Here is a 57,671-nt window from a genome sequence, read left to right on the forward strand (position 1 = left end):
CTCGACGGCGTTCGCGACGGGGCCGTGGCCGGAGCCCGTGTCGTCCGCGGCCGGCGCGGAGGCATTGGTCGAGCAGGCGGCCAGGCCCAGCGCGAGAGCGCCCAGGAGGACGGTGGAGGCGGTGGTTCGGGAGTGCACGGAGTCCTTTCGAGGGTGAGCGGGGGAGGAGCGGTGCCGGCAGGGCCTCATGCGGCGACCGGCTGAGGGCCCGACCGGGACGCGAGGGCCGACGCGGCCGAGCGGACCGCCCAGGACACCGCGGCGACCGCGATGGCCGTGCCGGCGACCGAGGCGCCCGCCGCCGTGGCCGCGTGCCAGGAGACGAGCAGGCCGACGAGCACGGAGGCCGCGCCGAGGATCGACGCGAGCAGCATCCGGGTCGGGATGCGGGTGGTCCAGTGCCCGGCGGCCACCGCGGGAGCCAGAAGGAGCCCGACGACGAGGAGCGAGCCGACCGCCTGGTAGGAGGCGACGACGGCGAGGGTCACCAGGCCGACCAGCACGGCCTGAGCCGAGCGCGGACCGAGGCCGAGCACCGCGGCTATGCGCGGATCCAGCGCCAGGGCGACGAGCGGGCGGTGGAAGGCCGCTGCGACGAGGAGGCCGGCTCCGGCGGCGGCGGCGAGCAGCCCGATGTCGACAGGGGTGATCGCGAGGATGTCGCCGAAGAGGATCGAGGTCGCGTCCGTGGCGAAGCTGCCCGAGTGCGAGATCACGATGACCCCCAGCGCCAGCATGGCGACGAAGAGCAGGCCGATGCTGGTGTCGTAGGACAGTCGTCCGCGCCGCTGCAGGGCCGCGATGCCGAGGCTCATCAGCACCGCGCTGGCTGCGCCGCCCACGAGGACGGGCGCGCCGAGCACTGTCGCGAGGGCGACGCCGGGGAGCATCCCGTGGGCGAGCGCCTCGCCGAGGAAGGCCATCCCGCGGAGGACCACCCAGGTGCCGACGACGCCGCAGAGGACCGCGACGAGGACGCCGCCGAGGAGGGCGCGCTGGAGGAAGTCGAGAGCGAACGGCTCGAGGATTCCGGCGAGGAGGCTGGGCATGGTGCCCGACCGTACACGATAATGAGAACAGTTATCACTCCTGTACGCTCGTCGGGATGGACGTCTCACCCCTGCCCGAGCCCCCGGTCCGCCTCCGAGGCGCTCAGGTCGACTTCGGCTCCCGCCGCGCTCTCGCGGGGGTCGATCTCGACGTCGCCGCGCGCTCGCTGACCGTGATCGCCGGGCCGAACGGCGCCGGCAAGTCGACGCTTCTGGAGGTGATTGCGGGAGTGCGTCCACTGACGTCCGGCACGCGGGACGTCACCGGAGCGATCGCCTTCGTGCCGCAGCGGGCGTCGATCCCGGACCTCCTCCCGGTGACGGTGCGCGACGTGGTCGCGGTGGGCACCTGGGGTCGGCTCGGCCGCCTCCGCCGCAGCGACGCGCGCGCGGCGGACGCGATCGCCACCGCGCTCGAGCGGATGGAGATCGCCGCGCTCGCCCGGGAGCCCTTCGCGGTGCTCTCCGGCGGTCAGCGGCAGCGGGCGCTCCTCGCCCAGGGGCTCGCCCGCGGGGCCGGCCTGCTGCTCCTGGACGAGCCCACTACCGGTCTCGATTCAGCGAGTGCGGAGCGGATCCGGTCGGTCCTGCGCGCGGAGGCGGACCGCGGCGCGACCGTGGTCTGCGTCTCGCACGACCCCGCCGTGCTGGCCGACGCGGACCGCGTCGTCGGACTCGTCGACGGGGCCCTCGCTCCGGCGGACCGATCCGTCACCCGCGGCCCGTGAGGCGGGGGCGCACGGGCCGTCCGTGACGGATCGCACCTGAGCGACGGGCCGCGGGCTGGGAGGATGGGGGGATGACCTCGACGCTGCTCGACCGGATGCCGACGCCCGACGCGGACGGGCGCGTCGACGACGACGCGGTCTACCTGGCCTTCACCGAGTGGGCGGAGTCGCGCGGCCTCCCGCTCTACCCGGCGCAGGACGAGTCCATGCTCGAGATCGCCTCCGGCTCCAACCTGATCCTCTCGACGCCCACCGGCACCGGGAAGTCGCTCGTCGCGATCGGCGCGCACGCCGCGGCGCTCGCCTCGGGACGCCGCAGCTTCTACACGGCGCCGATCAAGGCGCTCGTCTCCGAGAAGTTCTTCGCGCTGGTCGACGTCTTCGGCGCCTCCAACGTCGGGATGGTCACCGGCGACTCCTCGGTGAACGCCGACGCGCCGATCATCTGCTGCACGGCCGAGATCCTCGCGAACCTCGCGCTCCGGCACGGCGAGGACACCCCGGTCGACCAGGTCGTGATGGACGAGTTCCACTTCTACGCGGACCCGGCGCGCGGCTGGGCGTGGCAGGTGCCGCTGCTCACCCTCCCGCACGTGCAGTTCGTGCTGATGTCGGCCACCCTCGGCGACGTGACGGCGCTCGCCGCCGACCTCAGCCGCCGTACGGGCCGGGAGACCGCCCGGGTCACCGGCGTGGAGCGCCCGGTGCCGCTGCACTACTTCTACGAGATCGCGCCGATCCACGACTCCATCGAGGAGCTGCTCTCGACGAACCAGTCGCCGGTCTACGTCGTGCACTTCTCGCAGGCGGCCGCTCTCGAGCGTGCGCAGGCGCTCACCAGCGCGAACATCGCCACCCGCGAGCACCGCGACCGCATCGCCGAGGTGATCGGCGGCTTCCGCTTCACCACCGCGTTCGGCAAGACCCTGTCCCGGCTGCTCCGGCTGGGGATCGGCGTGCACCACGCGGGCATGCTGCCGAAGTACCGCCGCCTGGTCGAGCAGCTCGCCCAGCAGGGCATGCTGCGCGTGATCTGCGGCACGGACACCCTCGGCGTCGGCATCAACGTCCCGATCCGCACCGTGCTGCTCACCGCGCTGACCAAGTACGACGGCACCCGGACCCGCCAGCTCTCGGCCCGCGAGTTCCACCAGATCGCCGGCCGCGCCGGTCGCGCGGGGTACGACACCGCCGGGACCGTGGTCGTGCAGGCCCCCGAGCACGAGTCCGAGAACCGGAAGGCGCTCGACAAGATGGGCGACGACCCGAAGAAGCGGAGGAAGTGGGTCGCCAAGCGCGCGCCGCAGGGCTTCGTCAGCTGGGGCGAGCCGAGCTTCCGCAAGCTCGTCGACGCCGAGCCCGAGACGCTGACCTCGCACATGACGATCACGTCGGCGATGCTGCTGAACGTGATCGCCCGCGGCGGCGACGCCTACGCGAACGTGCACGCCCTGATCTTCGACAACCACGAGCCGTGGAAGCGGCAGCTGCAGCTCGCCCGCCGGGCGCTCGGCATCTACCGGACGCTGCGGGAGGCGGGCGTGGTCGAGCAGAGCGTCGGCGCCGACGGCGTGACCCGCATCCGCCTGACCGTCGACCTGCAGCCGAACTTCGCGCTCAACCAGCCGCTATCGCCGTTCGCGCTGGCCGTGTTCGACGTTCTCGACCCGGAGTCGCCGAGCTTCGCGCTCGACGTGATCTCGGTGCTCGAGGCGACCCTCGACGACCCGCGCCCGATCCTGGGGGCCCAGCAGTTCCAGGCCCGCGGCGAGGCCGTCGCCGCGATGAAGGCCGACGGGATCGAGTACGAGGAGCGGATGGAGCTGCTCGAGTCCGTCACGCACCCCAAGCCGCTCGAGGAGCTCCTCGAGGCGACCTTCGAGACCTACACCGCGGCGCAGCCGTGGGTGAAGGACTTCGAGCTCTCGCCGAAGTCGGTCGTGCGCGACATGTACGAGCGGGCGATGTCCTTCGGCGAGTACACCGCGTTCTACAAGCTCTCCCGCTCGGAGGGACTGGTGCTGCGCTACCTGTCCGACGCGTTCCGCGCGGCCCGGCAGACCATCCCCGACGAGCTGAAGAACGAGGAGCTGCACGACCTGATCGAGTGGCTGGGCGAGCTCGTGCGCCAGGTCGACTCCTCGCTGGTCGACGAGTGGGAGGAGCTGGTCAATCCGGCGCTCCACGCGGCGGACCAGGCGATCGTGCCGCCCGCTCCGCGCCGCCTCACCGCGAACCACCGCGCCTTCCGCGTGCTGGTGCGCAACGAGATGTTCCGCCGGGTGACCCTCGCCGCCCTCGACGACCACGAGGCGCTCGGCGAGCTCGACGCCGCCGCCGGCTTCGACGCCGACGCGTGGGGCGCCGCGCTGGACGACTACTACGACGAGCACGACAGCATCGGCATCGGGCCCGACGCCCGGGGGCCGAAGATGCTGCTCGTCACGGAGGAGCCGACGCAGTGGCTCGTGCGGCAGATCTTCGACGATCCGGCCGGCGACCACGACTGGGGGATCTCGGCGACCGTCGACCTCGCCGAGTCGGACGAGCATGGTGCGGCCGTCGTCCGCGTCACCTCGGTCGGCCGCCTGGACTGATCAGCGGCCGCGCTTCTCCCGGCGCTGCATCTCGGCGGCGATGTCCGCCTCGGTGATCTCCTTGCGGGCGGGACCCCAGATCGACGCGGCCTGGCCGACGACGCCGATCCCGATCCCGATCATCGGCCAGATCGGCCAGAAGTAGCCGTCGGCCCCTGTGCCGACCCAGACGGCGGTCGTGATCGCCGAGACGCTCGCCCATCCGCCGACCGATCCCAGGAAGTCGCGGCGCCGCTTGACCTCGCGCACAGCGAGCGCGCGCTCGGCGTCCTCGACGCGGGCGGTCTCCACCTCCTCGCCGGAGGCGGCCGCCGGGACGACCTCCGCGGACCGGTCTCGCCGGGCGGACGGGTCCGGAGTTCCCCACTCGTTCGTCATGCGGCCAGCCTACGCACGGGCCGTCGGCAGCGGTACGCGGGCTTCAGGCGGCGGTACGCGGGCTCAGGGGGCGGCCGCCTGCTCCGGCTGGCAGTGCGGGCACCACCAGGTGCGGCGCTGCTCGGGGTCGTCGCGGACCTCGTCGCGGACGAGCACCGTCGTGCCGCAGCGCAGGCACGGGCGCCCGGCGCGCCCCGCGACCCAGTGCCGCTCGCCGCGGCGGGTGTCACCGGTGGTGGTCTGAAACATCCCCGGGATCGTGACGGAGGCGCGGAGGCCTCTCGCCGCGGTCGCCACGAGGGCGCGGACGTCGAGGGAGCCGATCGGCCGCCAGGGCCAGACCCCGCGGAGGAAGCAGACCTCGTTGGCCCAGAGGTTGCCGAGGCCCGCGAGGCAGCGCTGGTCGAGGAGTGCGGCGACGACGGGCCGGTCCGGGAGGCGGGAGAGGCGCCGGACGGCCTCGTCGGCGTCCCAGTCCGCGCGGAGCGGGTCGGGCCCGAGGTGCCCGACGGTGCGCGGCTCGTCGCGGGTGGCGAGGAGCTCGACGACCGGGAGGTCGATGCCCCACACGGTCGAGTCGTCGTCGAGGCGGAGGCGGACGCGGACGTCCTTCTGCACCGAGCGGGGGACCGCTCGGCCGGGAGCGGTCACGGTCCAGGAGCCCTGCATCCGCAGGTGGGTGTGCAGGGTCGTTCCGCCGGAGAAGCGGGTGAGGAGGTGCTTGCCGTGGGTGTCGTGCTCGAGGATCCTCAGCCCGGCGAGGGAGGTGCCGGCCGCGTCCCCGGAGCGCAGCTCGCCCTCGAGGACGGTGCGGCCGTCCGCCGCCCGCCTGAGGCGGGCAGCGAGACGGTGCACACTGTCTCCCTCGGGCATCCCCGAACTCTAGGAGCCGGAGCTCGTCGAGGTCAGGGGTCGCGCGGGATCAGGCGCCGCGGTACGCCTGCTTGTAGACGCGCTCGGTGCCGTCGGGCGCGGTGACCTCGATGGTCGCCGTGCCGGCCTTGATGGGCTTGAAGACGGTCACGGTCTTGACCGTGAACGACTGGCCGGGCTTGACCGTCTTCTTCGTCTTGCTGCCGTACGCCGTCGTGATCTCGATCGAGACCGTCTCGTCGCCGTTGTTCACCGCCGACACCGTCAGCGTCCGCACGACGGCGAGGCGCTTGGTGGAGGCGGTGGTCGCGACGTCGATGACCGTGACGGGCTCGGGCTCCGGGTCCGTCTGGGTCTCGGGCAGGTCGAGGCCGACGACGACCGGGTCGTGGTCGCTGGAGCGGTACGCCGAGGTGTCGTAGAAGATCGTCGCGTTGTAGTCGTAGCGGCTGTACTCCAGTGCCACGGACTCGCCGCTGTTGATGTTCCAGGTGTCGACCCCGGTGACCGTCCTGTCGGCCGCGGGCGAGGCGAAGACGTGATCCAGCGAGCCGACCGCGCCGTCGAACGAGTACGAGTACTTGCCGTCCTTCGCACCCTGGTCGATGTAGCCGGCGTCGGTGATCACCTTCACCGGGTCCTCCTTCGAGTAGGCGTTGAAGTCGCCCAGCAGGTAGACGAGCTCGGTGGCCTTCTCGGTGCGGAGGCGGTCGGCGAAGGCGACGAGGGCGGTCGCCTGCTTCACGCGCGAGGCGTTCGAGGCGCCCTGGCCGTCGCCCTGGTCGGCGTCGGCGCCGGATCCGGAGCCCTTCGACTTGAAGTGGTTCACGATCGCGACGAACTCGCTGGCGCTGTCGCCGAGGAGGCGGAACTCCTGGGCGAGGGGCTTGCGGGCGTTCGAGAAGTTCACCGTGTCGTTGAGCACGACGGACTCGCCGACCGGCTCGATGACGGCCTTCTTGTAGATGAAGGCGGTGCGGATGACGTCCTCGTCCGCGAGCGCGGGGAGCGCTGCGGGGGAGGGTACGTAGGCCCAGACCTCGGAGCCGGCCGCCGTGTTCAGCGCGGCGGTCAGGGTGGCGAGGGCCTCGTCGCGCGGCTTGCCGAACTTGGCCGAGTTCTCGATCTCCTCGAGCGAGACGACGCCCGCGCCGAGGGTGTTGATCGCGGTCACGATCTTGGCCTGCTGGCGCTCGAGGTCATCGGCGTTCGCCGCTCCGCGGGCGTCGCAGCCGCTGTTGACCGTGACGGGGTCGCCGTCGCGGTCGGTGTAGAAGGTGCAGCCGGTGATCGAGTCGCCGGTGGTGGAGAAGTAGTTGAGCACGTTGAAGGACGCGATCGAGAGGTCGCCGCCGACGGCCTCGGGCTTCGCGGTCCGGGTGTTCGCGAAGGTCGCGGGCTGCACGTCGCCGGCGTTCTCGACGGTCAGCTGCGTGGTGGGCTGGAAGGCCCAGCCGCCGTTGCGGTAGTCGAGGACGACGGGGCGGGTGAAGGTCGCCGGAGCACCCACGCGGATCGGCGCGGTGGTGGTGAGGTAGGGCAGCGGGATCGCCTTGTTCGCGGCGGCGCCGAGGAAGTTGATCGAGGCGCCGTCGTCGAGGGTGATCGCGCGGGCGGCGTTGTCGGCGACGACGGCCGCGAGCTCCGGCGAGCCGGGGCGGGCGACCTCGGTCGGCGTGAGCAGCGGGGACGTGCCGGCGGCGAGGCCGACCGAGCCGAAGCTGTTCAGGTCGAAGGTGTCGGTGACCGTGTAGGCGCCCTGCGGAGCGATCAGCATGCTCTCGAGCACCTCGCGCTCGGCGGCGGTGCGGGGGAGCGCGACGGCGGCCGGGACCGGCGCTGCGGCGGCGTCGTCGAGCTTCACGACGGTCGCGGCCGAGGTCGGGGTGAGCTCGGTCAGGCCGTTGTACTCGCTCACCTCGCCGGTGATGCGCAGGTGGTCGCCGATCGCGACCGACCCGACGGAGGCGGAGGAGAAGACGAAGACGGCGTCGGAGGCCGTGCGCGAGCTCTCGCCGCCGGTGCCGGGGGTCTGGATGACGTAGCCGTTGTAGCCGCCGGACGGGTAGCGCGCGGTGACGACGCCGGAGGTGGTGACGGTGCTGCCGACGAGCGGCGACGCGTCGCCGGTGCCCTGGATCTCCGCGATGGAGACGGCCGGGATCTCGGCCGGCGGGGTGGTCGGCGGGGTAGTCGTCGGCGGCGTCGTGGGCTCGGGCTCGGATCCTCCGCCCGCGGCCTGCGGGGTCGGTGCGCCGAGCGCGAAGTCGGCCGAGTTGACGTCGGTGTCGCCGGTGGCGGTGTCTGCGCGGGCGATCGTCTGGGTGAGGGAGGGCACCGTGGCGACGGACGACTCGAAGGTGTTCGAGGTGCCGTAGCCGACGAGGTCGATCACCGCGTCCGGCTGGGCGGCGGCGCCGGTGGGCGGCGCCACGAGCGCCGAGGTCCCGTCGACGAGGAAGAGGGTGCCGCCCGCGGCGGCCATGTTGAGGCCGTTCGCGCTCTGGTCGGGCGTCGGCAGGGCCGCGCCGTTGGTGCCGTTGCTGGCGCCGGCGAGCAGGAAGTGGCCGCCGGCGGGCACCGAGCCGGTGAGCGGCACGGTCGTGGTGGGGTTCGCGGTGCCGGTCGCCGAGCGGTACTGGATCGAGAGGCCGCCGAGGGCGATCTCGGCGGCGGTGGGGTTGTAGAGCTCCACGTAGCGGTTGCTGAACGCGGCACCGGCGGAGCCTCCGCGGGCGAAGACCTCGCTGATGACGAGCTCGTCGCCCGAGGGCGCGGCCGCGGCGGAGGTCGCGACCAGCGGAGCGGCCGCCAGGGCCAGTCCGGTCAGGGCCGCCAGGCCGAGCCCGCGCCTCCGGCGGCGGTCGGGCGGGGTGGGAGAGTCGGGCATGGTGGTCCTCTCGATCGCCGCTCGGAAGAGCGGTCGCAGCGTCGTCGCCGCGCGGCGCGGCCGGCGCACCCCCGGAAGGGGCACGCATGGTCACGCTATGCAGTGCGGGTGCCCGGCCTGTGAACCGGACGTTTCATGAACGTAAACTCATCCACCGACATCGGGGCGCGCGGGTGCCGCTCGCGGCGCGTTCGCGGCTTCGCGGGCCACACTCGTCGGATGATCTCCTTCGAGCTGGCCCGTGCCCTGCGCACGGCGGGCGTGCGCTGGACGCCCCGCACCGGTGACCGCTTCCGCATCGAGCGGGAGGGCTTCGACGGCGACGTCTTCACCGTCAGCGACATGACCATCGAGGCGCACGAGTACCCGAGCGGGACCGTCCTCGGCTTCAACGGCACCACGGAATGGGCGCTCGACTCCGTCTCCCTGGAGGACTCGCTCTGGCTGCCGCGGGAGGACCAGCTGCGCGAGCTCCTCCGCGGGACCTTCCGCTCCCTCCGTCGCCTCGCCGAGCCGGAGACGCGGTTCGCCGTCGAGGTCGAGCTCGGCGGCCGGGCGCGGACCTTCGAGGACGCGGCGGCCGAGAACGCCTACGCGGAGGCGCTGCTCGCGCTGGTCAGCTCGGTCGCGGTCGACCTCGACGACGTGGACGAGCTGGACGCGGCCGACGAGCCCGACCGGGCGGCCGAGCGGGCCTGAGGCTCCGTCTGACCCCGACCCTCCGCATCCGGCGGGGCTAGGACGCCGCCTTCTCCGCCGCCGCGGTCTTCTTCGGGGTCCGCTTCTTCGCAGGCGCGTCGGCGCCCTTCTCCGTGTCGGCCTTCTTCGCCGCGGGCTTCTTCTTCGCGGCGGTCGTCGCCGGAGCCTTCGCCGCCTTCTTCGGGGCGGGCTTCGTCGCGGCCTTCTTCTCGGCGGGAGCCTCCTCCGCCGGCGCGCCCTTCGCCCCGCGGCTGCGCTCGACCGAGCGCTTGAGCGCCTCCATCAGGTCGAGCACCTCGCCGCCGCCCTCCTCCTCCGGCGCCTCGCCGAAGGTCGCGGCGGTGTCGAGGGCGTCGCCCTGCTCGATCTTGGCGTCGATCAGCGTGCGCAGCTCCTCCTGGTACGCGTCGTGGAACTTCGCGGCGTCGAAGTCCTCGGAGTAGGAGTCGACCAGGTGCGCCGACATCTCGAGCTCGCGCGCCGCGATCCGGGTGCTGCCCTCCAGCGACGGGAACTCGACCTCCCGCACCTCGTCCGCCCAGAGCAGGGTCTGCAGCATCAGGAGCTTGCCGCGCACGCGCAGCGCGGCGAGGCGGGTCTTCTGCCGCAGCGCGAACTCGACGATCGCGGTGCGGTCCGTCTGCTCGAGGGTGCGGCGCAGCAGGACGTAGGCCTTGGGGGAGGAGGAGTCGGGCTCCAGGATGTAGGCGCGGTCGAACATGATCGGGTCGACCTGCTCGCTGGGCACGAACTGCACGACGTCGATCTCGCGGTCGCGCTCCTCCGGCAGCGCCTTGAGCTCGTCCTTGGACAGGACCACGGTGCGCTCGCCGTCGTCGTAGGCCTTGTCGATGTGGTCGAAGGTGACGACCTCGCCGCAGATCTCGCACTTGCGCTGATACCGGATCCGCCCGCCGTCCTTGTCGTGGACCTGGTGCAGCGGGATGTCGTGGTCCTCGGTCGCGCTGTAGATCTTCACCGGCACGTTGACCAGGCCGAAGGTGATCGCGCCCTTCCAGATGGCTCGCATGCGCCCAGTGAACACCGTGTCCCCCGGCCGCCGGAAGCCCTGTCGGACGCGAGGGAGCCCCCGACCGTCGAAGGGACCCGCTGCAGCGGGTGGTCTCGACGGTCCGGGGTCCCCCCAGGGCGGAACGACGGTGCCGTCCGGTCGTCGCGCGGGGCGACGGCCGGACGGCACCGGGGCGGTGGCGGCTAGGCGCGCTCGGCGCGCCGGCGGCGCAGCGCGGCGAGCAGGAGCCCGCCGACGCCGCCGGTGATCAGCAGTCCGCCGAGGCCCAGCGGCAGGCCGACGTCGGCTCCCGTCGAGGCCAGGGGCGGGCGGCCGCCGGGGTGCGGCGCCACGGCGGTCGGCGTGCTGCTCGGGGTGGGAGCGGCCGTCGGCGCGGTGGTGGGCGCGGTCGTCGGGGCGACGGTCGGCTGCGCGGTCGGAGCGACGGTCGGCTCGGCGGTCGGGGCCACGGTGGGCTCCGGCGTCGGGGTCGGCGTGGTCGGGTCCTTCTCGGCGTCGATCGCGGAGGTGTCCGCGGCGAACGAGGCGGTCACGAAGGCGATGGCCTTCGACGTGATGCCGAGCGCCTCCTGGTTGATGTTGTCGATGTCGTCGGCGGCGGAGTGGTAGTTCGGGTCGTGCGTGATGCCGGCGGTGCCGCCGAACAGCGCGACCTCCTCCTCCGTCTTGACGTCGTCGGCGCCGGTGAAGACGCCCGAGGACGGGATGCCGACCGAGATGAAGCCGTCGTAGTCGCTGCGTCCGTCGAACGCGGTGTCGATCCAGGGCTGGTCGATCGAGTCGAAGTAGTCGGTGAACGCCTTCTCGGTCGCGATCGAGCCGGCGGGCACGTCCACGGGGGCCTCGTAGGTGGACTGGTCCGCGTCGTAGACGGAGATCACGTAGTTCGGCGAGGCGACCATGTCGAAGTTCATGTAGGTCGCGATCTTCGAGGCGTCCTCCTCCGTCAGGGAGTCGACGTAGGTGTAGGAGCCGACCAGGCCCACCTCCTCGGCGCCCCACCAGGCGAAGCGGACCGCGTTGGTCGTGTCGCCCGCGGCGGCCAGCTGCACGGCCGTCTCGAGCAGCGTCGCGGATCCGGAGCCGTTGTCGTTGATGCCGGGGCCGGCGGGCACGCTGTCGAGGTGCGCGCCGAGCATGACCACGTTGTCGTGGTCGCCGCCCGGGGTCTCCGTGACGATGTTGAAGGTCTCCACCTCGGTCGTCGTCTGGTCGATGAGGACCGAGACGCTCGCGGGGAGTGACGCCAGCAGCGCCTGACCCTCGGCCTGCGTGACGCCGACGCCGGGGACGGCGGCCTCGTCCTGTCCGCCGAACGTCCCGTTGAGGGCGTCGCTCGGCGCGTTGTCGTAGATGATGATCGCGGCGGCGCCGGCGGCACCGGCGGCGACCGACTTCTCGAGGAAGCTGCAGGAGCCGCGGCTGACGAGCGCGACCTTCCCGGTGGCGTCGAGGCCGGTCCAGGCGTCCGTGGTGCAGCCGAGCGGATCGACGGGGGCGATGAGCTCACCGGTCACGCCGCCCTCGGGCGTCGACGGAGTGAACTCCATCGGGGTGCCGACGGCGCCGGTCCCGGTGGTCAGCGTGAACGCGTCGATCGTCTGCGTCGCGGTGGTGAAGTCCTGGCGCTGCGTCGTGTAGCCGGCGCCCGCGAGGACCTTCTCCACGTACTCGCCGCTCAGCTCGTAGCCCGGGGTGCCGATCGCGCGGGTGCCGCCGTTGGCGTCCGCGATCGACTGGAGCGCCTCCAGGTGGGTCATGATGCCGTCGACCGTGACGGTGTCGGCGAAGTCGACCGGCTCGACGGCGCTCGCCGTCGGCGCGAAGGCGAAGCCGGCGACGAGGGCGCCCGCTCCGATCATCGCGCTCGAGCCGATCAGCGAGCGGCGTCGGCGGCCGCTCGGGGTGTTCGTGGTGGTTCGCGCCACTGGGGCTCCCTCTCCTCGAGAACGGGCCGCCGCGTCGGCGGCCCCGACGCGCACCTCCCGAAGACTGGGAGGGGATCGCGTCCTCTGCGAGGGTATTCACAGGAAACGGTGCGGCCCAGTCCCCCCTGCCAGATTTCATCCGGACGAAACACGGACCGGGCCGGCGGGTCGGTCAGGCTGTCGCCGGGCTCTCGGCCCACTCGCGGAGCATCGCGAGCGTCTCCTCCGGACGGTCGCGGTGGGGGCTGTGACCTGCGCCGGCCACGACCGCGTACCGGATGCGCGGATTCGCGCGCAGCACCAGGGCGGCGAGGGAGGGAGGGAGCAGCGTCTCGACCTGCGGATCGCCGGCCAGCACGAGGACCGGCGGGCGGAGGCCCGGCAGGTCCGCCAGCAGGTCCCACGGATCGTTGTCGTCGATCGTCGCCGCCACCGCGGCCGGATCGGCGGCCCGCACCGCGGCGAGCTTCTCGGCCCGGTCCCGCTCGTCCCAGAGCGGCTGCGCGACAGCGAGCTCCTCGGCCGAGACCACGAGACCGGCGAGCTCGCCCGCGCGGACGGCGGCCCGCTGCTCCGGGGCGAGCCGGAGCACCGGGTCCAGCAGCGCCAGGCGCCCCGCCCAGCCGGACTCGCGGGCGGCGGCGCGCACCGCGACCGCTCCGCCGAGCGAGTGCCCGACGACGAGGTCGAACGGTCCCCGCGCGAGGGCGTCGTCGGCGTAGGCGTCGTGGCGGGCGGAGCCGCCGCGCGGCCCGTCGCCGTGTCCGCGCAGGTCGGGAGCGGAGACGCTCCAGCCCGCCGCGGTCAGCTCGCGGCTCAGCCGCCACCAGGTGCGGCCCGAGCCGCCCAGGCCGTGCAGGAGCAGGACCCTGCCCGCCGTCATCGCCGGAGCCTCAGTCGAAGCGCGGGTCGCGGCCGGTGCGCTCACCGGTCGCGAGCCCGGCGATCGCGGCGAGGTCCTCGTCGTCGAGGGCGAAGCCGAAGACGTCCAGGTTCTCGCGGATCCGCTCCGGCGTCACCGACTTCGGGATCACGACGACGCCGAGCTGCACGTGCCAGCGCAGCACCGCCTGCGCCGGCGAGACGCCGTGCTTCGCGGCGACGCGGGCCAGGGCAGGCTCGTCGAGGAGGCGCCCGCGTGCCAGCGGCGACCAGGCCTCGGTGACGATCCCGTGGGCGGTGTCGAAGGCGCGCAGCTCCTCCTGGGGCAGCCGCGGGTGCAGCTCGACCTGGTTGATCGCGGGCACCACTCCCGTCTCGTCGAGCAGGCGCTGCACGTGCTCCTCGGCGAAGTTCGAGACGCCGATCGAGCGGGCCCGCCCCTCGCTCTGCAGGCGCTCGAGGGCACGGTAGGTGTCGACGTAGCGGTCGCGCGAGGGGATCGGCCAGTGCACGAGGTAGAGGTCGACGTAGTCGGTGCCGAGCAGCTCGAGGCTCCGGTCGAAGGCGGCGAGGGTCTCGTCGAAGCCGTGGTCGTCGTTCCAGACCTTGGTCGTCACGAAGACCTGCTCGCGGGGGAGGCCGCTCGCGCGGATCCCCTCGCCGACTCCGCGCTCGTTGCCGTAGAGGGTGGCGGTGTCGACGTGCCGGTAGCCGGCCTCCAGGGCGACGGCGACCGTGCGGGCCGCCTCCTCGTCGCCGATCTTGTAGACGCCGAGCCCGAGCTGGGGGATCGCGCGGCCGTCGTTGAGGGGGATCAGGGGGACGCTCATGCCTCCCATGCTGGCACGCGCCTCAGACGCTCCAGTCGAGCTCGCCGTGCGGTCCCACGTGCACGTCGTCCTCGATCAGCGCCGCGAGACCGGCCACCCCGAAGAGGAGGCGTCGCTCGGCGCGCTCCGCGTCGCTGCGCTCGTCGATGCCGCGCGCGGCGAAGTGCACGTCGTGGCCCGCCTGCAGGCCCTCGACGCCGAGCCGGCCGCGGAGCGCGCGCACGGGGCGCCGGCCGATGCCGAGTCCGCGCCAGAGGGAGCCCGTCTCGAGGACCACCGCCGTCTCGGAGGCGACGACCCCGTGCTGCTCGCGGTGCGCGGTGAGCTGCCACCCGTAGCCGAGGTGGTGCAGGCGGGTCGAGTGCGGGCCGCGCCAGGCGTGCGAGGACTCCTCGCGGCGGAAGTAGACGGGACTCGGGCGGAAGGACCCCTGCCAGAGCGCGGCGGCGAGCTCCGTGCACCACTCCGGGGTCTCCGGATCGGACCAGGGGTCGAGGAGGTCGGTCCGGGCGGCGGCGCGCCGGTGCTCGCGCACCAGCTCCTCCGCGTCCTCCCGCAGTCCCATGCCGTCCCCTCGTCGTCGTGGGCCTTCACCCTAGGGTGCCCGACAGGCGCGGGACAACCGGGGTGGCGGCCTAGGAGGGCAGCGTGACCGGCTCGGTGTCGGGCAGCGGGCTGGCGTCGCGCCCGCGGAGATCCGGGTGGTAACGGCGGCCGAGCAGGGGCACCAGGAAGCCGACCAGGGCGAAGGCGGCGGCGACGACGATGGCGGCGGTCGGCCCGGCCTGGTCGATCTGCACGCCGGCGATCGCGGAGCCCAGCGCCGCGCCGATCAGCTGACCGGTGCCGACCCAGCCGTAGGCCTCCGCCGTGTCCGAGAAGCGCACGCTCGAGGCGGTGATCGCGAACAGAGCCGCGAGAGCGGGGGCGATGCCGATGCCCGCGAGGAACAGCGTGACGCACAGCCACCAGAAGTCGGTCGAGACCGCCGCCAGACCCATGCCGACCGTGACGATCAGCATCCGTCGCGCGGTCGCCCACCGGCTGATCGGGATGTGGCCGAGGGCGAGGCCGCCGACCAGGGACCCCGCCGCGAACACGGCGAGCACGACGCCCGACTCGACTCCGCCCTCGCCGAACACCGCGACCACGCCCGCCTCGACCGCCGAGCAGGCGCCGATGAGGAGGAAGCCGACGACCGTGGCCAGCAGCACCGGGGGCTTCGTGAGCACCACGCCGAGGCGGCGCTTCGAGCGCGGGATGCGGACGCGGCCCACCTCGGGCGAGGCGATGAACCAGATCCCGCCGCCGATCAGGAACGCGGCGGCGGTCAGGATGCCCGCGACCGTCGACACCTGGATCGACACGAGCGTCGCCAGCACCGGGCCGAGCACCCAGATGATCTCCTGCGCGGAGGCGTCGAGCGAGAAGAGCGGGGTCAGCTGCGAGCTGGTGACCATCTTGGGGTAGATGGTCCGCACGGCGGGCTGCACCGGCGGCATGCTCAGGCCGGCGACGAACCCGATCACGACGAACTGCCACACCTCGAGCGGGAGCACGGCCATCGCGATGATCGCGCCCGCGCAGACCACGAGGGTGATCGTCAGCACGCGGCGCATTCCGAGCCGCCCCATCAGGCGGCTGGTCAGCGGCCCGGCGATGGCCTGCCCGATCGACATCGAGCCGAGCACCAGGCCGGCGGCGGCGTAGGAGTGGTGCACCCGCTCCACGTGCAGGAGGAACGCCAGCGAGAGCATGCCGAACGGGAAGCGCGCGGTCAGCTGCGCGAGGATGATGCGCCCCACCCCGGGGGTCTTCAGGAGATCGGTGTAGCTGCCCACCGGACGACACTAGCGCTCCGGAGGGGACTGCGGTTCGTCGAGGGAGACCGCTGCCCGAGGGCCCCTCGACGGGTCGCGGTTCCCTCGGCGGAGGGGCGCGTCAGCCGGCCAGCACCTTGCGGATCCGCTGCAGCGACACGCTCTCGGCGGTGCCGAGCGACTGCGCGAAGAAGCTCACCCGCAGCTCCTCGATCATCCAGCGGGCGCGCGCGATCCGCTCCGGGGCGTGCGCGGGCAGCGGCACGACGCCGCCTGCCGAGCGGTAGAGCTCCTGGGCCGCCTGCACCTCGTTCAGCCAGACGCGGTCGCGCCCGACGTTCTCGGCGATCTTTCCGAAGCGCTCGGTGATCCCGCCGAGGTAGCGCGGGAGGTGCCGCAGCCGCTCCACTCCGGTCGCCGAGACGAAGCCCGGGTAGACCAGACCGGAGAGCTGCTCCCGCGCATCCGTGAGGGCGGGCAGGAGCGCCATGCTCGTCGAGGCCTTGAGCGCCTTCTCGACGCCCCGGGCGGTGGTGAGGATCGTCGTGACCGTCTTCACGGTCTCGAACATCGCGTCCATGACGCTCGCCGAGACCCGGTCGCGCACGGCGTCGAACTCGGCGCGGAGGAAGAGCATCCCGTCGGGCTTCATCCGCCAGAGGACCGCGTCGACGCAGGCGAGCAGGCAGTCGGTGAAGAGCGCGGTCGTGTTCTGGTACGGGCTCTGCGCGAGCACGAGCTTCTCGTTCGAGGTGAGGTGCTGCTGCACGTAGGCGACGGGGCTCGGCGTCGCGAGCAGGAGGAGGCGGCGGACGCCTCTCGGGTGCTCGCGCGCCTGGTCCTCGGCCGTGGCGAGCAGGCGGATCGAGACAGAGTCGCCGTCGTCGATCAGGGCGGGGTAGGCGCGGATGGTGTTCCCGCCCTGCCGGGTGTCGGTGACGCGGGGCAGCTCCGGCATGTCCCAGGTCTTCAGACCCCGGCGCTCGAGCGCGTCGGGGACCCGGGCCTCGACCACGCGGGCGACCTCGTCGCGGACCCGACCGCGCAGGCGCTCGGCCAGCGGGGCGAGCTCCTTGCCGGCGGCGATCGTGCGCCCCCGCTCGTCGGCGACGGCGAAGGTGACCCGCAGGTGCGAGGGGATGCGCTCGAGGTCGAAGTCCTCGGGCTGCACCACCACGCCGGCCTCGCGGCGGATCGCTCCGGCCAGGGTCGCCGCGAACGACTCCGTCGGCGGATTCGGCACGTCGTGCGGCAGGGACGCGGTGAGCTTGCGCGCCCAGTCGTTCGCGGGCACCACGTTCCGGCGCAGGTGCTTGGGCAGCGCCTTGATCATCGCGGTGACCAGCTCGGCCCGGAGCCCCGGCACGAGCCAGTCGAAGCCGAGGGGCGTCACGCGGGGCAGGAGGGCGAGCGGCACGTGCACCGTCACTCCGTCCTCCTCCGTCCCCGGCTCGAACCGGTACGAGAGGCGGAAGCGCTGGTCGGCCTGGCGCCACTGCGTGGGGAACGCGGTCTCGTCGATCTGCTCCGCGTCCTCGGGGAGGAGCGTCTCCTGCGTCATCGTCAGCAGGTCGGGCTCGTCGTGCTGGGTCGTCCGCCACCAGGAGTCGAACGAGCGCACCGAGGTGATGTCGCGGGGGAGTCGGCGGTCGTAGAAGTCGAACACGGCCTCGTCGTCGACGAGCAGGTCGCGGCGGCGCGTGCGCTCCTCCAGCCGCTCGAGCTCGGCCCGCAGGGCCCGGTTCTTGCGGTCGAAGGCGTGGCGCGACTCCCACTCGCCCTCGACGAGGGCGTGCCGGATGAACAGCTCGCGGGCGTACGAGGCGTCGATCCGCGAGAACTGCACGCGGCGGCGGGCGATGATCGGCACGCCGTAGAGCGTGACCTTCTCGTAGGCGACGGCCGCGCCCTGCGCCTTCTCCCAGTGCGGCTCGCTGAACTGCCGCTTGACGAGGTCGCCCGCGATCGCCTCGGCCCAGGCCGGATCGATCGCGGCGTTCGAGCGGGCGAAGAGGCGGCTGGTCTCGACCAGCTCGGCGCTCATCACCGCGTCGGGGAGCTTCTTGGCCAGGGCGCTGCCGGGGAAGATCGAGAACTTCGCGTTGCGGGCGCCGATGTACTGCACGTTCTGGCGCTCGCGGCTCTTCGCCGCGCGCTGCGCCTGCTGCGAGGTGGTGTCCTTGATGCCCAAGTGCGAGAGCAGGCCGGCCAGGAGGCTCCGGTGGATCCCGTCGGGGTCGACCTTCGGCTCGCCCAGCTCGAGCTTGAGGGGGCGCGCGAGCTGGCGCAGCTGGCGGAACACGTCCTGCCACTCGCGCACGCGCAGGTAGTTGAGGTACTCGGCCTTGCACAGGCGCCGGAAGGCGCTCGAGGAGAGCTCCTCCTGCTTCTCCTCCACGTAGTTCCAGAGGTTCAGCAGGGTGAGGAAGTCGCTGGTGGGATCGACGAAGCGCGCGTGCTGCTGGTCGGCCTGCGCGCGGCGCTCGAGAGGGCGCTCGCGGACGTCCTGGATCGTGAGGCCCGCGACGATCGCCATCACCTCGCGGCTGACGCCGTGGCGGCGCGACTCGATCACCATCCGGCCGAAGCGCGGATCGATGGGGAGCCGCGCGAGGTCGCGCCCGATGCGCGTGAGCTGCGGCGCGGCCTCCGCCCCCTTGCGCGGGACGCCGCTCGAGTGCGCGCTCGGCGGCGTGCCGCGCACCGGAGCGGCGTCTCGCGGCGCGGCGGAGGGGGAGCCGGGGACGCGGAGGGCGCCGAGCTCCGTGAGCAGGTCGAGGCCGTCCTTGATGCCGCGGGAGTCGGGCGGAGTGAGGAACGGGAACGAGGCGATGTCGCCCAGTCCGAGCGAGATCATCTGCAGGATGACCGCGGCCAGGCCCGTGCGCAGGATCTCGGGATCGGTGTACTCGGGGCGGCGGAGGTAGTCCTCCTCGGAGTAGAGGCGGATCGCGATGCCCGCGCTGGTGCGGCCCGAGCGGCCGGAGCGCTGGTTCGCGGAGGCCTGCGACACCGCCTCGATCGGCAGCCGCTGCACCTTCGAGCGCGCGCTGTAGCGCGAGATGCGGGCCGTGCCGCCGTCGATCACGTAGCGGATCCCGGGGACGGTGAGACTCGTCTCCGCCACGTTGGTCGCGAGCACGACGCGGCGGCGGACGCCGGGGGTGCGCCCCTTCTCGAAGACGCGGTGCTGATCGGCCGCCGACAGGCGCCCGTAGAGGGGGAGCACCTCGGTGCCCGGCAGATTCCGGCCCCGGATGGCGTCCTCGGCGTCGCGGATCTCGTTCTCGCCCGAGAGGAACACCAGGACGTCGCCCGGATCCTCGCGCGCCAGCTCGGCCAGGGCGTCGGCGATGCCGGTCATCAGGTCGCGGCTGCCGCTCGTCGCGTCGGGGACGTCGGTGTCGTCGTCCTCCTCCGGCTCCTCGGCGACCAGCGGGCGGTAGCGGATCTCGACCGGGTAGGTGCGGCCGGAGACCTCGATGATCGGCGCGGGCTCGCCGGCGGCGTCGGCGAAGTGGGCCGCGAAGCTCTGCGGGTCGATCGTCGCCGAGGTGATGATCACCTTCAGGTCGGGGCGCTGCGGCAGCAGGCGGTGCAGGTAGCCCAGGAGGAAGTCGATGTTGAGGCTGCGCTCGTGCGCCTCGTCGATGATGATCGTGTCGTACCGGCTGAGCATCCGGTCGTGGTTCATCTCGTTGAGCAGGATGCCGTCGGTCATCAGCTTGATCCGCGTCGAGGCGGACGCCTTGTCGGTGAACCGGACCTGGTAGCCGACCAGCCCGCCGACCTCGTCGTCGAGCTCCTCCGCGATGCGCTCGGCGATGGTGCGCGCGGCGATGCGCCGGGGCTGCGTGTGCGCGATGCTCTCGCGGCCGAGCTCCAGGCAGATCTTCGGCAGCTGGGTCGTCTTGCCCGATCCGGTCGCGCCGGCGACGATGACCACCTGGTGGTCGCGGATCGCGGCGGCGATGTCCTCGCGCCGCGCCGACACGGGGAGTTCGGGCGGGTAGCGGATGCTGAGCACGTCTGACATGAGCCCTCCATCCTACGCCGCGTGCGACAATGCCCTGTCTCGTGAATCATCGCGGGCCACCCTGCCCGGTCGGGCGCTTTGGCGCCGGTCGACCGCGGCGCACGATCCCGTGGAGCACCCCGATGAATCCGCAGTCCCTGCTGGTCGTGCTGAACATCGTGCTGCTGCTCTTCGCGATCCGGGGCGTGCTGTCGAACCCGAGGCTCTCGAAGGTCGCGAAGGTCTCCTGGGTGGCGTTCATCGTGATCGCGCCGTTCATCGGCAGCCTCGCCTACCTGGCGGTGGGCCGTCGCGGCGGGAGCGGCGGAGGCGGCACGGTCGTGCGCGGCACGGAGCGGCCGTCGGGCTGGTTCTTCGAGCGCTGAGCGGCCGGGCGGGCCGGCGGCGGGGGAGACCCGCGGACCTCGGCGTCCCGCGGACCTCCTGACCCTCCGTCCCGCGGCAACCCCCTGACCGGAGGCTCCGCCCACGTCTAGCGTGGGGCGCATGGCCGATCGTCTGCGCTCCAGTGTCAGCCCCTACCTCCGCTCGCACGCGGACAATCCGGTCGACTGGTTCCCCTGGGGCGAGGAGGCGTTCGCCGAGGCGGTGCGCCGCGACGTCCCGGTGATGGTGTCGATCGGCTACTCCACCTGCCACTGGTGCCACGTGATGGCGCGGGAGTCGTTCTCGGATCCGGTGCTCGCCGCTCGGCTGAACGCGGACTTCGTCGCGGTGAAGGTCGACCGCGAGGAGCATCCGGACGTCGACACGGCCTACCTGACGGCCGCGAGCGCGTTCACCCGGCAGCTCGGCTGGCCGCTGACGGCCTTCGCCACCCCCGCCGGCGAGACCTTCTTCGCCGGCACCTACTTCCCGCCGCGCGCCGTCGGCGGCGTGCCCGCCTTCTCCGACGTCCTCGACGCGGTCTCGGAGGCGTGGCGGCTGCGGCGCGACGAGGTGCAGGCGACGGCGGGGGGCCTGGCCGCGGCCCTGCGCGAGGCGACCGCGGCGCTGCCCGCCGACTCCGCGCTGCCCGGCGACGCCGAGCTCGACGGCGCCGTCCGCGCACTCGCGGACGAGGAGGACCGGGTGCACGGCGGCTTCGGCGGCGCCCCGAAGTTCCCGGTGGCTCCCGTGCTCGGGTTCCTGGCCTCGCGGCCCTCGGGAGCGGCGCTCGCCGAGCGCACGCTGCTCGCGCTGGCCGCGTCCCCGCTCCGCGACCGCGACGGGGGCTTCTTCCGCTACGCGACGCAGGCCGACTGGAGCGATCCGCACTACGAGCGGATGCTGTACGACAACGCGCAGCTGCTCGACGTCGCGGCCGTCCTGCTCGGGCACGACGGCGCCCGGGTGGAGGAGCTGACCGGGATCGCGAAGGGCCTCGCCGCGTTCCTCCTGACCACTCTCGAGCGGCCGGGCGGCGGCTTCGCATCGGCGCAGGACTCGGAGAGCATCGTCGACGGCCAGCGCTCGGAGGGCGGCTACTACCTCGCCGAGGACCGGTCCCGCCTCGCGCCTCCCGCTCTCGACGAGAAGGTCGTCACCGGCTGGAACGGCCTGGCGATCCGCGCGCTCGCCCGCGCCGGACGCGTGCTCGGACGGGAGGAGTGGCTCGACGCCGCCCGGCGCGCGGCGGACGCGGTGCTGCAGCGGCACCTCGTCGACGGCCGCGTCGCGGTGCGCGCCTCCCTCGACGGTGCCGTCTCCGCGGCCCGCCCGGCGCTGGAGGACCTCGGGATGCTGGCCGGCGGGCTCCTCGAGCTCGCCCTGGCGGAGGGCCGCCCGCTCTACGCGGTCGCGGCGCGCACCCTGATCGACGGCGCGCTCGACGCGGCCGACGGCCCGCTGCCGTTCGCGCTGCCCGGGGGAGGGGACCCGGCGCTGACCGCGCGGGGACTCCTGCTCGCGGCCGACCCCTCCGAGGGCGCCTACCCCTCCGGCCTGTCGGCGACGGCGGACGCGGCGCACGAGCTGTACCTGCTCACCGGATCGCAGCGCTACCGGGAGGCGGCCGAGGCGGTCGTCGCCTCGATCGCTCCGGGCGCGGTCCGCCAGCCGATGGGCTTCGGCGCCGTGCTCGGGCTCGCTTCGCGGCTGGCTCGCCCGGTGCGGCAGATGGTCGTCGTAGGCCCCGGAGCGGCGGAGGCGGTGCAGGGCGCCCGGTCGGCCGGGATCGGCGTGCTGGTCGGCGTGTCCGACGAGGGCGCCCGGGACTGGGCGGACGCGGGCTTCGAGCTGTTCGAGGGGCGGATCTCGCGGGAGGGGCTGCCGACCGCCTACTCCTGCGAGGCCTTCGTCTGCGCCCTGCCGACGACCCGCCTCCCGGAGGAGCTGCTCACGCGGCCGTGACCACCAGCGGCGCCGCGGGGTCGGCGGCCCACTCGTTGAGCGAGCCGTCGTAGACGACCGCCGTGTGGACTCCGAGCACCGCCAGTGCGAGTGCATCGGCCGTCGCGGCGATCCCGCCCCCGCAGTAGAGGACGATCCGCTCGGCCTGGAGAGCGTCTCCGAACAGCGACCGCAGCCGCTCCGGCGGCAGGAGCGTGTTGTCGGCGCGGTCGACGAGCCGCCCGGCGGGGACGCTCCGCGAGCCCGGCAGGTGTCCGAGGCGGGGGCGGCGCCCCTCCTCCCCGGTGAACTCCTTCGGCGGGACCGCGCAGACCAGCGCCCCGGGAGCCTCGCCGCGCACAACCCTCTCGACGCCGGCCTTGTCGATCCAGAGCGGCCGCTCCTCGCGCACGCTGATGCCTCCGCTCACGGCGGGCTCGACGTGCCCCGTCTCGATCGGGCGCTCCTCCCGCCGCCAGGCCGGGAGCCCGCCGTCGAGCACCGCGACGGCGTCGTGCCCGGCCGAGCGCAGCAGCCACCACACGCGCGAGGCCCACTGGCCGACCGCGGAGTCGTACACGACGACCACCGAGTCGTCGTCGATGCCGAGCGCGGCGGTCGCGGCGGCGAAGCGCTCCGGGTCGAGCCGGGTGAAGGGCAGGGGAGCCGCCGGATCCGACAGCTGCTCGAGCAGGTCGCCGAACACGGCGCCGGGGACATGCCCCTCGAGGAGGTACTGCTCGTCGCCGCTGAGGTAGCCGGGCCGCCCGTCGAAGCCGGGCACGAGCAGCACGCTGGCGTCGACGACGACGAGGTGCTCGCGGCCGAGCTGGTCGGCGAGCCACTGGGTCGAGACGATCGGCCGGGCGAGGTACGGGACGGAGGAGGTGCTCACCCGCCCCACGCTAGGCGCGACCGCCGACATGTGCGCCCGCGTGCGTCACGCACGGTCACGGACGCCACGGGCGCTCAGCACTCGATGACGTTGACCGCGAGGCCGCCCTCGCTCGTCTCCTTGTACTTCGACGACATGTCGATGCCGGTCTGGCGCATCGTCTCGATGACCGCGTCGAGCGAGACGCGGTGGTCGCCGTCGCCGTGCAGCGCGAGGCGGGCTGCGCTCACCGCGGTGGAGGAGGCGATCGCGTTCCGCTCGATGCACGGGATCTGCACGAGGCCGCCGACCGGGTCGCAGGTCAGTCCGAGGTGGTGCTCCATCGCGATCTCGGCCGCGTTCTCGACCTGGCGCGGAGTGCCGCCGAGCACCGCGCAGAGCGCTCCGGCGGCCATCGCGCAGGCCGAGCCGACCTCGCCCTGGCAGCCCGCCTCCGCACCGGAGATCGAGGCGTTCGTCTTGCAGAGCGAGCCGATCGCGGTGGCGGTGAGGAGGAAGCGGCGCAGCCCCGCGCGGTCGGCGCCCGGGACGAAGCGGAGGTAGTAGTGCCCGACGGCGGGGATGATGCCCGCCGCTCCGTTCGTCGGAGCCGTCACGACGCGCCCGCCCGCGGCGTTCTCCTCGTTCACCGCGAGGGCGAAGGCGTGGAGCCACTCCACCGAGGTCGCGCGGGCGCGGTCGAGAGGGTCCTCCTCGAAGGCCTCGAGGCGCTCGCGCAGCACCGAGGCGCGGCGGCGGACGCCCAGGCCGCCCGGCAGCACGCCGTCGGTCGCCAGGCCGTGCTCGACGCAGGCGGCCATGGCGTCCCAGATCGCGTCGAGGCGGGCGTCGATGTCGACCCCGGGGTGCAGAGCGCGCTCGTTCGCGGCGGCGATCTCGGCGATGCCGGAGCGGGTCCGATCGCAGGTCGCCAGCAGGTCGAGCCCGGAGACGAAGGGGTAGGGGTGCGGGGCCAGCGCAGCCAGCTCGGCGCGTTCGCCCGCGCGCCGGATGAAACCGCCGCCGATCGAGTAGTAGGTCTCCTCCCACACCGGCAGCGCGTCGTCGCCGACCCAGACGCTGAAGGTGAGGGCGTTCGGGTGCTCCGGCAGCCTCGTGCGCGGCTCGAAGACGACATCGTCGCGCGTCATCGCGAGGCGCTGCTCGCCGGCCAGCAGGATCGTCCCCTCCGGGTCGAGGCGCTGCCATGCCCCGTGCACCAGCGCCGGGTCGCACGTCTCGGGGTCCAGGCCGGCGAGACCGGCGACCACCGCGTCGGGGGTGCCGTGGCCGATCCCGGTGGAGCCGAGCGAGCCGTAGAGGGTGCAGCCCACCCGGCTCACGCGGCCGAGGAGCCCGGCGTCGCGGATCCGCTCGGCGAGGGCGAGGGCGGCGCGCATCGGTCCGACGGTGTGCGAGCTGGACGGGCCGATCCCCACGCTGAACAGGTCGAGGACGGAGACGTAGGCGCTCATCCACCGAGACTACGCCGGGGCCGGCGGACTGCGCCGCCCGAGCCGCGCCCGCGACGAAGAGCCACGGAGATCCGGCGTCGACGAGGGTCTGCGGCGGGTCAGCGCAGCGTCTTGCGCGCCGAGATCTGGCCGGTGTCGAAGCCGAGCAGGTGCAGGCCGCCGTGGAAGCGGGCGTGCTCGACCTTGATGCAGCGGTCCATCACGACGGTCAGGCCCTTCGACTCGCCGTACTCGGCCGCCTCCTGGTTCCAGATCCCCAGCTGCACCCAGACCGTGGGCGCGCCGACGGCGAGGACGTCGTCGATCACGGCGGGGATGTCGCTCGCCTTGCGGAACACGTCGACGATGTCGGGCACGACCGGGAGCTCGGCGAGGCTGCGGTAGACCGGCTGCCCCAGGATCTCGGTGGCGTTCGGGTTCACGAAGTAGAGCTCGTAGTCGCTCGACTGCTGCAGGTAGGTGGCGACGAAGTAGGAGGAGCGGGCCGGGTTCGGCGAGGCGCCGACGATCGCCACGGTCCTTGCGCGGCGGAGGATGTCGAGTCGCCTGCGGGCGTCGGGGCCCACCCAGGTGCGCTGCGAGCGCAGCATCTTCGCCAGCGGCGAGTTCGCCGGGACCGAGCAGCTCAGCCCGTTGGACAGCTGGACGACCGTGTCGGCGGTGTCGGTGGTGCTCATGCTCAGACCTCCACGGCCGGGGTGTGCAGGGTGGTGGTCGTGTCCTCGGGGAGCTCGGTCGGAGTGTCGGGAGTGCCGTGCTCCTCGACCGCGCGGGCGAGCGCCTGGTCGAGATCGTAGATGATGTCGTCCGCGTCCTCGATGCCGACGGAGAGGCGGACGAGTCCGGGGAGGACGCCCGCGTGGAGGAGCTGGTCCTCGGTGAGCTGGGCGTGGGTGGTCGAGGCGGGGTGGATCACCAGCGTCTTGGCGTCGCCGATGTTGGCGAGGTGGCTGGCGAGGTCGACCGATTCGATGAAGGTCTGGCCGACGGCGCGGCCGCCCTTGACCACGAAGCTGAAGACCGAGCCCGGCCCCTTCGGCAGGTACTTCTGCGCACGGTCGTGGTGCGGGTGCGCGGGGAGCCCGGCCCAGTAGACCGCCTCGATGCGGGGGTCGGCGTCGAGCCACTCGGCGACGCGGCGCGCGTTGTCGACGTGCGCCTGGATCCGGTACGGCAGCGTCTCGACGCCCTGGGCGAGCAGGAACGCGGAGTGCGGAGCGAGGACCGGCCCGATGTCGCGCAGCTGCTCCGCGCGCAGGCGCGTGAGGAAGCCGTACTCCCCGAAGTTGCCGTCCCACGACAGGTCTCCGTAGGAGGCGACCGGGTCGTGCAGCAGCGGGAACTTCTCGGGGGAGTAGTGGAAGCGCCCCGACTCGACGACGACGCCGCCGAGCGTGGTGCCGTGTCCGCCGAGGAACTTGGTGGCCGAGTGGATGACGATGTCGGCGCCCCACTCGATCGGGCGGACGAGGTAGGGCGTGGCGACCGTGGAGTCGATGATCAGCGGGATGCCGGCGGCGTGCGCGACCGCGGCGAGGCCCTCGATGTCGGCGATCTCGCCGGAGGGGTTCGCGATCGTCTCGGCGTAGAGAACCTTGGTCTTCTCGGTGATCGCCGCCGCGTAGTCGGCCGGGTCGCTCGAGCGGACGAAGGTGGTGTCCACTCCGAAGCGGCGGAGCGTGACGTCGAGCTGGGTGATCGATCCGCCGTAGAGGTTGGCGGAGGACACCACGTGGTCGCCCGCGCCGACGAGCGCCGCGAAGGTGATGAACTGCGCCGAGAGCCCGGAGGCCGTGGCGACGGCGCCGAGGCCGCCCTCGAGGCTCGCGACGCGCTCCTCGAAGGAGGCGACCGTGGGGTTCGACAGGCGCGAGTAGACGTTGCCGTACTTCTGCAGCGCGAAGCGGGCCGCGGCGTCGGAGGTGTCGTCGAAGACGAAGGCGCTGGTCTGGTAGATCGGCAGAGCGCGGGCGCCCGTCACCGCGTCGGGGATGTTGCCCGCGTGGATCGCACGCGTCTTGAAGCCGTACTCACGATCTGCCATGCGATCGACGCTAGCGGGAGCCGCCGACACCGCCGCGCCGGAGCGACGCATCGCGTAACAGAGCGGCCCCGCAGTGCAGAGCGACCGTGCGCGACAGAGCGGTCGAGCGGATCGGAGCGCCGATCAGAGCGCCAGCTGCACCGCGGCCAGTCCCATCGCCGCGATCGCCGCCCACGACACCAGGGCGACGAGGAGAGCACGCCACCCCGTCGTCACGAGCGCGCGCACCCGGACGGCGCTGCCGAGCGCGAAGAGGGCCGCGGCGAGGAGCCAGGTCTGTGCGGTGTCGGCGGCGGCGAGCAGTCCCTCCGGCAGGGGGAGGAGCGTGCGCAGCAGCACCGCGGCGAGGAACCCGACCACGAACAGCGGCACGATCGCCGGGCGCGTCCCGCCGGTCCCGCCTCGGCGCCTCGTGACCGCCGCCGCCACCGCGACCATCGGCGCCAGCATGACCACTCGGGTGAGCTTCACCACGACCGCCACGGCCAGCGCCGACGCTCCGGCCACCTGGGCCGTCGCCACGACCTGGCCCACGTCGTGGACCGAGGCGCCGACCCAGTGCCCGAACTGCACGTCGGAGAGCCCGAGCGGCTGCTGCAGTGCGGGGAGCACCGCGATCGCGAGCGTGCCGCAGAGCGTCACCAGCGCGACCGGCGTCGCCTGCTCCTGCTCTTTCGCCCGGGTCGCTCCGGCCATCGCGCCGATCGCCGAGGCCCCGCAGATCGAGAAGCCCGCCGCGAGCAGCAGCGGCTCCTGCCCGGGCAGCCGGAGCACCCGGCCCAGCGCCCAGGTCAGGCCGAAGGTGGCCAGGACGATCCCGACCACGACCAGGATCGCGCCCCAGCCCAGCGCAGCGATGTCGATCAGAGAGAGCTTCAGCCCGAGCAGGACGATGCCGGCACGCATCAGCGAGCGGGACGAGAACTTCAGGCCCGGCGCCAGCGCCCCGCTCAGCAGGGGGCGCGCCGCGGGCAGCTGCGCCACGAGGATCCCGAGCGCGACCGCCGCGGTCAGCATCGGCACTGCCGGCACCGTCGCGTGCAGCAGGGCCGCGATCACCGCCGCGACGGCGCAGGCCGCGACTCCCGGGCCCAGCCGCCGGATCAGACCCACGAGGGCAGCCACATGTGGGCCTGCCAGAAGGTGAAGGACGTCTGCGCGCCGATCCAGAGCGGCAGGAAGTAGGCCGTCAGCGCGGCCGCCGCCACCGCGAAGACGAGCACCACGAGGACGCCCCGGGTGCGCCGCCTCCGCTCGTCGCCCGGACTCCCGATCACGATCCCGGCCGTCAGCGCCAGCGCCAGCATCATGTAGGGCTCGAAGACGACGCAGTAGAACTGGAACACCGTGCGGTCGAGGTAGAGCAGCCACGGCAGGTAGCCCGCGACGATCCCCATCAGCACGAAGCCGGCGCGCCACTCCCGGTACCGCGCGAGCCGGTAGAGGAGGTACACCAGCGCCAGGACTCCGGCGTACCAGATGAGCGGATTGGCGACCGAGGTGATCGCCTCGTCGCAGCGTGCGGCGGTGCAGCCGTCGACGCCCGTCGCCTGGTCGACGAAGTACATGCTGGTCGGTCGGAGCATGAGCAGCCAGGTGAGCGGGTTCGCCTCGTAGGGGTGCGAGGCCCGCAGGTTGATCGAGTAGTCGTACATCTGCACGTGGTAGTGCCAGAGGCTCTGCGCCCAGTCCGGCACCCACGCGAGAGCCCCGGTCCAGGCGTTGCCGGGGGCCTCCGACGCCCACTGCCGGGCCCATCCGCCGGAGGTGCGCAGCCAGCCCGTCCAGGTGACGAGGTAGGCGATCAGGGCGATCGGCACGACCAGGAGGAAGGTGACCGGACCCTGCTTGAGGATCGCGCCGCTGCCCCAGAACGGCACGCCCGCACGGCGCCGCATCAGCGCGTCGACGACCACCGCGTACACGCCGTACGCCGCGAGGAAGTAGACGCCCGTCCACTTCACGCCCGCGGCCAGGCCGAAGAGCACGCCGGCCGCGAGCAGCCAGGGCCGCCACCACAGGACCGGCCCCCAGCTCGGCAGCACTCCCGCCTCCACCTTCCGCGCCAGCTGCAGCTCGGCCCAGCGCCGGTCCAGCAGCACCGCCGCGACCCCGCAGAGCGCGACGAACATCAGGATCCCGTCCAGGAGCGACACCCGCGACATCACGATCGCGTGGCCGTCGAGCGCGAGCATCAGCCCCGCGAAGGAGGACAGGAGGGTGGAGCGGAACAGGAGGCGGCCGATCACGATCACCAGCGCGACGGCGAGGATCCCCACGACGGCGGTCGCGACGCGCCAGCCGACGCTGTCGTCCGCGCCGAACACGCCCATCCCGAGCCCGATGATCCACTTGCCCAGCGGCGGATGCACCACGAAGGACGGCGCCCCCGTGTAGGTGTCCACGTCGCCGGCCGCGAAGCCGGGGTCCGGGTTCTCGGGCCAGGCGCCCTCGAACCCGAGGTTCCAGAGGGTCCAGGCGTCCTTCACGTAGAAGGTCTCGTCGAACACGAGCGAGCGCGGGTGGCCGAGGTTCCACAGCCGCAGCACGGCGGCCAGTGCGACCACCAGCAGCGGCAGTCCGAGCTCGTACAGCCGGCGGCGCGCGGGGGAGGCGACGAGCCGGGCGTGCAGGTCGTCGAACCAGGAGCCGCGCGGCACGTCCGGGAGCGGGGTGCGCTCGCGTGGTGCGGACGCCTCGGCGGGCTCCACCGGGACCGAGCGCGCCGATCCCGCCGCGTCCAGGAGCAGGTCGTCGAAGTCGCGCTGCGGTCGGTCCGTCACCCGGCCATGCTAACGGGGCGCCTCCTCCCGGGACGGCGGCGATCCGCGGCGGGAGGCCCCGGACCCGGCCTGGGAGACTGGCGGCATGATCATCCTCGCCGGCACTCCCATCGGAAACCTCGGCGACGCCTCCCGCCGGCTCGTGGAGGCGCTGGGCTCCGCCCGCCACGTCGCCGCTGAGGACACGCGCGTGACCATCCAGCTGATGCGCGCCCTGGGCGTCGAGAACCGGCCCGCCCTCTACGCGCTGCACGACCACAACGAGCGCGAGCGCGCCGCCGAGCTGGTGGAGCTGGCCCGCGAGGAGGACCTGCTCGTGCTGAGCGACGCGGGCATGCCCACGGTCTCGGACCCGGGCTACCACCTGGTCGAGGCGGCGGTGGCGGCGGGAGTCGCGGTCACCGCGCTGCCCGGTCCCTCGGCGGTGCTCATGGCGCTCGCCGTGTCCGGGCTCCCGACGGATCGCTTCAGCTTCGAGGGGTTCCTGCCCCGCCGGCACGGCGAGCGGGTCTCGACCTTCCGGGCGCTCGTCGACGAGCGCCGCACCATGGTCTTCTTCGAGTCCCCGCACCGGATCGGCGACGCGCTCGCCGACCTGGTCGAGGCGATGGGCCCGGAGCGGCGCGCCGTCGTCTGCCGCGAGCTCACCAAGATGTTCGAGGAGGTCCGTCGCGGCACGGCGGCCGAGCTGGCCGAGTGGGCGGCCGACGGCCTGCGCGGCGAGATCTGCCTGGTCGTCGAGGGAGCCCCCGCGAGGGAGGCGTCGCTCGAGGACGCGCTGGCCGACGTGCTGGCCCGCGTCGAGGCCGGATCGCGGCTCAAGGAGGCGTCGGCCGAGGTCGCCGAGATCACGGGGCTCTCCCGCCGCGCGCTCTACGAGGCGGCGCTCGCCTCCCGCCGCGGCTGAGGCTCCCTCCCCGGCGGCGACCGCGGCCGGTCGTCCACAGCGTCCGTCACACGCCGGGAGCGGTGCCGCGCGGTGAATAGGATGGTCGCCATGTCCGACGGCGCCTCCTTCTACCTCACGACCCCGATCTTCTACGTGAACGACGTCCCGCACATCGGGCACGCATACACCGAGGTCGCCGCCGACGTGCTCACCCGCTGGCACCGCCAGGCGGGCGACGACACCTGGCTGCTGACCGGCACCGACGAGCACGGACAGAAGATCCTCCGCACCGCCACCGCCAACGGCACGACCCCCCAGGAGTGGGCCGACCGCCTCGTGAGGACCGCCTGGCAGCCGCTGCTCGAGACCATCGACATCGCCAACGACGACTTCATCCGCACCACGGACGCGCGGCACGAGGTCAACGTCCAGAAGTTCCTGCAGAAGCTGTACGACGAGGACGCGATCTACACCGGCGAGTACGAGGGCTACTACTGCGTGGGCTGCGAGGAGTACAAGCAGCTGTCCGACCTCGAGGAGGGCACCGGCGACTACGCCGGCCAGTACGTCTGCAAGATCCACTCGAAGCCGGTCGAGCTGCTGAAGGAGAAGAACTACTTCTTCAAGATGAGCGAGTACACCGAGCGGCTGCTCGCGCTCTACGAGGAGCGTCCCGACTTCGTCCAGCCCGAGTCGGCGCGCAACGAGGTCGTGAGCTTCGTCCGCCAGGGCCTGGCCGACCTGTCGATCTCCCGCTCCAGCTTCGACTGGGGCGTGAAGGTCCCGTGGGACGACTCGCACGTGGTCTACGTCTGGTTCGACGCGCTGCTCAACTACATCACCGCGGTCGGCTACGGCCAGGACGAGGCGGAGTTCGAGCGCCGCTGGCCCGCGACCCACATCGTCGGCAAGGACATCCTGCGCTTCCACGCGGTGATCTGGCCCGCCATGCTCATGGCCGCGGGCCTCGAGGTCCCCCGGCAGGTGTTCGGCCACGGCTGGCTGCTGGTCGGCGGCGAGAAGATGTCGAAGTCGAAGCTCACCGGCATCGCGCCCGAGCAGATCACCGACACCTTCGGCTCCGACGCCTTCCGCTACTACTTCCTCCGGGCCATCACCTTCGGCCAGGACGGCTCGTTCTCGTGGGAGGACCTGTCTGCGCGCTACCAGTCCGAGCTCGCGAACGGCTTCGGCAACCTCGCCTCGAGGGTCGTCGCGATGCTGCACCGCTACTACGACGGCGTCGTGCCCGCGCCGGGGGAGCCGACCGAGGCGGAGGAGCGCGTGCAGCGCATCGTCGCCGAGGCCGCCGCGTCGGCCGACCGGTCGATCGACGCGCTCGCGATCCACGACGCGATCACCGCCGTGTGGAGCATCGTCGAGGAGCTCAACGGCTACATCACCGAGCAGGAGCCGTGGGCACTCGCCAAGCGCGAGGAGCGCGAGCGCCTCGGCACGGTGCTCTACACCGCGACGGAGGGGCTCCGCGCCCTGGCCGTGCTGCTCTCGCCGGTCGTGCCGCGCGCGACGGCGTCCCTCTGGGAGGCGCTCGGCGTGACGGAGTCGCTGGGCGCCCTCACCGCGCAGCCGATCCGCGAGGCGGGCCGGTGGGGAGTCCTCCCCGTCGGCACCACCGTCGGCACGCTCGCCGCGCTCTTCCCGCGCATCGAGGCTCCCGCGTCCTGACGGCCGCGCCTCGACCCGTGGACCGACCAGCCGAGCGGCCCGGAGTCGCCGGCGGAGGATCCGCAGGGGAGTGCACGATGACCGCGATCCGAACGCGAGGGGCCGGGTGCGAACGGCCCGCCGCTCCGTGGGGGCGCAGATGACGCGCGAGGTCCTCGACGCTCTCGGGCAGGCGGCCGAGCTCACCCGGCGCCACGTCGGGCACCCCGAGCGCGCCGCCGCGCTCGCCCTGCGCCTGCACCGGGTGACCGCTCCGACCGAGCTCGTCTACACCCGGTTCCCGCCGACCCTCAGCCTGGTGCTGGCCGGCCGGAAGCGCTCGGTGGTCGGCGACTCCGACGAGCGGTGGGGCGCCGGCCGCTTCCTGATCACCCCCGTCGATCTGCCGGTGGTCGCGGCCGTCGTGGAGACCGGCGACCGCGGCGACTTCCTGTCGGCCAACTGGCGTCTCGACCCGCTCGTGGTGGCCGAGATCGCGGCGCTCGCCCCCCGGACGGCCCCGCGGGCTCCCGCCCCGCGGATCGGCACGGTCACGGAGGAGATGGCCGACTCGCTGCGCCGACTCTTCCGTCTGCTCGACGCCCCCGCCGACATCCCGGTGCTCGCCCCCGCGATCACGCGCGAGCTCGTGCTGCGGCTGCTGCAGACGGACCAGGCGCCCCGGCTGCTGGCCGCGTCCAGCACCGTCCGCTCGGAGGCCGTCTCCCGCGCGGTCGAGGCGATGAGCGCGTCGCTCTCGCGCGGCTGGACCCTCGGCGCGCTCGCCGCGGAGGCGGGCACCAGCGTGCCCACACTCACCCGCCGCTTCCGCGAGCTGACCGGGATGTCGCCGCTGGGCTACCTGCGGCGGCTCCGCCTCGGGGAGGCCAGGAGGCTGCTCCTGGTCCGGGGCGACACCGCCGCGCAGGCCGCGGCCGCGGTCGGCTACGCGAGCGCGTCGCACTTCGGGCGCGACTACCGCCGCGCCTACGAGACGACCCCCGCGGCCGACGCCGCGCTCCACCCCGGGCCGCTCGTCCAGATCCACTGAGCGGCGGGCGCTGTCGCGGGGACTCCGAGCGGCGCGTGCCGCGGCGTCAGACGCGGGCGCCGACGATGCCTCCGTCGACGTCGAGCGTCGTGCCGTGGACGTACGAGGCCTCGTCCGAGACGAGCCAGCGCACGGCCAGGGCGATCTCGTCCGGACGTCCGGGCCGGCCGGCGGGGGCGGACGCGGTCATCTGCTCCAGGATCGCCGCGGCGTGCTCGTTGCCGGGCGTGAGAGTCGCGCCGGGCGCGACGGCGACCACGCGCACGCCGCTCGGGCCGTACTCGGCCGCCCACGCCCGCGTGAGGTGCTCCAGCGCCGCCTTGGTCGCGGGGTAGAGGGCGGTCCCCGGCGTTCCCACCCGTCCCATCCACGAGGTGATGTTGACGACCACTCCGCTCCCGCGCTCGGCCATGGCCGGGGCGATCGCCGCGACGAGCTGGTGCGGCACGCGGATGTTCGTGGTGAGGAGGGACTCGACATCGGCGTCGCTGAGGTCGGCGGTCGGCCCCACCGGGAACACTCCGGCGTTGTTGACGAGGACGTCGATCCGCCCGTCGAGGAGGGTCAGCGCCCGCTCGGCGACGGCGCGGGTCTCCTCCGGCGTGCCCGCGAGGTCGGCGACGAGCGCGGAGGTGGTGCCCCCGTCGGCGCGGATGCCGCGGACGACGGACCCGACCCGCTCGGGGTCGCGTCCGTGCACGAGGACGTGAGCGCCGGCCCCGGCGAGCCGGCGGGCGATGGCTGCGCCGATCCCGCTCGAGGATCCGGTGACGAGGGCGTGGCGCCCGGCGAGGGAGCCGGGTGCGGAGTGGGCGAGGAGCTCGGTGTCTGTCATGGCTCCAGCCTCCCGGCGGCGCGGGAGGCGGGCTGTCCCGATCCGATCGGGTGTTGACCCGATCCGCTCAGGGCGCCTCAGCGGCCGCCTCTCGGCCCTCGTCCACCCGGGACTCCGGCCCGCGCGAGCCCTCCCGGTAGCCTGGAGCGCATGACCGACAGCCAGCACGTCCGCTCCCGCGAGGCCTCGTCCGGCCGCGACCTGACGTACCCGCCGCTGCCCGAGGCGCTCGTCGTCCCCGTCTACGACAACCACACGCACCTCGAGATCGCCGACGGCCTCGAGCCGCTCGACCACCGCGAGCAGCTCGACCGGGCCTCCACCGTCGGGGTCCGCGGCGTCGTCCAGGTCGGCACGGACGTCGAGACGAGCCGCTGGTCGGCCGAGCAGGCGGCGAGCGAGCCGCGCATGCTGGCCGCCGTCGCGATCCACCCCAACGAGGCGCCCGAGCTGGAGCAGCGCGGCGAGCTCGACGCCGCCCTCGCCGTGATCGCCGAGCTGGCGGAGCAGCCGCGGGTGCGCGCCATCGGCGAGACCGGGCTCGACTTCTTCCGCACCGGCGAGAGCGGCCGCGCCGCGCAGTTCCGCTCCTTCGAGGAGCACATCCGCATCGCGAAGGAGCACGACCTCGCGCTGCAGATCCACGACCGCGACGCGCACCGCGAGGTCATCGAGACCCTGCGCCGCGTCGGAGCCCCCGAGCGCACCGTCTTCCACTGCTTCTCCGGGGACGCGGAGATGGCGCGGATGTGCACGGACGAGGGCTGGTACCTCTCCTTCGCCGGCACCGTGACGTTCAAGAACGCCGAGCCGCTGCGGGAGGCGCTCGTCGCGACCCCGCGGCACCTCATCCTGGTCGAGACCGACGCGCCGTACCTCACTCCGTCGCCCTTCCGCGGCCGCCCGAACGCGCCCTACCTCCTCCCGCACACCCTGCGCTCGATGGCCGCGACCCTCGAGACCGACGTCGGCCACCTGGCCGCGACGATCGCCTCGAACACGGAGGCCGTGTACGGCGAGTGGGGCGGCGAGGTCGGCTCCGAGCCGACGGAGCCGGTCGGACCCCTCGCATGAGCGGCCGCCACGCCGCCGAGCCGACGGCCGCCGCGATCCCGCGCCTGCTGGGCCCGGCCGAGATCCGCGACCTCGCCGGCCTCCTCGACGTCACGCCGACCAAGAAGCTCGGCCAGAACTTCGTGCACGACGCCAACACGGTCCGCCGCATCGTCAAGCTCGCTCGGGTGCGCCCGGGGGAGACCGTCGTCGAGATCGGCCCCGGCCTCGGATCGCTGACCCTCGGCCTGCTCGAGGCGGGCGCACAGGTCGTGGCCGTCGAGATCGACGGGCGCCTCGCCGAGCAGCTGCCGCGCACCGTCGAGCTGATGGCGCCGGGCGCCGATCTCGCGGTCGTGCACGCCGACGCGATGAAGGTGCTCGACCTGCCGGGGGAGCCGGTCCGGCTCGTCGCCAACCTCCCGTACAACATCTCGGTGCCGGTGCTCCTGCACTTCCTCGAGCACTTCGCCAGCATCCGGTCCGGAGTGGTGATGGTGCAGTCCGAGGTCGGGCACCGGCTCGCCGCCGGTCCCGGCTCCAAGGTCTACGGCGGCCCGAGCGTCAAGGCGGCGTGGTTCGGCTCCTGGACGACGGGCGGCGCGGTCTCGCGTCAGATCTTCTGGCCGGTGCCGAACGTCGACAGCGTGCTCGTCGCGTTCGACCGCGGCGAGGAGCCGGGCGACGAGACCCTGCGCCGCGCCGTCTTCGCGGTCGTCGACGCGGCGTTCGCGCAGCGGAGGAAGATGCTCCGCCAGTCGCTCGCGACCCTCTTCGGCGACAGCGCCGCGGCGATCGTCGCGCTCGAGCGGGCCGGCGTCCCGCAGACCGCGCGCGGCGAGGAGCTGGACGTCGCCGCCTTCGTCCGCCTGGGCCGCGAGCTCGATCCGGCGAGGGTCCCCGTGCGCGGCGCGGCGGTGCCCGACGGGTCGCTGGCGGAGACCGACGGGGACGACGCGGACGGCGACGGGGAGCCCGTCCCGGGTGCGGACGAGGGCGCCTCCGCCACCCTGTAGCGTGGATGCATGGCCCACCGCGCGACGTCGAACCGGGTCCACGCGCGGGCGCCCGGCAAGATCAACGTGTTCCTCAAGGTCGGCGCCGTGCGCGACGACGGGTACCACGAGCTGGCCACCGCGTTCCAGTCGCTCTCCCTCTACGAGGACGTGTTCGCGGAGGAGGCGGCCGACTTCTCGGTCTCCTTCTCGGGCTCGATCGACACCTCCCGCCTGGCCGTCGACGGCTCCAACCTCGCGATCAAGGCGGCTCGGGCGCTCGCCCGGGCGACCGGCTACCGCGGCGGCGTGCACCTCGAGATCGAGAAGAACGTCCCCATCGCCGGCGGCATGGGCGGCGGCTCGGCCGACGCTGCCGCGACCCTCCTCGCCTGCGACGCGCTCTGGGGCACGGCCTGCACGAGGGAGCAGCTGCTCGGCATCGCCGCGAGCCTCGGCGCCGACGTCCCCTTCTCCTTCACCGGCGGCACCGCGATCGGGGTCGGCCGCGGCGATGAGCTGAGCCCGGCGCTCGCCAAGGGCCGCTTCGAGTGGGTGCTGGTCCTCTCGGAGGAGGGCCTGTCGACCCCCGAGGTCTACAGCGAGCTCGACCGGCACCGCGAGCGCCACCTGCACGACTTCCGCCCGATCTCGGCGACCCCCGCCATCGATCCCAACGTGCTGCAGGCCCTCCGCGCCGGCGACGCCGCCATGCTCGCCGACGCGATGCACAACGACCTGCAGGCGCCGGCGCTGCACCTGCAGCCCGGGCTCGCCCGCATCCTCGAGCTCGGCGAGGGCCGCGGAGCGCTCGGCGGCCTCGTCTCGGGGTCCGGACCGACCGTGGCGTTCCTCGCTCCGGACGCCGATGCGGCGGCCGACCTGCAGCGCGAGCTGAGCTCCGCGCGGCTGAGCGCCGTGCGGGTCTCCGGCCCGGTCCACGGGGCGCGCCTGCTCTCGACCTAGTCGCGGAGGCGGTGCCTCCGGAGCGGGGCTCGCGAGCCTCGCGCCCGGCGCCCTCCACAGACGGTCCGCAGAGAAGTTCCGACGTCGTGGCTTAGAGTGCCGCTCATGTCCCGCCGAGCCACCCTCTTCGCGATCCTCTCCGGGATCGTGGCCGCCGTCGTCGCCCTCGCGGCCGCCGAGGTCGTCGCGGTCTTCACCGGAGCGGGCGGCAGTCCGCTGGTCGCGGTCGGCGGCTTCGTCATCGACATCGTGCCCCCGGGCGTGAAGGACACGGTCATCGCGCTCTTCGGCACCGGCGACAAGCTCGTGCTGCTGGTCTCGATCGGCCTCGCGATCGCGCTGCTGGCCGTCGGCGCGGGAGTCCTCGAGTACCGCCGCCCGCCGTTCGGCGTGCTGCTGCTGGCCGTCGTCGCGGGCGCCGGTGCGCTCGCCGCCGTCAGCCGCGAGGGCGCGTCCGGGATCGACGCGGCGCCGAGCGTCGTGGGCATGGTGGCCGGTGCCGCGGTGCTCCGCTCGGCCTCCGTCCGCCTCCGCGGCTGGCAGGAGGAGCGCGAGAGCGACTCCCCGGACCGCCGGTCGTTCCTCCGCCTGGTCGGGATCGCCGGAGTCGCCGCGGTCGCCGCCGGCATCGGCGCCCGCTTCCTCACGTCCGCCTCCGCCGCCGTTACGGCCGTGCGCGAGGCCGTGTCCCTGCCGGCTCCCGCCTCGGCCGCCGCGCCCGTCCCGGCCGGCGCCGTGCTCGACGACATCGACGGCATCAGCTCCTACGTCACTCCCAACTCCTCGTTCTACCGGATCGACACCGCGCTCTCGGTGCCGTCGGTCGAGCCCGCCGACTGGTCGCTGATGATCACCGGAATGGTGGAGGAGGAGATCGAGATCACCTGGGACGAGCTGCTCGCACTGCCGCTCGAGGAGCACCTGGTCACCCTGTCCTGCGTGTCCAACGAGGTCGGCGGCGACCTGATCGGCACCGCCCTCTGGCTGGGCTACCCGATCCGCGAGCTGCTGGCCCGGGCCCGGCCGACCGCCGGCGCCGACATGGTGCTCTCGCGGAGCATCGACGGCTTCACCGCCTCCAGCCCGCTCGACGTGCTGCAGGACGAGGACCGCGCGAGCCTGCTCGCCGTCGGGATGAACGGCGAGCCGCTCCCGGTCGAGCACGGCTTCCCCGTCCGGATGGTCGTCCCCGGCCTGTACGGCTACGTCTCGGCGACGAAGTGGGTCGTCGAGCTGAAGGTCACGACCTTCGCGGAGGACCTGGCGTACTGGTCGACGCGCGGCTGGACCGAGCGCGGTCCGATCAAGATCGAGTCGCGGATCGATGTGCCGCGCCAGGGCCAGCCCGTCGAGGCGGGGACGGTCGCCGTGGCGGGAGTCGCCTGGGCGCCGCACACCGGCATCGCGAAGGTTGAGGTGCAGATCGACGGCGGCGCCTGGCAGGAGGCGCGCCTCGCCGAGCAGGTCACCGCGGACACGTGGATCCAGTGGGTCCTCGAGTGGGACGCGACGGTCGGCGACCACGTCGTGACCGTGCGCGCCACCGACGCGGACGGCACGGTGCAGACCACGGTCGAGCGCCCGCCTGCCCCCGACGGCGCCACGGGACTGCACCGCCGCTCGGTGTCCGTCTCGGAGCCGGCACCCGCGGGCTGAGGTCCGGGGGCCGCGACCCGGCCGCACTGTGATCGACCCGCGGCGGACCGCTCAGGCGGCACCGCCTAGGCTGGATCCCTATGGCACATCTGCTGGGCGCCGAGGCGCTGCGACTCGAGTACCCCACACGCGTGATCTTCGACGACGTCTCCCTGGGGATCGAGGAGGGCGACCGCATCGGGATCGTCGGACGCAACGGCGACGGCAAGTCGACCCTCCTGCGCCTGCTCGCGCAGCGCATCGAGCCGGACAGCGGCCGCGTCACGCACCGCCGCGGCGTCACGCTCGGGATGCTCGACCAGGCCGACACGGTCGATGAGGACCTCACCGTCGCCCAGGCCGTCGTCGGCGGGCTCCAGGAGCACGAGTGGGCGGGCGACGCGCGCACCCGAGACGTGATCGCGGGCCTGCTGCGCGACGTCCCCTGGGACGGAGTGGTCGGCTCCCTCTCGGGCGGCCAGAGGCGCCGGGTCGCCCTCGCGAAGCTGCTCGTCGGCGACTGGGACGTCGTCTTCCTCGACGAGCCCACCAACCACCTCGACGTCGAGGGCATCGCCTGGCTCGCCGAGCACCTCAAGCGCCGCTGGGCGGCGTCGTCGGGCGGGCTCGCGGTCGTCACCCACGACCGGTGGTTCCTCGACGAGATCTGCACCGCCACCTGGGAGGTGCACGACCGTCTCGTCGAGCCGTTCGAGGGCGGGTACGCGGCGTACATCCTGCAGCGAGTGGAGCGCGACCGGATGGCCTCGACCATGGAGGCCAAGCGCCAGAACCTGATGAAGAAGGAGCTCGCCTGGCTCCGGCGCGGCGCCCCCGCCCGCACGGCCAAGCCCAAGTTCCGGATCGACGCCGCGAACCAGCTGATCGAGGACGAGCCCCCGGTGCGCGACTCGGTCTCGCTCTCGCAGCTCGCCGTCTCGCGCCTGGGCAAGGACGTCGTCGACCTGCTCGACGTCACCGTCCGCTACGGCGAGCGGACCGTCCTCAACCGCATCGAGTGGCGGATCGCGCCCGGCGAGCGCACCGGCATCCTCGGCGTGAACGGCGCCGGCAAGTCGACCCTCCTCGGCCTGGTCGCGGGCAGCGTGGAGCCGACGAGCGGCCGGGTGAAGCGCGGCACCACTGTGCGCGTCGCGATCCTCGACCAGCAGCTGCGCGAGCTGACCGGGGTCCAGCACCGGCCCGTCCGCGAGATCATCGCGGAGCAGCGCACCAGCTACTCCATCGGCGGCAAGGAGATGACCCCGGGCCAGCTGCTCGAGCGGCTCGGCTTCTCGAGCGCGCAGCTCTCGACGCCCGTGAAGGACCTCTCGGGCGGTCAGCGCCGGAGGCTCCAGCTCCTGCTCATCCTGCTCAGCGAGCCCAACGTGCTGATCCTCGACGAGCCGACCAACGACCTCGACACCGACATGCTCGCCGCGATCGAGGACCTGCTCGACTCCTGGCCGGGCACCCTCCTCGTCGTCTCGCACGACCGGTACCTGCTCGAGCGCGTCACCGACCAGCAGTACGCCGTGATGGACGGCGCGTTCCGCCACCTGCCCGGCGGCGTCGAGCAGTACCTCGACCTGCGCCGCGCGCTCGAGAAGGGTGCGCCCGCGGCGGCGTCGTCGGGCTCCTCCTCCGCCGCGCCGGCGTCGAGCGGACTCGCGGGGGCCGAGCGCCGCACCGCTGAGAAGGAGGTGTCGGCGATCGACCGGCGCCTGCACAAGCTCACGCAGCTGACGAAGACCGTGCACGAGAAGATGGCGACGCACGACCAGGACGACTACGACGGGATCCTGGCGCTCAACGCCTCGCTCCGAGCCTACGAGGACGAGACGGCCGAGCTCGAGCTGCGCTGGCTGGAGCTCTCGGAGCAGCTCGAGGGCTGACGCCGGTCTCCTCCGCGGCACCGGCAGCTGTCCCGTACCGCGTGGGCGGGACGCTGTCGCGGGCCCGGGCCGACCGGCTCAGCCGAAGTCGAGGGAGAGCTTCCGGAGGAGCTGCGCCAGCCGCTCCTGCTGGGCGTGGGTGAGCGCGCCGAGCAGCTCCTGCTCCGCGTCGACCAGGCGGGTGATCGCCGCGTCGACCCGGGCGAGCCCCGACGGCGTCATCTGCACCAGCACCCCGCGCCCGTCGTTCGGGTCGTCGAGGCGCTCGACCAGGTCGCGCTCGACCAGCCGGTCGATGCGGTTGGTCATGGTGCCGCTGGTGACCATGGTCGCCTGGAGGAGCTGCTTGGGGCTCATCCGGTAGGGCGCGCCCGCGCGCCGCAGGGCCGAGAGCACGTCGAACTCCCACGTCTCGAGCTCCGACCGGCCGAAGGCGCTGCCGCGCGCGCGCTCGAGCTGCTTGGCCAGCCGGCGCATCCGCGAGAAGACCTGGAGCGGCGTGAAGTCGAGATCGGGCCGCTCCCGGACCCAGGCGTCGACGATCCCGTCGACCTCGTCATTCGCACTCACTGTTTCCCACCGCCAAGTTTGCCGGAGTCCTCCAGAAGTGACCATGCAACGTCAGTCTTTTATCCATTGGTAAATGCTTCCAGAAGCAAGAAACGCGGATACCGCTTTTCGAAAGGCAACCGGCGCTCGGCCCCGTACATTTCAGTAACTTCCTTTAAGGCGAAACCGGCAGACGTTATGCTTCGCACGTAATCTGCAAGTGGGCGATGAATATGGGTTGTCGAGAGGTTGGTCGTTTGCTGGCCAATCTTGAACCTTCCTGTTATTGCGGAGGTTTTGAGGTAATCAAAGTCCGGCAAATCCTCGTAGCCCCAGTAGCGTGGCCAGAAATTCGGATGGACAACAGTCGCGACGAGGCGACCTCCTCGCTTGAGAAGGTGTCTGGCAGATATAAGAAAAGATGAGAGGTCAAGTGTGTCCATGAGAACCATATTTGCGGTGATCAGATCGTATGAAGTGCCGTCATATCTTCGGGACCAATTTTCCAATGTCGAGACGTGAGTTTCTGTTGCAGAGTTATTTGAGAAGCGTCTCGCTAATTCGATAGAAACAGGACTCGGATCGACTCCGGTGACAACTACTCCGGGGAGTGATGCGATGTCGTTGGTCAGGATGCCGGTTCCGCAACCAGCATCCAGCACGGACTGCGCGGTACCGATTCGTTGCAATATAGCTGGTTTAAGGACCGCATTAAAACTCGTATCTTTGCCGCTGATCTGTTGCGCGTGTCTGATGGCGGCAATTCGGTCCCACTCTCGTGTTAGCTCGTCTTGCTTCGTGACTCGATTGATAGTGAATTCGCTCATGGTATTAATTGCTTTTCGTCACGTGTCTAAGCACGGCCGCGAGGTCCTTAGCCAACTGAAAAGGGATGGTATCGCTTGGTCGGAACTCTCTGATTACATGCGTATCGTCCTGTGATGTTCCGATGGCGATTTTCACGTGATTAGTGTCTGGATTAACGATGGTAAAGCGAGTCGTTAGGGAGATACCTTCCATTCCATAATGACTAATTTTTGCCCCAAGAGTTTTTAATCGATTAGTGAGTGCGGTTTCGCGACCTATTACTAGGGTAAGACTCCTTGACCGCGCTTTTATTGCAAGTACTTCCTCGACACTATCATCTACCCATGAAAGATCTCGGGAAACTATCAGGCAACTGCTCGAGGCTTCAATCAGCCGCTTCATGTACTTTCGAATGCGATTCTGCTGATTCCGTTTTGAGAACTTGTGCACTCCACGTTCCCTCGCTCGTTGAAGTCCCATGACCAGATCGGCAATTACGGCACCAGTCAGCAGTAGAAGCACTAACCACGTCCAGGGCGCGCGGCTTTCTAGCAGTTCAAAATCGGCAACGAGGAAGAAAAGCCCTAGGCTAGATAGCCCAATCACTCCAGATGTTATGAACACTCGTAGCAAGATAAGTCACCCATCTATAGTTGAAGCTAGTGTCGTTGAAGGGAAATGTAGCAGTCAGATCGAATGGTTTGCGTTGCTATGAGGATGCGGCGTATGCCGACCGAAGAAGGACTGCGCCGCGAGGTGGCAGGATGGACGGCGCGCGATCGCGCGGTCCGCCATGGTGTAACGGCAGCACGGCAGCCTTTGGAGCTGTCCGGTCCAGGTTCGAATCCTGGTGGCGGAGCGGCACCAGGACGGTGCGCTCACGGAGGAGAACGCGAAGAACATGGCAGACAATACGCTCGCCGTCGTGATCCTGGCGGCAGGCCAGGGCACCCGCATGAAGTCCCGCACCCCGAAGGTCCTGCACCGCCTCGCCGGGAGGCCGCTGCTCGGGCACGTGCTCGACACGGCCGCCTCGCTCGACGCGGCGCACGTCGTCACCGTGGTGCGCCACGAGCGCGACCGGGTCGCCGAGGCCGTCCTCGAGCACACCCCCTCCGCACTGGTGGTGGACCAGGACGAGACGCCCGGCACCGGCCGCGCGGTCGAGCAGGGCCTCGCGGCGCTCCCGGAGTCCTTCGCCGGCACGGTCGTCGTGCTGAGCGCCGACGTCCCGCTGCTGGACGCGCCGACCCTCCGCCGCCTGCTCGACGAGCACCTCGCCGCGGCGAACGCGCTCACCATGCTCTCCTGCGTGCTCGAGGACCCGACCGGCTTCGGCCGTATCGTCCGCGGCGGCGACGGCGCCTTCGCCTCCATCGTGGAGCAGAAGGACGCCAGCCCCGACGAGCTCGACCTCACCGAGATCAACGCCGGCGTCTACGCCTTCGACGCCGCCGCGCTCCGCTCGGTCATCGGCGCGATCGGCACCGAGAACGCTCAGCGGGAGAAGTACCTCACCGACGCCGCCGCCGCGCTCAAGGCCGCCGGCCGCGCGATCGAGGCCGTCCCTGTGCAGGACCGCTGGCTCGTGGCCGGGATCAACGACCGCGCCCAGCTCGCCGCCGCGGCGCTCGAGCTCAACGCGCGCATCGTGCGCCGCTGGCAGCTCGAGGGCGTCACGATCCAGGACCCGGCGACGACCTGGATCGACGTGGACGCGGTCCTCGCCCCGGACGTCGAGATCCTCCCGGGCACGCAGATCAAGGGGCCGACCGTCATCGCCACCGGTGCGGTCATCGGCCCGGACACCACGCTCGACTCCTGCGAGGTCGGCGAGGACGCGGTCGTGAAGCGCTCCGACGCCACGCTCGCCGTGATCGGCGCGAAGGCCCAGGTCGGCCCGTTCTCGTTCCTCCGCCCCGGCACCGTGCTCGGCGCCCGCGGCAAGATCGGCACCTACGTCGAGACCAAGAACGCCGTCATCGGCGAGGGATCGAAGGTCCCGCACCTCTCCTACGTCGGTGACGCGGTCATCGGCGAGGAGTCGAACATCGGCGCCGGCTCGATCTTCGCCAACTACGACGGGGTGAGCAAGGCGTCCTCCGTGGTGGGCTCGCACGTGCGTGCGGGGTCGCACAACGTCTTCGTCGCCCCCGTTAGAATCGGTGACGGAGCGTACACGGGCGCCGGCACGGTCATCCGCAAGGACATCCCCGCCGGAGCCCTCGGGATCACCGTCGCTCCGCAGCGCAACATGGCCGGGTGGGTGCAGACCCACCGTCCGGGCACCGCAGCGGCCGACGCCGCCGAGGCGGCCCTGGCGTCGGATCCCACCGGATCCGACCAGGCGCCCACCGGAGGAAGCGGAGCACAGTGACCGGCATCACCGCCAGCAACAAGAAGAGCCTGGTCCTCGTCTCGGGGAGGGCGCATCCGGCACTGGCGGAGGCGGTCGCCGACGAGCTCGGGACCGAGCTCGTCACGACCGAGGGGCGCACCTTCGCCAACGGCGAGCTCTACGTCCGCTACGGCGAGTCGGTCCGCGGAGGCGACGTGTTCGTCCTCCAGTCGCACACGTCCCCGATCAACGAGTGGCTGATGGAGCAGCTGATCATGGTCGACGCGCTCAAGCGCGCCTCCGCCAAGCGGATCACCGTGGTCGCCCCCTTCTACCCCTACGCGCGCCAGGACAAGAAGGGCCGCGGCCGCGAGCCGATCTCGGCCCGCCTCGTCGCGGACCTCTTCAAGGCGGCGGGAGCCGACCGGATCATGTCGGTCGACCTGCACGCGGCGCAGATCCAGGGCTTCTTCGACGGCCCCGTCGACCACCTCTTCGCAATGCCGGTGCTGCTCGAGCACTTCCGCGAGAAGCTCGACCCCTCGACCCTCACCATCGTCTCGCCCGACATGGGCCGCGTCCGCGTCGCCGACATCTGGAGCGACAAGCTCGGCGTCCCGCTGGCGATCATCCACAAGCGCCGCGACCCGAAGGTCGCCAACCAGGTCTCCGTCCACGAGATCGTCGGCGAGGTGAAGGGCCGCGTCTGCCTCCTCGTCGACGACCTCATCGACACCGGGCGCACCATCGCGAAGGCGGCCGAGGCGCTGAAGAAGGCGGGCGCGATCGGCGTGGTCGTCGCGGCGACCCACGCCGTCTTCTCGGACCCGGCGGTCGAGCTCCTGAGCTCCGAATTCATCGACTCGGTCGTCGTCACCGACACCCTGCCGCTGCCGCCGGAGAAGACCTGGGACCGCCTGACGATCCTGCCCATCGCTCCGCTGCTGGCCCGCGCCATCCACGAGGTCTTCGACGACGGCTCCGTGACGTCGATGTTCGACGGCGACGCGTAGGACCCCGCGCCCCGGGTGTGCCCTGCACAGCGCACCCGGGTCCCGCCCCGGCTCCACCGCCTAGGGTGAGGCCGTGCCCCAGCGTTCGGATGCGACCCTCGCCCTGGCGGCGGTCTTCCTGGTCTGGTCGCCGGCCGCCGCCGCAGCGGGCTGGTGGCTGCTCCTCGGGCTCGCCGTCGCTGCGGCCGCCGCGGCCCTGGGCGCCGTCGCCGATGCCGGGCGCACCGTCCACGACGGCCCCTCCTCCGAGTGGCTCGGGATCGTCGGGCGCGCCTTCGCCTCGGCCGCGCTGGCCCTGACCGCGGCCCAGTCGGTCCTCGGGGGAGCGGCCCGGCCCCTGGCCGTCCTGCTGCTCGTGGCCGTCGCGCTCTTCGGCCTGCGCGGCGGGCGCCTCCCCGCTCGCCCGGTCCTGCTCCTCGTCGGTGCGGTCGTCGTCCTGCTGGCCGCCGCCGCCGTGATTGTGCTGGTGTCCCCTCCGGACCCCGCGCCGCTCGACCCGCTGCGCGACGGAGGGCCGCTGGGAGCCGGCACCGCCGCGGCGCTGCTCCTGATCCTCCTGCCGACCTTCCGCTCCGGCGCGGTGACGGCTCTCCGCCCCGCCCTGCTGCGCATCGGGATCGCCACGGCGGCCGCCGCCGCGCTCGGTGCCGGTCTGCTCCTGGCGGCCGGTCCCGAGGTCCTCGCGTCCTCGGAGACCCCCCTGAGCGCTGTCACCCGGGGCACGCCTGCGTCCGGGCTCGTCGGGGCCGCCGCGGTGATCGCGGTCCTGCTCGCGCTCCTCGACCTCGGGAGGAGGGACGCGCGCGCCCTCGTCCGTCTCGCCGGCGCGGGGGAGATCCCGGCGGTGCTCGCCACCAGGAACCGCAGGACCGGCGTGCCGGCGGCGGCCCAGCTCGTCCTCTGCCTGGTCGCCGTGCTCGCGGTCGTGATCCTCGACGCCGACGCGCTGCTCGCCTTCGCCGTGGCCGCCCTGCTGGTGGCGACCATCGTGCGGCGCCTCGACCACGGAGCGGCCGGGGCGAGCGGGCCCGCCCTCGCGTCGGCCGCGGTCTCGCTGCTGCTCCTGCTCGCCCTCCCGGCGGCCACGGCGGCCGCCGCAGCGGTGCTCCTGGCGGCGCTCCTGATCGCGCGGGCGTTCCGGACCTGAGGGGTCAGCCGGCCCGGGCGTCGAGCGCCCGCTCGGGGAGCCGGACGCCACCGCCCGGCTCCGCTGACGACGGGGGAGCTCCCTCCGCGACGAGGAAGGCGCCCCCGCCCGAGGATCCGTGGGTCCTGCGGGCGGGGGCGCCTTCCTCGTGCGACGCAGGTCAGTGCGTGGAGGGGTCCTGCTCGACCTCGGTGCGGTCACCCGACCACAGCGTGTGGAAGGTGCCCTCCTTGTCGACGCGCTTGTAGGTGTGCGCTCCGAAGAAGTCGCGCTGGCCCTGCACGAGAGCGGCCGGGAGGCGCTTGGAGGCGAGCGAGTCGTAGTACGACAGCGCGGCGCCGAAGCCGGGGATCGGCACGCCCGAGAGCGCGGCGGTCGAGACGATGCGGCGCCAGGCGGCCTCGCCGTTGGCGACGGCCTCGGCGAAGTACGGGTCCTCGAGGAGGGTCGTGATGCCGGCGTTCTCGTCGTAGGCGTCGACGATGCGGTTGAGGAACTGGGCGCGGATGATGCAGCCCGCCCGCCAGATCTTGGCGACCGCTCCCTTGTCGATCTCCCAGCCGTACTTCTCGGCTCCGGCGATGATCGCGTCGAAGCCCTGCGAGTAGGCGACGACCTTGGAGGCGTAGAGCGCGGCGCGCACGTCGTCCTCGAAGCCCTCGTACTTCTCGACCGGGGTCGGGCGCGAGGTGACGCGGGCCTGCACGGCCTCGCGCTGCTCGGGGTGGGAGGACACGGCGCGGGCGAAGACGGCCTCGGCGATGCCGCCGACGGGGACGCCGAGGTCGAGCGCGTTCTGCACGGTCCAGACGCCGGTGCCCTTCGAGCCGGCCTGGTCGAGGACGACGTCGATGAAGGGGTTGCCGGTGTCGGCGTCGACCTGGCGGAGCACCTCGGCGGTGATCTCGATGAGGTACGACTCGAGGTCGCCCTTGTTCCAGGCGTCGAAGACCTCGGCGATGGCGGCGGGCTCGTGTCCGCCGACGGTGCGGAGCAGGTCGTACGCCTCGGCGATGAGCTGCATGTCGGCGTACTCGATGCCGTTGTGGATCATCTTGACGAAGTGGCCGGCGCCGTCGGTGCCGATGTGGGTGACGCAGGGCTCGCCCTCGGCGACCGCGGCGATCGACGAGAGGATCGGGCCGAGGGTCCTGTAGGACTCGACCGAGCCGCCGGGCATGATCGACGGGCCCTTGAGCGCGCCCTCCTCGCCGCCGGAGATGCCGGTGCCGACGAAGTGGATGCCGGTCTCGCGGACGGCCTTCTCGCGGCGGATGGTGTCGGTGAAGAGCGCGTTGCCGCCGTCGACGATGATGTCGCCGGGCTCGAAGACCTTCGTCAGCTGCTCGATCACGGCGTCGGTGCCGCGGCCGGCCTGGACCATGATGATCGCGGTGCGCGGGGTGGCGAGCGAGGCGGCGAAGTCCTCGATGGTCTCGGACGCGACGAAGCCCGCCTCCGGGTGCTCCGTGATGAGGGTCTCGGTGCGGCCGTAGGAGCGGTTGAACACCGCGACCGTGTTGCCCTCGCGGCTGGCGAGGTTGCGGGCGAGGTTCGAGCCCATCACCGCCAGACCGACGACTCCGATGTTGGCTGTGGCGGTGGGCTTGTCAGACACGGTTCTCCTCGACGTTCGCGTTCAGGGGCGAGCCCAGGCTAGCCCCGGGTCGCTCCGGGGAGCCCGGGTCCGAGCCGTCTCCCGGCTGCACATCGGTCGTGCGGCGCGCGCACGGTCTTGCGCGCGCCGCGACGACCGCGACCGGAGCCGGTCAGGCGCCGTGGCCGAGGGGGACGCGCTCCGACGGGATCGGCGGCGGCGGGGGAGTGCCGTCGCCGAACGGGCGGCCGCCGAGCTCCTCGCGGCGCGAGGGGACGAGCCAGCCGGAGAGGTCCGGGCCCTTGGGGACGACGCCGGTCGGATTGATGTCCCGCTGCACCTCGTAGTAGTGCGACTTGATGTGGGTGAAGTCGATCGTGTCGCCGAACCCCGGAGTGGCGAAGAGGTCGCGGGCGTAGCCCCAGAGCGCGGGCATCGCCGACAGCAGGTTCCGGTTGGCCTTGAAGTGGCTGTAGTAGACGGCGTCGAAGCGGGCGAGCGTCGTGAAGAGCCGCACGTCCGCCTCGGTGATGGTGTCGCCGACCAGGTAGCGGCGGGTGCTCAGCCGCTCCTCCAGCCAGTCCAGCCGCGCCCAGAGGCGGTCGTAGGCCCGCTCGTAGGAGCGCTGCGACCCGGCGAAGCCGCACTTGTAGACGCCGTTGTTCACGTCGTGGAAGACCAGCTCGGCGATCTCGTCGATCTCCTCGCGGTGCTCCTCGGGGTAGAGGTCGGGGGCGCCGTCGCGGTGGAACGCGGTCCACTCGGTGGAGAAGTCGAGCGTCATCACCGGGTAGTCGTTGGTGACGACCTGGCCGCTCGGGATGTCCACGAGGGCCGGGACGGTGATCCCGCGCGGGTAGTCGGGGAAGCGGGCGAAGAACGCGTCCTGGAGGCGGGGGATGCCCAGCACCGGGTCGACCCCGCCCGGATCGAGGTCGAAGGTCCAGCTGCGCTTGTCGTGCGTGGGCCCGCAGATGCCCATCGAGAGGGCGTCCTCGAGACCGAGCAGGCGCCGCACGATCACGGCGCGGTTCGCCCACGGGCAGGCGCGGGAGACCACGAGGCGGTAGCGCCCGGCCTCCACCGGGTACCCGTCGCGGCCGTCGGCGGTGATCCGCGTCGGGATGTAGTTCGTGTCGCGGTGGAAGCCGTTCTTCTCGACGTAGGAGCCGAAGTCGTCGCTCGTCATACCCGCACGGTAGGCGGTCCGCCTGGACGTCCGGCTCCGAGTCCGGCGGCGACCGCCTGCTGGCGGGCGGCCGCGATGCCGGGTAGGATCGGCAGCTGAACTTCGGCGAGGGATGCACGTGCATCCGTGATCGACGCGGTGGAAGCAGGCGAGGCCCCTACGGGGCGCCACGGACTTCTCCTCACGCTGACATGCGTTCGAGTCGACAAACCGTCCGTGGCCGCAGGCCACGACCCGATCCGGTGGCGTGCGCGCCGCCCAAGGAGAACATCATGGCTGAACTGACCAACAAGGTCGTCGTCGAGGTCCGCACCTCGTTCGGCAAGGGCGCCGCCCGCAAGATCCGCGCGCAGGACAAGATCCCCGCGGTCCTCTACGGCCACGGCACCGAGCCCCAGCACCTCACCCTCCCGGGCCACCAGGTGCTCCTGCTCACCCGCAAGGCGAACGCGATCCTCGAGCTCGACATCGAGGGCGCCGCGCAGACCACGCTGGTGAAGGACATCCAGCGCGACCCGGTGCGCCAGATCATCGAGCACATCGACCTCGTCGTCATCAACAAGGGCGAGAAGGTCGAGGTGGACATCCCCGTGCACGTCGAAGGCGACGCCGCTCCCGGCACCCTCGTCTCGATCGAGTCGAACACCCTCTCGCTCGAGGTCGACGCCACGCGCATCCCGCAGAACATCGTCGTCTCCGTCGAGGGCCTCGAGGCCGGCACGCAGATCACCGCTGCCGACGTCACGCTCCCCGAGGGCGCCACGCTGGTCACCGACGCCGAGATCCTCATCGTCAACGTCACCGCCGAGGTCGAGCAGGACCTGGGCGAGGACGACGAGACCCCGGCCTCGGGCGACGTCGTCGCCGAGACCGCGGAGTAGTCCGCACCACCCCGGGAACGGGCCCGCTCGCAGCCGCGGCGGGCCCGTTCCGCGTCCGGCGGGGGAGTCCCTCCGCCGCCCCCGAGGAAGAGGAACGACATGGGTGACACCTGGCTGGTCGTCGGACTGGGCAACCCGGGCGCGCAGTACGCGCGCAACCGGCACAACGTCGGCCAGATGGTGCTCGACGAGCTCGCGACGCGGATCGGCGGCTCGTTCCGCCGGCACAACCGCGCCAACGCCGTGGTCGCCGAGGGCTTCCTCCGCCCGGGCGGACCGAAGCTCGTGCTGGGCAAGCCCAACAGCTTCATGAACCTCTCCGGCGGGCCGACGGCGCAGCTGCTCGACTTCTACTCGGTCGACCCGGCGCACCTGATCGTCGTGCACGACGAGCTCGACATCCCCTTCGACACCCTGCGCCTCAAGCAGGGCGGCGGTCACGGGGGGCACAACGGCATCCGCGACATCCTCGCGGCGACCGGAGGAGCCGAGTTCCTGCGCGTGCGGGTCGGCATCGGCCGCCCGCCGGGCCGCCAGCAGGCCGCCGACTTCGTGCTGAAGGACTTCGCCGGCCCGGAGCGCGAGGCGCTCCCGATCCTGGTCTCGGACGCCGCCGACGCCGTCGAGCTCATCGCCGACTCCGGCCTCTCCGCCGCCCAGCTGAAGTTCCACACCAGCGCCTGACCCACCCTCCACCGAGGGAGCCCCGAACCGGCGAGGGAGACCGCAGCCCCGGGCTCCCTCGACGGTTCGGGGTTCCCTCGACGGTCGGCCCGCGGGGCGGCCGTAAACTGGATCCGTGCCCCTCAACGAGATCATCTCGGCGCTGTCGCGCGCCTCCACGTTCGACGATGCTCTCGCGTACGCGGTGCGGGACGCCGACTTCTCGGTGGCCGACGGCCTCCGGGTCCCCCTGCTCGCGGGCCTGATCGAGAGGCGCGCGGAGGCGGGACGCCCGCAGGCGGCGCTGGTGGTCACGGCCACGGGCCGCGACTCCGAGAACGTGCGCGCCTCCCTCGGCTGCATGCTGCCGGATGCGGACGTCGTCGAGTTCCCCGCGTGGGAGACGCTGCCGCACGAGCGCCTCAGCCCGAGCGCCGAGATCGTGGGGCGGCGCCTGGACGCGCTGCGGCGGATGAAGCAGTGGTCCGGCGAGCGGCCCCTCGTGGTGGTCGCCTCCGTGCGCGCGGCGCTGCAGCCGGTCGCCGACAACCTCGCCGACATCGAGCCGATCCGACTCGTGAAGGGCGCCCGCGGCTACGACCTCGGCCGCATCTCGGCCGAGCTGGTCGACCTGGCCTACGCCCGGGTCGACATGGTCACGCGCCGCGGCGAGTTCGCCGTGCGCGGCGGCATCCTCGACGTCTTCCCCGCGGTGGCCGAGCACCCGAGCCGAGTGGACTTCTTCGGCGACGAGGTCGACTCCATCCGCGGCTTCTCCGTGGCGGATCAGCGCTCGCTCCCGGGCGAGGCCGACTCGGTGGTCCTCCCGCCGAGCCGCGAGCTGCTGCTGGTGCCGGCGGTGCGGCAGCGGGCCCGCGAGATGCTGCACGAGTTCCCGAGCCTGTCGGCGATGCTCGCCAAGATCGCCGAGGGCATCCCGGTCGAGGGGATGGAGTCGCTCGCCCCCGCGCTGCTGGAGCGGCTGGTCCCGATCTCGCACTACCTGCCCGAGGGGGCGGCCGTCGCTGTCCTCGCCCCCGAGCGCGTGGCGACGCGGGCGATCAGCCTCGCCGAGACGAACCGCGAGTTCCTGCAGGCGGCCTGGAGCGCGGCGACCGCCGGCGCCGAGGCCCCCATCGACCTCGCCTCGGGCGAGTTCATCTCGCTCGGCGCGCTCCGCGACTCCGTGAAGCTCAGCGCCCCGGGCGCCGACGCTCCCGACCACCCGTGGTGGACGATGAGCACGTTCCGCCAGGGCCCCGCCGCGGGCGAGGCCGAGGTGCTGCCGGAGGAGCTCGGGATCGACGAGATCCTCGCCGTCCGCGTCGAGGGCGAGCCGGTCCCCGGATTCGGAGCGAGCGTCGAGGGCGCCCTCGCCCACGTCCGCGCGCGCCTGGCCGACGGCTGGACCGTGGTCCTGACCGCGCCCGGCACCGGCACGGTCGAGCGCACCGACCAGGTCCTCGCCGAGCACGAGGTCGCCGCCCGCATCGTCGCCGACCTCCCCGCAGGGCTCGAGCCGGGTCTGGCCTACGTGGTCCAGGCCTCCGTCGATCACGGCTTCGAGGTGGAGGAGGCGAAGCTCGCCCTGCTCACCGACACGGAGTTCTACGGCCGCACCGTCGGCTACGACTCCCGCGCGGTGAAGAAGCTCGCGTCGCGTCGCAAGAACGTCGTCGACCCGCTGCAGCTCACGCCCGGCGACTTCGTGGTGCACGCCACGCACGGCATCGGCCGGTTCGTGGAGCTCTCGCAGCGCGAGGTCTCCAGCGGGGGCCGCAACGCGATCAAGACCCGCCGCGAGTACCTGGTGCTCGAGTACGCCCCCAGCAAGCGCGGCTTCCCCGGCGACAAGCTGCTCGTCCCCACGGACCAGCTCGACCTGCTCTCCCGCTACGTCGGCGGCGAGGCTCCGGCGCTGAGCAAGATGGGCGGGAGCGACTGGGCGCAGGCCAAGAGCAAGGCCCGCCGCGCGGTCCGCGACATCGCGGTCGAGCTCGTGAAGCTCTACTCCGCCCGGATGGCCTCCCGCGGGCACGCGTTCCCGCCGGACACCCCCTGGCAGCGCGAGCTGGAGGAGGCGTTCCCGTTCGCCGAGACCCCCGACCAGCTCACCGTCATCGACGAGGTCAAGGCCGACATGGAGCGGCCGATCCCGATGGACCGCCTGCTCTCGGGCGACGTCGGCTTCGGCAAGACCGAGGTCGCCGTGCGCGCCGCGTTCAAGGCGATCCAGGACGGCAAGCAGGTCGCGATGCTCGTGCCGACCACGCTGCTCGTCCGCCAGCACCTCGAGACGTTCCAGGAGCGCTTCGCCGGCTTCCCCGTCCACCTGCGGGCGCTCAGCCGGTTCCAGAGTGCGAAGGAGTCGAAGGAGACGATCGAGGGCCTGGCCGACGGCACCGTCGACATGGTCATCGCGACCCACCGGCTCCTCAGCGACAACATCGTCTTCAAGGACCTCGGCCTGCTCGTGATCGACGAGGAGCAGCGCTTCGGCGTCGAGCACAAGGACAAGCTCAAGGCGCTGAAGAAGAACGTCGACATCCTCTCGATGAGCGCCACGCCCATCCCGCGGACGCTCGAGATGGCGGTGACCGGCATCCGCGAGATGTCGACCCTCGCGACCCCGCCGGAGGAGCGCCACCCGATCCTCACCTTCGTCGGCCCCTACTCCGAGAAGCAGGTGTCGGCCGCGATCCGCCGGGAGCTCCTGCGCGAGGGCCAGGTGTTCTTCGTGCACAACCGCGTCTCGACGATCAACCGCGTCGCCTCGCAGCTCGCCGAGCTGGTGCCCGAGGCGCGGATCGCGGTCGCGCACGGCAAGCTCAGCGAGTCGCAGCTCGAGCGGATCATCGTCGACTTCTGGGAGCGCAAGTTCGACGTCCTGGTGTCGACGACGATCGTCGAGACCGGCCTCGACATCCCGAACGCCAACACGCTGATCGTCGACCGCGCCGACAAGTACGGTCTCTCGCAGCTGCACCAGCTGCGCGGGCGGGTCGGCCGCGGCCGCGAGCGCGCCTACGCCTACCTCCTCTACGACGAGACGAAGCCGCTGAGCGAGACCGCGCACGACCGGCTGCAGACCCTGGCCGCCAACTCGGACCTCGGCGGCGGCATGCAGATCGCGCTGAAGGACCTCGAGATCCGCGGTGCGGGCAACCTCCTCGGCGGCGAGCAGTCCGGGCACATCCAGGGCGTGGGATTCGACCTCTACCTGCGGATGATCGGCGAGGCCGTCGACACCTTCCGCGGCGAGGTCGCCGAGGGGCAGACGGAGCTGCGGCTCGAGCTGCCCGTCGACGCGCGCATCCCGGAGGAGTACGTCGACAGCGAGCGGCTGCGCCTGGAGGCGTACCAGAAGCTGTCGGCCGCGTCGTCGCCGACGGCGAAGGAGGGGAGCATCGACCTCGTGGTCGAGGAGCTGACCGACCGCTACGGCGAGCTGCCCGAGGCGGTCGAGAACCTCATCCTGGTGTCGCGGCTGCGGATGCGCGCACAGAAGGCGGGCCTGAGCGACGTGGTCGCGATGGGCTCGAACGTCCGCGTGGCTCCCGCTCATCTGCCCGACTCGATCCAGGTGCGCCTGCGCCGGATGTACCCGACCGCGAAGTACCTGCAGCAGGCCGACGCGGTCGTCGTGCCGATGCCCGTGCTCGACGGCGTCCCGCTCGGCGACCGGGCGCTCATCCAGTGGGTGGCGTCGCTCCTGGACGCGCTGTTCCCGGAGCCTGTCACCGTCTGAGGTCCTCGGGGCGGCGCTCCCCGGTGGCGCGCCGCCCTGCTCCGGAGGCCGTAACCGCTGCGGGAGGGCCCGCTGGCAGGATGGAGGGCATGCCGCTCCTCGCCGCCCGACGTCCCCGAGAGCCGGAGCCGCTCGCCGGCCCGCTGGTCGCCGTCCGCGGGGTCGCGGTGCGCGCCTCGGGCGTCGAGCTGCTCGCCCCGTGCTCGCTCGGGGTGGAGGCGGGGGAGCGCGTCGCGGTGACGGGCCGCAACGGCACCGGCAAGACCACGCTCCTGCGGGTGATCGCCGGCCTCACCGCTCCGAGCGAGGGAGTCGTGGCGGTGGCCGGGCGCGCCCCGGAGGAGCGCTCCGCCGCCCACCGCCGCGCCGTCGCCGCCCTGATCGGCACTCCGCCCTTCGAGCGGGACCTGACCCTCGAGGAGCACCTCGCGATGGTCGCCGTCTCGTGGGGCGAGCCGGTCGCCGACGCCCGCCGCGAGGCCGCAGCTGGTCTCGACGCGCTCGCGCTCGCTCCGCTCGCCCGCCGCTTCCCGCACGAGCTCTCCTCCGGGCAGACGCAGCTGTTCTCCCTCGCGCTCGTGCTGGCCCGTCCCTCCGCGGTGCTGCTGCTCGACGAGCCGGAGCAGCGGCTCGACGTCGAGCGGGTGCCGCTGGTCGCGGAGGTCCTGCGGCGCGCAGCCGCGTCCCGGGCGCTCGTCGTCGCGACCCACAGCCCTGTGCTGATCGAGGGTCTGGGCGCGCGGGTCGTCGAGCTGGAGCGGGCGTGACGCGCGCGGAGGGGGCCCGCGTCGCCGAGGTGCGGGCTCTGCACCGGCACCGCGCCGCGGCTCCGCCGAGTCCGCGCGCCTACGTGGGCTACCTCGCCGCGATGACCGTCCTCGTCGTCGTCCTCCCTCTCGCCCGGGCCCTCGCGCTCCTCGCCGCCGAGGCGGGAGCCGCGCCGGAGCCGCTGATCGCCCTCGCCGCGGGTCTCGCCCTGCCCGCCGCCGTGCTCCTGGGCCGGGTGCGCGGACCCGCGGTGGGCGAGCCGCACACCACGGCCGTGCTGCTCGCGACCGATCTGCGCCGCTGGTCGGTGCTCCGCCGACCCGTGGTCCGGGCGTCGGCCGGTCTCGTGGCGGGCTGCTCCGCCGGCGCGTCGCTCCTCGCCCTCGCCGCCTCCGCGCCGCTCCTCGCGGCCGTCGCCGGCGGTGCCGCGTTCGCCGGCCTCCTCGCCGTCGCCTGGCTCGCCGGTCAGTGCCTGCCCTCGCGCCTCCCCGCGCTCGCGGCGGGCCTCCTCGCCTCCCTCGCGGTCCTCGGGGCCCTCCTGCCCGGTGCGCCCACGCCGGGCGGCCTCCTCGCCTCAGCCGTGAGCGGAGCGGAGGAGGTGCGCGCCGCGACCGTGCTGCTCGCGTCGGCCGCGGTCCTCCTGGCCGCGGCGCCCCGGCTGCTCGACGCCGCGCGCGGGCCTCGCCTCCTCGCCCAGGCCCGGCAGTGGTCGGCGACCACCCGGCTCGGAGCGACGGGCGACCTCGCCGAGTCGCTCGACGGGTACCGCGCCCTCCCGGCGATCGGGCGGGGGCTCCGAGCGGTCCGCCTCTCCCCGTTCGCCCTCGCGGTGCCGGTGCGCGACGCGATCGGCGCGCTGCGCACTCCCGGCCGCTCAGCGGTCGCGGTCGTCGCCCTGGCCGTTGCCGGCGCCGCCGCCGTGCTCGCCGCGGTCGTGCCGTCCTCCCTCCTCGCACTCCCGGCCGCCGCGGCGGGCGTGCTCGCCTACCTCGGCGCCGGCGTCTGGAGCGACGGCTTCCGCCACGCCGCCGCGACAGCGGGGCAGCCGGCGCTCCTCGCCCCCGGTCCGTTCGAGCTGCTCCTCCTGCACGCCGTGCTCCCTCTGGTGCTCGCGGTCGGAGTCGCGGTGCTCGGCGCCCTCGCCGCCTCGCTGCTGCTCCCGGGCGCGGCGGTGCCGGTGGCCGCCGCGACCGCCGTCGCCGCCGTCGCCGCGCGGGCGATGGATGCGACCCGGGGTCCGCTGCCGCCGCAGCTGCTCAGCCCGGTGCCGCTCCCGATCGGGGACGGCGCGGGAGTCGCGGTGGTCCTCTGGAACCTGGCGGGTGCACTGGTCAGCGCCTCGACCGCGGTGTCCGTCGCGGCGTCGCCCGGTCTCCTCGCCGCGGTGCCGCTCGTCGCCGGCGGCTGCCTCCTCGTCGCGCGGCGGCGTCTCGCGCGGGCCTGAGGCTCCCGGGCGCCCGCGCCGCCCGGATGTCCGCGGCGGCGGCCGGACCGGATGCGAGGATGGCGGGGTGACCGCGCATCCCCGGCTCGACGAGCTCATCCGCACCGTCCACGTCCTCCGCGCCCCGGGCGGCTGCCCGTGGGACGCCGAGCAGACCCACGAGTCGCTCGTGCGCTACCTGATCGAGGAGTCGCACGAGCTCGTCGACGCCATCGAGGCGGGGGACCGGGCCGACCTGATCGAGGAGCTCGGCGACGTCCTCTACCAGGTGCTCTTCCACGCCGACCTGGCGGCCGAGAGCGCCGAGCCCTTCACCATCGAGGACGTCGCGGCGCACATGAACGCCAAGATGATCGGCCGCCACCCGCACGTCTTCGGCGACGCCACGGCCGAGACGGCCGACGACGTCATCGCGGTGTGGGACGAGCTCAAGCGCACCGAGAAGCCGCACCGCACCAGCGTGCTCGACGGGATCCCGCAGGGCATGCCGGCTCTCGCGCTCGCCGACAAGGTGATCGGCAAGGCGACCTCGCTGGGCGTCGTGGACGCCGGCCAGGGCCCGCTTCCCATCGAGTCGGAGGAGGACCTCGGCCCGCTGCTGCTGGCCATCGTCGCCTCCGCCCGCGCCCAGGGGCTCGACGCCGAGCGCGCGCTCCGCACGGCGACGCGCGACCTGCAGGACGAGATCCGCGCGGTGGAGCAGGAGCGGCGCGCGGACTGAGGCGCCCGCCGGCCCGCCCCGGCCGATCTGGGAGAATCGCCGTCATGGCCTCCCCGATCACCCCGCCCCGCGGCATGCGCGACTTCCTCCCCGCCGACAAGGCGAAGCGCGAGCACGCGCTCGGCGTCATCCGCCGCGTGTACGCCTCCCACGGGTTCGACGAGATCGAGACGCCCGTGGTCGAGGACTTCGACCGCCTCCACTCCGGGCTCGGCGGCGACAACGAGAAGCTCGCCTTCAGCGTCCTGCGCCGCGGGCTCACCCGCGACGACCTGGCGGCGGTCGACGACGCGTCCGCCCTCGCCGACCTCGGCCTGCGCTTCGACCTCACGGTGCCTCTCGCCCGCTTCTACGCCTCGCACCGCGCCGAGCTGCCGGCCGTCTTCCGCTCGGTGCAGATCGCGCCGGTGTGGCGCGCCGAGCGCCCTCAGAAGGGGCGGTACCGCCAGTTCGTGCAGTGCGACATCGACATCATCGGCGAGCCCGGGCAGCTGGCCGAGGTCGAGCTCATCACGGCGACCGCCGCGGCGCTCGACGCGCTGGGCCTCGAGGACTGCACCATCCGGATCAACGACCGCCGCATCCTCACCGGA

At 72.7% G+C, this 57,671-nt stretch carries 46 protein-coding genes and 1 tRNA gene (2 of these 47 cut by a window edge); 24 read left to right on the forward strand and 23 right to left on the reverse strand.

The genetic code is table 11. The features are described 5' to 3' along the window. Nucleotides 1-138, reverse strand: partial view of an ABC transporter gene (locus tag C5C69_RS07345; protein ID WP_104257647.1) — the 5' portion only. Its footprint begins 1,083 nt before the window's first position; the window shows 138 of its 1,221 coding nt (coding positions 1-138); it begins with the start codon at nt 136-138; its stop codon lies beyond the left edge, outside the window. Between the two features lie 47 nt (nt 139-185). Next, a complete protein-coding gene (aztB, locus tag C5C69_RS07350; protein ID WP_104247344.1) occupies nt 186-1,049 on the reverse strand; it encodes a zinc ABC transporter permease AztB in 864 nt (287 codons plus the stop codon). 56 nt (nt 1,050-1,105) lie between these two features. Here aztB and aztA point away from each other — a divergent pair, with 56 nt between their 5' ends. Next, nucleotides 1,106-1,777, forward strand: a complete 672-nt coding sequence (gene aztA / locus C5C69_RS07355; RefSeq protein ID WP_104257648.1) for a zinc ABC transporter ATP-binding protein AztA — start codon at nt 1,106-1,108, stop codon at nt 1,775-1,777. 71 nt (nt 1,778-1,848) lie between these two features. After that, complete coding sequence (locus C5C69_RS07360; protein WP_104257649.1) at nt 1,849-4,374, forward strand: RNA helicase; 2,526 nt, start codon at nt 1,849-1,851, stop codon at nt 4,372-4,374. Here C5C69_RS07360 and C5C69_RS07365 read toward each other — a convergent pair whose 3' ends face one another. The 3 genes from C5C69_RS07365 to C5C69_RS07375 all read right to left on the reverse strand — a co-directional run bounded on the left by C5C69_RS07365 (nt 4,375) and on the right by C5C69_RS07375 (nt 8,515). Continuing rightward, a complete protein-coding gene (locus tag C5C69_RS07365) occupies nt 4,375-4,752 on the reverse strand; it encodes a 2TM domain-containing protein (RefSeq protein ID WP_104222259.1) in 378 nt (125 codons plus the stop codon). A 63-nt stretch (nt 4,753-4,815) separates the two neighbouring features. Beyond that, on the reverse strand, nt 4,816-5,625 hold the full coding sequence (locus tag C5C69_RS07370) for a DNA-formamidopyrimidine glycosylase family protein (RefSeq protein WP_104257650.1): 810 nt from the start codon (nt 5,623-5,625) through the stop codon (nt 4,816-4,818). 49 nt (nt 5,626-5,674) lie between these two features. Continuing rightward, nucleotides 5,675-8,515 carry an ExeM/NucH family extracellular endonuclease gene (locus tag C5C69_RS07375; RefSeq protein WP_104233706.1) on the reverse strand — a complete coding sequence of 947 codons (2,841 nt, stop codon included), beginning with the start codon at nt 8,513-8,515 and terminating at the stop codon, nt 5,675-5,677. 219 nt (nt 8,516-8,734) lie between these two features. Here C5C69_RS07375 and C5C69_RS07380 point away from each other — a divergent pair, with 219 nt between their 5' ends. Next, nucleotides 8,735-9,214: a pilus assembly protein CpaE gene (locus C5C69_RS07380; protein WP_244229602.1), complete on the forward strand. Its 480-nt coding sequence runs from the start codon at nt 8,735-8,737 to the stop codon at nt 9,212-9,214. A gap of 37 nt (nt 9,215-9,251) precedes the next feature. Here C5C69_RS07380 and C5C69_RS07385 read toward each other — a convergent pair whose 3' ends face one another. From C5C69_RS07385 to hrpA, 7 genes are all read right to left on the reverse strand, one after another. Continuing rightward, nucleotides 9,252-10,244, reverse strand: a complete 993-nt coding sequence (locus C5C69_RS07385; RefSeq protein ID WP_104233705.1) for a Ku protein — start codon at nt 10,242-10,244, stop codon at nt 9,252-9,254. 185 nt (nt 10,245-10,429) lie between these two features. Then, nucleotides 10,430-12,175: a M28 family peptidase gene (locus C5C69_RS07390; RefSeq protein WP_104233704.1), complete on the reverse strand. Its 1,746-nt coding sequence runs from the start codon at nt 12,173-12,175 to the stop codon at nt 10,430-10,432. 172 nt (nt 12,176-12,347) lie between these two features. Further along, nucleotides 12,348-13,058, reverse strand: coding sequence for an alpha/beta fold hydrolase (locus C5C69_RS07395; RefSeq protein ID WP_146083615.1), 711 nt, complete (start codon nt 13,056-13,058; stop codon nt 12,348-12,350). Between the two features lie 10 nt (nt 13,059-13,068). Then, nucleotides 13,069-13,887, reverse strand: a complete 819-nt coding sequence (locus C5C69_RS07400) for an aldo/keto reductase (protein WP_104226933.1) — start codon at nt 13,885-13,887, stop codon at nt 13,069-13,071. A gap of 22 nt (nt 13,888-13,909) precedes the next feature. Further along, nucleotides 13,910-14,452, reverse strand: coding sequence for a hypothetical protein (locus C5C69_RS07405; protein WP_104233702.1), 543 nt, complete (start codon nt 14,450-14,452; stop codon nt 13,910-13,912). A 70-nt stretch (nt 14,453-14,522) separates the two neighbouring features. Continuing rightward, nucleotides 14,523-15,728, reverse strand: coding sequence for an MFS transporter (locus C5C69_RS07410; protein ID WP_104222308.1), 1,206 nt, complete (start codon nt 15,726-15,728; stop codon nt 14,523-14,525). A 100-nt stretch (nt 15,729-15,828) separates the two neighbouring features. After that, nucleotides 15,829-19,743, reverse strand: coding sequence for an ATP-dependent RNA helicase HrpA (hrpA, locus tag C5C69_RS07415; protein WP_104257652.1), 3,915 nt, complete (start codon nt 19,741-19,743; stop codon nt 15,829-15,831). A gap of 122 nt (nt 19,744-19,865) precedes the next feature. Here hrpA and C5C69_RS07420 point away from each other — a divergent pair, with 122 nt between their 5' ends. Further along, on the forward strand, nt 19,866-20,108 hold the full coding sequence (locus C5C69_RS07420) for a PLDc N-terminal domain-containing protein (protein WP_160033960.1): 243 nt from the start codon (nt 19,866-19,868) through the stop codon (nt 20,106-20,108). A 121-nt stretch (nt 20,109-20,229) separates the two neighbouring features. Further along, a complete protein-coding gene (locus C5C69_RS07425) occupies nt 20,230-22,074 on the forward strand; it encodes a thioredoxin domain-containing protein (RefSeq protein ID WP_104257654.1) in 1,845 nt (614 codons plus the stop codon). Here the strand turns inward: C5C69_RS07425 and C5C69_RS07430 are convergent. The 6 genes from C5C69_RS07430 to C5C69_RS07455 form a co-directional block, all read right to left on the reverse strand. Beyond that, a complete protein-coding gene (locus C5C69_RS07430; protein ID WP_181127038.1) occupies nt 22,061-22,948 on the reverse strand; it encodes a sulfurtransferase in 888 nt (295 codons plus the stop codon). The two genes, C5C69_RS07425 and C5C69_RS07430, sit on opposite strands and share 14 nt — an antisense overlap. Nucleotides 22,949-23,022: 74 nt before the next feature. Then, nucleotides 23,023-24,402: an L-serine ammonia-lyase gene (locus tag C5C69_RS07435; RefSeq protein WP_104257656.1), complete on the reverse strand. Its 1,380-nt coding sequence runs from the start codon at nt 24,400-24,402 to the stop codon at nt 23,023-23,025. Between the two features lie 98 nt (nt 24,403-24,500). Further along, complete coding sequence (locus C5C69_RS07440; protein WP_104233696.1) at nt 24,501-25,079, reverse strand: CoA-binding protein; 579 nt, start codon at nt 25,077-25,079, stop codon at nt 24,501-24,503. Between the two features lie 2 nt (nt 25,080-25,081). Continuing rightward, complete coding sequence (locus tag C5C69_RS07445) at nt 25,082-26,446, reverse strand: O-acetylhomoserine aminocarboxypropyltransferase/cysteine synthase family protein (protein WP_104247355.1); 1,365 nt, start codon at nt 26,444-26,446, stop codon at nt 25,082-25,084. Nucleotides 26,447-26,569: 123 nt separating this feature from the next. Then, nucleotides 26,570-27,559 (reverse strand): YeiH family protein, encoded by a 990-nt coding sequence (locus C5C69_RS07450; RefSeq protein ID WP_258062883.1) that lies wholly within the window; start codon nt 27,557-27,559, stop codon nt 26,570-26,572. Next, complete coding sequence (locus tag C5C69_RS07455; protein ID WP_258065117.1) at nt 27,550-29,229, reverse strand: dolichyl-phosphate-mannose--protein mannosyltransferase; 1,680 nt, start codon at nt 29,227-29,229, stop codon at nt 27,550-27,552. Before C5C69_RS07455 ends, C5C69_RS07450 begins: the two co-directional genes overlap by 10 nt. Nucleotides 29,230-29,314: 85 nt before the next feature. Here C5C69_RS07455 and rsmI point away from each other — a divergent pair, with 85 nt between their 5' ends. The 3 genes from rsmI (at nt 29,315) to C5C69_RS07470 (ending at nt 32,834) form a co-directional block, all read left to right on the forward strand. Next, nucleotides 29,315-30,136: a 16S rRNA (cytidine(1402)-2'-O)-methyltransferase gene (gene rsmI / locus C5C69_RS07460; protein ID WP_104257657.1), complete on the forward strand. Its 822-nt coding sequence runs from the start codon at nt 29,315-29,317 to the stop codon at nt 30,134-30,136. A 90-nt stretch (nt 30,137-30,226) separates the two neighbouring features. Beyond that, a complete protein-coding gene (gene metG, locus C5C69_RS07465) occupies nt 30,227-31,804 on the forward strand; it encodes a methionine--tRNA ligase (protein ID WP_104226924.1) in 1,578 nt (525 codons plus the stop codon). Nucleotides 31,805-31,943: 139 nt separating this feature from the next. Further along, nucleotides 31,944-32,834: an AraC family transcriptional regulator gene (locus C5C69_RS07470; RefSeq protein ID WP_104222370.1), complete on the forward strand. Its 891-nt coding sequence runs from the start codon at nt 31,944-31,946 to the stop codon at nt 32,832-32,834. A 46-nt stretch (nt 32,835-32,880) separates the two neighbouring features. Here the strand turns inward: C5C69_RS07470 and C5C69_RS07475 are convergent, their stop codons facing one another. After that, on the reverse strand, nt 32,881-33,669 hold the full coding sequence (locus C5C69_RS07475) for an SDR family NAD(P)-dependent oxidoreductase (RefSeq protein WP_104257658.1): 789 nt from the start codon (nt 33,667-33,669) through the stop codon (nt 32,881-32,883). 150 nt (nt 33,670-33,819) lie between these two features. Here C5C69_RS07475 and C5C69_RS07480 point away from each other — a divergent pair, with 150 nt between their 5' ends. The 5 genes from C5C69_RS07480 (at nt 33,820) to C5C69_RS07500 (ending at nt 40,213) form a co-directional block, all read left to right on the forward strand. Beyond that, on the forward strand, nt 33,820-34,743 hold the full coding sequence (locus C5C69_RS07480) for a TatD family hydrolase (RefSeq protein WP_104222332.1): 924 nt from the start codon (nt 33,820-33,822) through the stop codon (nt 34,741-34,743). Next, a complete protein-coding gene (rsmA, locus tag C5C69_RS07485; protein ID WP_181068370.1) occupies nt 34,740-35,738 on the forward strand; it encodes a 16S rRNA (adenine(1518)-N(6)/adenine(1519)-N(6))-dimethyltransferase RsmA in 999 nt (332 codons plus the stop codon). Before C5C69_RS07480 ends, rsmA begins: the two co-directional genes overlap by 4 nt. 9 nt (nt 35,739-35,747) lie before the next feature. Beyond that, nucleotides 35,748-36,683 (forward strand): 4-(cytidine 5'-diphospho)-2-C-methyl-D-erythritol kinase, encoded by a 936-nt coding sequence (locus C5C69_RS07490; protein WP_104222334.1) that lies wholly within the window; start codon nt 35,748-35,750, stop codon nt 36,681-36,683. A gap of 105 nt (nt 36,684-36,788) precedes the next feature. Then, nucleotides 36,789-38,339, forward strand: coding sequence for a molybdopterin-dependent oxidoreductase (locus tag C5C69_RS07495; protein WP_104233690.1), 1,551 nt, complete (start codon nt 36,789-36,791; stop codon nt 38,337-38,339). Nucleotides 38,340-38,419: 80 nt separating this feature from the next. After that, nucleotides 38,420-40,213, forward strand: a complete 1,794-nt coding sequence (locus C5C69_RS07500) for an ABC-F family ATP-binding cassette domain-containing protein (RefSeq protein WP_104233689.1) — start codon at nt 38,420-38,422, stop codon at nt 40,211-40,213. A gap of 78 nt (nt 40,214-40,291) precedes the next feature. On the opposite strand, the gene C5C69_RS07505 is transcribed toward C5C69_RS07500, so the two are convergent. Both C5C69_RS07505 and C5C69_RS07510 read right to left on the reverse strand, forming a co-directional pair. Beyond that, a complete protein-coding gene (locus C5C69_RS07505; RefSeq protein WP_104222340.1) occupies nt 40,292-40,783 on the reverse strand; it encodes a MarR family winged helix-turn-helix transcriptional regulator in 492 nt (163 codons plus the stop codon). Between the two features lie 59 nt (nt 40,784-40,842). Further along, the gene (locus C5C69_RS07510) at nt 40,843-41,589 is read right to left on the reverse strand and encodes a bifunctional 2-polyprenyl-6-hydroxyphenol methylase/3-demethylubiquinol 3-O-methyltransferase UbiG (RefSeq protein ID WP_104233687.1); all 747 of its coding nucleotides are present in this window, start codon (nt 41,587-41,589) and stop codon (nt 40,843-40,845) included. A 767-nt stretch (nt 41,590-42,356) separates the two neighbouring features. On the opposite strand from C5C69_RS07510, the gene C5C69_RS07515 reads away from it, so the two are divergent. The 4 genes from C5C69_RS07515 (at nt 42,357) to C5C69_RS07530 (ending at nt 46,067) form a co-directional block, all read left to right on the forward strand. Further along, nucleotides 42,357-42,428: transfer RNA gene (locus C5C69_RS07515), tRNA-Gln, on the forward strand. Between the two features lie 42 nt (nt 42,429-42,470). Continuing rightward, nucleotides 42,471-43,946, forward strand: coding sequence for a bifunctional UDP-N-acetylglucosamine diphosphorylase/glucosamine-1-phosphate N-acetyltransferase GlmU (gene glmU, locus C5C69_RS07520; protein WP_104233748.1), 1,476 nt, complete (start codon nt 42,471-42,473; stop codon nt 43,944-43,946). Continuing rightward, on the forward strand, nt 43,943-44,920 hold the full coding sequence (locus C5C69_RS07525; RefSeq protein ID WP_104233686.1) for a ribose-phosphate diphosphokinase: 978 nt from the start codon (nt 43,943-43,945) through the stop codon (nt 44,918-44,920). Before glmU ends, C5C69_RS07525 begins: the two co-directional genes overlap by 4 nt. Before the next feature lie 73 nt (nt 44,921-44,993). Further along, nucleotides 44,994-46,067, forward strand: a complete 1,074-nt coding sequence (locus C5C69_RS07530) for a hypothetical protein (RefSeq protein ID WP_104233685.1) — start codon at nt 44,994-44,996, stop codon at nt 46,065-46,067. A gap of 160 nt (nt 46,068-46,227) precedes the next feature. Here C5C69_RS07530 and gndA read toward each other — a convergent pair whose 3' ends face one another. Both gndA and C5C69_RS07540 read right to left on the reverse strand, forming a co-directional pair. Continuing rightward, nucleotides 46,228-47,685: an NADP-dependent phosphogluconate dehydrogenase gene (gene gndA, locus C5C69_RS07535; protein ID WP_104233684.1), complete on the reverse strand. Its 1,458-nt coding sequence runs from the start codon at nt 47,683-47,685 to the stop codon at nt 46,228-46,230. Nucleotides 47,686-47,836: 151 nt separating this feature from the next. Next, nucleotides 47,837-48,853: a glutathione S-transferase family protein gene (locus tag C5C69_RS07540; RefSeq protein WP_104233683.1), complete on the reverse strand. Its 1,017-nt coding sequence runs from the start codon at nt 48,851-48,853 to the stop codon at nt 47,837-47,839. A 272-nt stretch (nt 48,854-49,125) separates the two neighbouring features. Between C5C69_RS07540 and C5C69_RS07545 the strand changes: the two genes are divergently transcribed. The 7 genes from C5C69_RS07545 to hisS all read left to right on the forward strand — a co-directional run. Continuing rightward, nucleotides 49,126-49,734 carry a 50S ribosomal protein L25/general stress protein Ctc gene (locus tag C5C69_RS07545; RefSeq protein ID WP_104233682.1) on the forward strand — a complete coding sequence of 203 codons (609 nt, stop codon included), beginning with the start codon at nt 49,126-49,128 and terminating at the stop codon, nt 49,732-49,734. A gap of 99 nt (nt 49,735-49,833) precedes the next feature. Continuing rightward, nucleotides 49,834-50,418 carry an aminoacyl-tRNA hydrolase gene (gene pth / locus C5C69_RS07550; protein ID WP_104233681.1) on the forward strand — a complete coding sequence of 195 codons (585 nt, stop codon included), beginning with the start codon at nt 49,834-49,836 and terminating at the stop codon, nt 50,416-50,418. Between the two features lie 115 nt (nt 50,419-50,533). After that, nucleotides 50,534-54,145 (forward strand): transcription-repair coupling factor, encoded by a 3,612-nt coding sequence (gene mfd / locus C5C69_RS07555; RefSeq protein ID WP_104233680.1) that lies wholly within the window; start codon nt 50,534-50,536, stop codon nt 54,143-54,145. Between the two features lie 89 nt (nt 54,146-54,234). After that, nucleotides 54,235-54,912: an ATP-binding cassette domain-containing protein gene (locus C5C69_RS07560; protein ID WP_104233679.1), complete on the forward strand. Its 678-nt coding sequence runs from the start codon at nt 54,235-54,237 to the stop codon at nt 54,910-54,912. After that, nucleotides 54,909-56,357 (forward strand): hypothetical protein, encoded by a 1,449-nt coding sequence (locus C5C69_RS17215; RefSeq protein WP_258065119.1) that lies wholly within the window; start codon nt 54,909-54,911, stop codon nt 56,355-56,357. The genes C5C69_RS07560 and C5C69_RS17215 overlap by 4 nt, the downstream gene beginning before the upstream one ends. A gap of 67 nt (nt 56,358-56,424) precedes the next feature. Then, nucleotides 56,425-57,078, forward strand: coding sequence for a MazG family protein (locus C5C69_RS07565; protein WP_104222356.1), 654 nt, complete (start codon nt 56,425-56,427; stop codon nt 57,076-57,078). A gap of 44 nt (nt 57,079-57,122) precedes the next feature. After that, on the forward strand, nt 57,123-57,671 hold the start of the coding sequence (hisS, locus tag C5C69_RS07570) for a histidine--tRNA ligase (RefSeq protein WP_104222357.1). Its footprint extends 735 nt past the window's final position; only the first 549 of its 1,284 coding nucleotides appear in the window; its start codon is at nt 57,123-57,125; the stop codon falls past the right edge of the window.

The sequence above is a fragment of the Rathayibacter sp. AY1C7 genome, from assembly GCF_002931865.1.
GTDB lineage: Bacteria > Actinomycetota > Actinomycetes > Actinomycetales > Microbacteriaceae > Rathayibacter.

Bases quoted from the DNA above. Each gene is read 5' to 3' on its own strand.
- aztB (WP_104247344.1), bottom strand. From the start codon at position 1,049: ATGCCCAGCCTCCTCGCCGGAATCCTCGAGCCGTTCGCTCTCGACTTC.
- aztA (WP_104257648.1), top strand. From the start codon at position 1,106: ATGGACGTCTCACCCCTGCCCGAGCCCCCGGTCCGCCTCCGAGGCGCT.
- C5C69_RS07360 (WP_104257649.1), top strand. From the start codon at position 1,849: ATGACCTCGACGCTGCTCGACCGGATGCCGACGCCCGACGCGGACGGG.
- C5C69_RS07365 (WP_104222259.1), bottom strand. From the start codon at position 4,752: ATGACGAACGAGTGGGGAACTCCGGACCCGTCCGCCCGGCGAGACCGG.
- C5C69_RS07370 (WP_104257650.1), bottom strand. From the start codon at position 5,625: ATGCCCGAGGGAGACAGTGTGCACCGTCTCGCTGCCCGCCTCAGGCGG.
- C5C69_RS07375 (WP_104233706.1), bottom strand. From the start codon at position 8,515: ATGCCCGACTCTCCCACCCCGCCCGACCGCCGCCGGAGGCGCGGGCTC.
- C5C69_RS07380 (WP_244229602.1), top strand. From the start codon at position 8,735: ATGATCTCCTTCGAGCTGGCCCGTGCCCTGCGCACGGCGGGCGTGCGC.
- C5C69_RS07385 (WP_104233705.1), bottom strand. From the start codon at position 10,244: ATGCGAGCCATCTGGAAGGGCGCGATCACCTTCGGCCTGGTCAACGTG.
- C5C69_RS07395 (WP_146083615.1), bottom strand. From the start codon at position 13,058: ATGACGGCGGGCAGGGTCCTGCTCCTGCACGGCCTGGGCGGCTCGGGC.
- C5C69_RS07400 (WP_104226933.1), bottom strand. From the start codon at position 13,887: ATGAGCGTCCCCCTGATCCCCCTCAACGACGGCCGCGCGATCCCCCAG.
- C5C69_RS07405 (WP_104233702.1), bottom strand. From the start codon at position 14,452: ATGGGACTGCGGGAGGACGCGGAGGAGCTGGTGCGCGAGCACCGGCGC.
- hrpA (WP_104257652.1), bottom strand. From the start codon at position 19,743: ATGTCAGACGTGCTCAGCATCCGCTACCCGCCCGAACTCCCCGTGTCG.
- C5C69_RS07420 (WP_160033960.1), top strand. From the start codon at position 19,866: ATGAATCCGCAGTCCCTGCTGGTCGTGCTGAACATCGTGCTGCTGCTC.
- C5C69_RS07425 (WP_104257654.1), top strand. From the start codon at position 20,230: ATGGCCGATCGTCTGCGCTCCAGTGTCAGCCCCTACCTCCGCTCGCAC.
- C5C69_RS07435 (WP_104257656.1), bottom strand. From the start codon at position 24,402: ATGAGCGCCTACGTCTCCGTCCTCGACCTGTTCAGCGTGGGGATCGGC.
- C5C69_RS07440 (WP_104233696.1), bottom strand. From the start codon at position 25,079: ATGAGCACCACCGACACCGCCGACACGGTCGTCCAGCTGTCCAACGGG.
- C5C69_RS07445 (WP_104247355.1), bottom strand. From the start codon at position 26,446: ATGGCAGATCGTGAGTACGGCTTCAAGACGCGTGCGATCCACGCGGGC.
- rsmI (WP_104257657.1), top strand. From the start codon at position 29,315: ATGATCATCCTCGCCGGCACTCCCATCGGAAACCTCGGCGACGCCTCC.
- metG (WP_104226924.1), top strand. From the start codon at position 30,227: ATGTCCGACGGCGCCTCCTTCTACCTCACGACCCCGATCTTCTACGTG.
- C5C69_RS07470 (WP_104222370.1), top strand. From the start codon at position 31,944: ATGACGCGCGAGGTCCTCGACGCTCTCGGGCAGGCGGCCGAGCTCACC.
- C5C69_RS07475 (WP_104257658.1), bottom strand. From the start codon at position 33,669: ATGACAGACACCGAGCTCCTCGCCCACTCCGCACCCGGCTCCCTCGCC.
- C5C69_RS07480 (WP_104222332.1), top strand. From the start codon at position 33,820: ATGACCGACAGCCAGCACGTCCGCTCCCGCGAGGCCTCGTCCGGCCGC.
- rsmA (WP_181068370.1), top strand. From the start codon at position 34,740: ATGAGCGGCCGCCACGCCGCCGAGCCGACGGCCGCCGCGATCCCGCGC.
- C5C69_RS07490 (WP_104222334.1), top strand. From the start codon at position 35,748: ATGGCCCACCGCGCGACGTCGAACCGGGTCCACGCGCGGGCGCCCGGC.
- C5C69_RS07495 (WP_104233690.1), top strand. From the start codon at position 36,789: ATGTCCCGCCGAGCCACCCTCTTCGCGATCCTCTCCGGGATCGTGGCC.
- C5C69_RS07500 (WP_104233689.1), top strand. From the start codon at position 38,420: ATGGCACATCTGCTGGGCGCCGAGGCGCTGCGACTCGAGTACCCCACA.
- C5C69_RS07510 (WP_104233687.1), bottom strand. From the start codon at position 41,589: ATGAGCGAATTCACTATCAATCGAGTCACGAAGCAAGACGAGCTAACA.
- glmU (WP_104233748.1), top strand. From the start codon at position 42,471: ATGGCAGACAATACGCTCGCCGTCGTGATCCTGGCGGCAGGCCAGGGC.
- C5C69_RS07540 (WP_104233683.1), bottom strand. From the start codon at position 48,853: ATGACGAGCGACGACTTCGGCTCCTACGTCGAGAAGAACGGCTTCCAC.
- C5C69_RS07545 (WP_104233682.1), top strand. From the start codon at position 49,126: ATGGCTGAACTGACCAACAAGGTCGTCGTCGAGGTCCGCACCTCGTTC.
- pth (WP_104233681.1), top strand. From the start codon at position 49,834: ATGGGTGACACCTGGCTGGTCGTCGGACTGGGCAACCCGGGCGCGCAG.
- C5C69_RS07560 (WP_104233679.1), top strand. From the start codon at position 54,235: ATGCCGCTCCTCGCCGCCCGACGTCCCCGAGAGCCGGAGCCGCTCGCC.